The organism is Azospirillum oleiclasticum, assembly GCF_013423485.1.
GTDB classification, from domain to species: Bacteria; Pseudomonadota; Alphaproteobacteria; order Azospirillales; family Azospirillaceae; genus Azospirillum; species Azospirillum oleiclasticum.
In genome coordinates, this window is the sequence record NZ_JABFFR010000015.1 from 1 (window position 1) to 55,261 (window position 55,261).

General features: G+C 70.2%; 50 protein-coding genes and 6 pseudogenes (1 of these 56 cut by a window edge). 34 read left to right on the forward strand and 22 right to left on the reverse strand.

What is annotated here, in order from left to right:
* On the reverse strand, positions 1 to 1,529 hold a 1,529-nt coding region (locus HL658_RS17385; protein WP_246337668.1), incomplete at its 3' end, for a condensation domain-containing protein.
* A complete protein-coding gene (locus tag HL658_RS37795) occupies positions 1,526 to 4,732 on the reverse strand; it encodes a salicylate synthase (RefSeq protein WP_343055172.1) in 3,207 nt (1,068 codons plus the stop codon). The genes HL658_RS37795 and HL658_RS17385, both read right to left, overlap by 4 nt.
* 276 nt (positions 4,733 to 5,008) lie before the next feature.
* Here HL658_RS37795 and HL658_RS17395 point away from each other — a divergent pair, with 276 nt between their 5' ends.
* The 7 genes and pseudogenes from HL658_RS17395 to HL658_RS17425 all read left to right on the forward strand — a co-directional run bounded on the left by HL658_RS17395 (position 5,009) and on the right by HL658_RS17425 (position 12,617).
* Positions 5,009 to 5,527, forward strand: coding sequence for an RNA polymerase sigma factor (locus HL658_RS17395; protein ID WP_180285079.1), 519 nt, complete (start codon positions 5,009 to 5,011; stop codon positions 5,525 to 5,527).
* An 85-nt stretch (positions 5,528 to 5,612) separates the two neighbouring features.
* Positions 5,613 to 6,626, forward strand: coding sequence for a FecR family protein (locus HL658_RS17400; RefSeq protein ID WP_180285078.1), 1,014 nt, complete (start codon positions 5,613 to 5,615; stop codon positions 6,624 to 6,626).
* A 140-nt stretch (positions 6,627 to 6,766) separates the two neighbouring features.
* Positions 6,767 to 9,223: a TonB-dependent siderophore receptor gene (locus tag HL658_RS17405; RefSeq protein WP_180285077.1), complete on the forward strand. Its 2,457-nt coding sequence runs from the start codon at positions 6,767 to 6,769 to the stop codon at positions 9,221 to 9,223.
* 15 nt (positions 9,224 to 9,238) lie between these two features.
* Complete coding sequence (locus tag HL658_RS17410) at positions 9,239 to 9,556, forward strand: hypothetical protein (protein ID WP_180285076.1); 318 nt, start codon at positions 9,239 to 9,241, stop codon at positions 9,554 to 9,556.
* On the forward strand, positions 9,550 to 11,130 hold the full coding sequence (locus tag HL658_RS17415) for a PepSY-associated TM helix domain-containing protein (protein WP_180285075.1): 1,581 nt from the start codon (positions 9,550 to 9,552) through the stop codon (positions 11,128 to 11,130). The genes HL658_RS17410 and HL658_RS17415 overlap by 7 nt, the downstream gene beginning before the upstream one ends.
* Positions 11,127 to 11,381: a hypothetical protein gene (locus tag HL658_RS17420; RefSeq protein WP_180285074.1), complete on the forward strand. Its 255-nt coding sequence runs from the start codon at positions 11,127 to 11,129 to the stop codon at positions 11,379 to 11,381. Before HL658_RS17415 ends, HL658_RS17420 begins: the two co-directional genes overlap by 4 nt.
* 75 nt (positions 11,382 to 11,456) lie before the next feature.
* Positions 11,457 to 12,617 (forward strand): annotated as a pseudogene (locus tag HL658_RS17425) (ISKra4-like element ISAzba1 family transposase).
* An 82-nt stretch (positions 12,618 to 12,699) separates the two neighbouring features.
* Here HL658_RS17425 and HL658_RS38035 read toward each other — a convergent pair.
* Both HL658_RS38035 and HL658_RS17435 read right to left on the reverse strand, forming a co-directional pair.
* A complete protein-coding gene (locus HL658_RS38035; RefSeq protein ID WP_211109769.1) occupies positions 12,700 to 14,076 on the reverse strand; it encodes a sensor histidine kinase in 1,377 nt (458 codons plus the stop codon).
* 14 nt (positions 14,077 to 14,090) lie between these two features.
* Positions 14,091 to 14,807, reverse strand: coding sequence for a response regulator (locus HL658_RS17435; protein ID WP_180285073.1), 717 nt, complete (start codon positions 14,805 to 14,807; stop codon positions 14,091 to 14,093).
* A 188-nt stretch (positions 14,808 to 14,995) separates the two neighbouring features.
* On the opposite strand from HL658_RS17435, the gene HL658_RS17440 reads away from it, so the two are divergent.
* The 7 genes and pseudogenes from HL658_RS17440 (at position 14,996) to HL658_RS17465 (ending at position 19,818) form a co-directional block, all read left to right on the forward strand.
* Positions 14,996 to 15,304 (forward strand): hypothetical protein, encoded by a 309-nt coding sequence (locus tag HL658_RS17440; protein WP_180285072.1) that lies wholly within the window; start codon positions 14,996 to 14,998, stop codon positions 15,302 to 15,304.
* A gap of 33 nt (positions 15,305 to 15,337) precedes the next feature.
* Positions 15,338 to 15,667 (forward strand): cysteine rich repeat-containing protein, encoded by a 330-nt coding sequence (locus tag HL658_RS17445; protein ID WP_180285071.1) that lies wholly within the window; start codon positions 15,338 to 15,340, stop codon positions 15,665 to 15,667.
* A 13-nt stretch (positions 15,668 to 15,680) separates the two neighbouring features.
* Positions 15,681 to 16,952, forward strand: coding sequence for an efflux RND transporter periplasmic adaptor subunit (locus HL658_RS17450; RefSeq protein WP_180285070.1), 1,272 nt, complete (start codon positions 15,681 to 15,683; stop codon positions 16,950 to 16,952).
* The gene (locus HL658_RS17455; protein WP_180285069.1) at positions 16,949 to 18,106 is read left to right on the forward strand and encodes an ABC transporter permease; all 1,158 of its coding nucleotides are present in this window, start codon (positions 16,949 to 16,951) and stop codon (positions 18,104 to 18,106) included. Before HL658_RS17450 ends, HL658_RS17455 begins: the two co-directional genes overlap by 4 nt.
* Positions 18,103 to 18,852 carry an ABC transporter ATP-binding protein gene (locus tag HL658_RS17460; RefSeq protein WP_180285068.1) on the forward strand — a complete coding sequence of 250 codons (750 nt, stop codon included), beginning with the start codon at positions 18,103 to 18,105 and terminating at the stop codon, positions 18,850 to 18,852. The genes HL658_RS17455 and HL658_RS17460 overlap by 4 nt, the downstream gene beginning before the upstream one ends.
* 34 nt (positions 18,853 to 18,886) lie before the next feature.
* Positions 18,887 to 19,063: pseudogene (locus tag HL658_RS37155) on the forward strand (IS701 family transposase); the annotation flags it as partial.
* A 98-nt stretch (positions 19,064 to 19,161) separates the two neighbouring features.
* Complete coding sequence (locus HL658_RS17465; protein ID WP_180285067.1) at positions 19,162 to 19,818, forward strand: plasmid pRiA4b ORF-3 family protein; 657 nt, start codon at positions 19,162 to 19,164, stop codon at positions 19,816 to 19,818.
* Between the two features lie 26 nt (positions 19,819 to 19,844).
* Here HL658_RS17465 and HL658_RS17470 read toward each other — a convergent pair whose 3' ends face one another.
* A complete protein-coding gene (locus tag HL658_RS17470; RefSeq protein WP_180285066.1) occupies positions 19,845 to 20,636 on the reverse strand; it encodes a tyrosine-type recombinase/integrase in 792 nt (263 codons plus the stop codon).
* A 140-nt stretch (positions 20,637 to 20,776) separates the two neighbouring features.
* Here HL658_RS17470 and HL658_RS17475 point away from each other — a divergent pair, with 140 nt between their 5' ends.
* Positions 20,777 to 21,481 carry a hypothetical protein gene (locus tag HL658_RS17475; protein WP_180285065.1) on the forward strand — a complete coding sequence of 235 codons (705 nt, stop codon included), beginning with the start codon at positions 20,777 to 20,779 and terminating at the stop codon, positions 21,479 to 21,481.
* 33 nt (positions 21,482 to 21,514) lie between these two features.
* Here the strand turns inward: HL658_RS17475 and HL658_RS17480 are convergent.
* From HL658_RS17480 to HL658_RS17510, 7 genes are all read right to left on the reverse strand, one after another.
* Positions 21,515 to 22,734 (reverse strand): IS3 family transposase gene (locus tag HL658_RS17480; RefSeq protein ID WP_246337669.1). Its coding sequence is split into 2 segments (ribosomal slippage): positions 21,515 to 22,485 and positions 22,485 to 22,734, totalling 1,221 coding nucleotides; the frame shifts between segments, so codons are not numbered across the junction.
* Positions 22,735 to 22,928: 194 nt separating this feature from the next.
* Positions 22,929 to 24,251, reverse strand: coding sequence for a nickel pincer cofactor-dependent isomerase, group 22 (locus HL658_RS17485; RefSeq protein ID WP_180285064.1), 1,323 nt, complete (start codon positions 24,249 to 24,251; stop codon positions 22,929 to 22,931).
* A gap of 20 nt (positions 24,252 to 24,271) precedes the next feature.
* Complete coding sequence (locus HL658_RS17490; RefSeq protein WP_180285063.1) at positions 24,272 to 25,237, reverse strand: hydroxyacid dehydrogenase; 966 nt, start codon at positions 25,235 to 25,237, stop codon at positions 24,272 to 24,274.
* 11 nt (positions 25,238 to 25,248) lie between these two features.
* Complete coding sequence (locus HL658_RS17495) at positions 25,249 to 26,136, reverse strand: dihydrodipicolinate synthase family protein (RefSeq protein ID WP_180285062.1); 888 nt, start codon at positions 26,134 to 26,136, stop codon at positions 25,249 to 25,251.
* A gap of 48 nt (positions 26,137 to 26,184) precedes the next feature.
* A complete protein-coding gene (locus HL658_RS17500) occupies positions 26,185 to 27,321 on the reverse strand; it encodes an iron-containing alcohol dehydrogenase (protein ID WP_180285061.1) in 1,137 nt (378 codons plus the stop codon).
* The gene (gene pdxA, locus HL658_RS17505; RefSeq protein ID WP_180285060.1) at positions 27,318 to 28,379 is read right to left on the reverse strand and encodes a 4-hydroxythreonine-4-phosphate dehydrogenase PdxA; all 1,062 of its coding nucleotides are present in this window, start codon (positions 28,377 to 28,379) and stop codon (positions 27,318 to 27,320) included. The genes HL658_RS17500 and pdxA overlap by 4 nt, the downstream gene beginning before the upstream one ends.
* On the reverse strand, positions 28,376 to 29,515 hold the full coding sequence (locus tag HL658_RS17510) for a four-carbon acid sugar kinase family protein (RefSeq protein ID WP_211109771.1): 1,140 nt from the start codon (positions 29,513 to 29,515) through the stop codon (positions 28,376 to 28,378). The genes pdxA and HL658_RS17510 overlap by 4 nt, the downstream gene beginning before the upstream one ends.
* A 260-nt stretch (positions 29,516 to 29,775) precedes the next feature.
* Between HL658_RS17510 and HL658_RS17515 the strand changes: the two genes are divergently transcribed.
* The 4 genes from HL658_RS17515 to HL658_RS17530 all read left to right on the forward strand — a co-directional run bounded on the left by HL658_RS17515 (position 29,776) and on the right by HL658_RS17530 (position 33,873).
* Positions 29,776 to 30,537, forward strand: a complete 762-nt coding sequence (locus HL658_RS17515) for a FadR/GntR family transcriptional regulator (RefSeq protein WP_180285058.1) — start codon at positions 29,776 to 29,778, stop codon at positions 30,535 to 30,537.
* A gap of 361 nt (positions 30,538 to 30,898) precedes the next feature.
* On the forward strand, positions 30,899 to 31,882 hold the full coding sequence (locus HL658_RS17520; protein WP_211109772.1) for a Bug family tripartite tricarboxylate transporter substrate binding protein: 984 nt from the start codon (positions 30,899 to 30,901) through the stop codon (positions 31,880 to 31,882).
* 5 nt (positions 31,883 to 31,887) lie between these two features.
* A complete protein-coding gene (locus HL658_RS17525; RefSeq protein ID WP_180285057.1) occupies positions 31,888 to 32,358 on the forward strand; it encodes a tripartite tricarboxylate transporter TctB family protein in 471 nt (156 codons plus the stop codon).
* A 15-nt stretch (positions 32,359 to 32,373) separates the two neighbouring features.
* A complete protein-coding gene (locus tag HL658_RS17530; protein ID WP_180285056.1) occupies positions 32,374 to 33,873 on the forward strand; it encodes a tripartite tricarboxylate transporter permease in 1,500 nt (499 codons plus the stop codon).
* A 117-nt stretch (positions 33,874 to 33,990) separates the two neighbouring features.
* Here the strand turns inward: HL658_RS17530 and HL658_RS17535 are convergent.
* Both HL658_RS17535 and HL658_RS17540 read right to left on the reverse strand, forming a co-directional pair.
* Positions 33,991 to 34,130 (reverse strand): annotated as a pseudogene (locus tag HL658_RS17535) (integrase core domain-containing protein); the annotation flags it as partial.
* 295 nt (positions 34,131 to 34,425) lie between these two features.
* Positions 34,426 to 34,728: pseudogene (locus HL658_RS17540) on the reverse strand (integrase core domain-containing protein); the annotation flags it as partial.
* A gap of 43 nt (positions 34,729 to 34,771) precedes the next feature.
* Here HL658_RS17540 and HL658_RS17545 point away from each other — a divergent pair.
* Together HL658_RS17545 and HL658_RS37160 are read left to right on the forward strand one after the other, a co-directional pair.
* Positions 34,772 to 35,038, forward strand: a pseudogene (locus HL658_RS17545) (IS30 family transposase); the annotation flags it as partial.
* Positions 35,039 to 35,556 (forward strand): annotated as a pseudogene (locus tag HL658_RS37160) (IS3 family transposase); the annotation flags it as partial. It abuts the pseudogene before it with no gap.
* Between the two features lie 102 nt (positions 35,557 to 35,658).
* Here the strand turns inward: HL658_RS37160 and HL658_RS17555 are convergent.
* Positions 35,659 to 36,366 (reverse strand): GntR family transcriptional regulator, encoded by a 708-nt coding sequence (locus HL658_RS17555; protein ID WP_180285055.1) that lies wholly within the window; start codon positions 36,364 to 36,366, stop codon positions 35,659 to 35,661.
* Positions 36,367 to 36,933: 567 nt separating this feature from the next.
* Here HL658_RS17555 and HL658_RS17560 point away from each other — a divergent pair.
* The 6 genes from HL658_RS17560 (at position 36,934) to HL658_RS17585 (ending at position 43,823) form a co-directional block, all read left to right on the forward strand.
* On the forward strand, positions 36,934 to 38,277 hold the full coding sequence (locus HL658_RS17560) for an aspartate aminotransferase family protein (RefSeq protein ID WP_211109773.1): 1,344 nt from the start codon (positions 36,934 to 36,936) through the stop codon (positions 38,275 to 38,277).
* Positions 38,274 to 39,980 carry an acetolactate synthase catalytic subunit gene (locus HL658_RS17565; protein ID WP_180285053.1) on the forward strand — a complete coding sequence of 569 codons (1,707 nt, stop codon included), beginning with the start codon at positions 38,274 to 38,276 and terminating at the stop codon, positions 39,978 to 39,980. The genes HL658_RS17560 and HL658_RS17565 overlap by 4 nt, the downstream gene beginning before the upstream one ends.
* Positions 39,981 to 40,214: 234 nt before the next feature.
* Entirely contained in the window at positions 40,215 to 41,501 is a 1,287-nt protein-coding gene (gabT, locus tag HL658_RS17570; RefSeq protein ID WP_180285052.1) for a 4-aminobutyrate--2-oxoglutarate transaminase, read from the forward strand.
* Positions 41,502 to 41,534: 33 nt separating this feature from the next.
* Positions 41,535 to 42,992 carry an NAD-dependent succinate-semialdehyde dehydrogenase gene (locus HL658_RS17575; protein WP_180285094.1) on the forward strand — a complete coding sequence of 486 codons (1,458 nt, stop codon included), beginning with the start codon at positions 41,535 to 41,537 and terminating at the stop codon, positions 42,990 to 42,992.
* Positions 42,993 to 43,058: 66 nt separating this feature from the next.
* A complete protein-coding gene (locus HL658_RS17580) occupies positions 43,059 to 43,319 on the forward strand; it encodes a LysR family transcriptional regulator (RefSeq protein ID WP_180285051.1) in 261 nt (86 codons plus the stop codon).
* Positions 43,320 to 43,322: 3 nt separating this feature from the next.
* On the forward strand, positions 43,323 to 43,823 hold the full coding sequence (locus HL658_RS17585; protein WP_180285050.1) for a LysR substrate-binding domain-containing protein: 501 nt from the start codon (positions 43,323 to 43,325) through the stop codon (positions 43,821 to 43,823).
* A 79-nt stretch (positions 43,824 to 43,902) separates the two neighbouring features.
* Here HL658_RS17585 and HL658_RS17590 read toward each other — a convergent pair whose 3' ends face one another.
* From HL658_RS17590 to HL658_RS17600, 3 genes are read right to left on the reverse strand one after another with little or no spacing between them, the layout of a single operon-like run.
* Positions 43,903 to 45,024, reverse strand: a complete 1,122-nt coding sequence (locus HL658_RS17590) for an amino acid ABC transporter permease (RefSeq protein ID WP_180285049.1) — start codon at positions 45,022 to 45,024, stop codon at positions 43,903 to 43,905.
* A gap of 3 nt (positions 45,025 to 45,027) precedes the next feature.
* Positions 45,028 to 46,203 (reverse strand): amino acid ABC transporter permease, encoded by a 1,176-nt coding sequence (locus tag HL658_RS17595; RefSeq protein ID WP_180285048.1) that lies wholly within the window; start codon positions 46,201 to 46,203, stop codon positions 45,028 to 45,030.
* 53 nt (positions 46,204 to 46,256) lie between these two features.
* Positions 46,257 to 47,288 carry a transporter substrate-binding domain-containing protein gene (locus HL658_RS17600; RefSeq protein ID WP_180285047.1) on the reverse strand — a complete coding sequence of 344 codons (1,032 nt, stop codon included), beginning with the start codon at positions 47,286 to 47,288 and terminating at the stop codon, positions 46,257 to 46,259.
* A gap of 174 nt (positions 47,289 to 47,462) precedes the next feature.
* Here HL658_RS17600 and HL658_RS17605 point away from each other — a divergent pair, with 174 nt between their 5' ends.
* The 5 genes from HL658_RS17605 (at position 47,463) to HL658_RS17625 (ending at position 52,354) form a co-directional block, all read left to right on the forward strand.
* Positions 47,463 to 48,335 carry a MurR/RpiR family transcriptional regulator gene (locus HL658_RS17605; protein WP_180285046.1) on the forward strand — a complete coding sequence of 291 codons (873 nt, stop codon included), beginning with the start codon at positions 47,463 to 47,465 and terminating at the stop codon, positions 48,333 to 48,335.
* Between the two features lie 42 nt (positions 48,336 to 48,377).
* Positions 48,378 to 49,142 (forward strand): amino acid ABC transporter ATP-binding protein, encoded by a 765-nt coding sequence (locus tag HL658_RS17610; RefSeq protein ID WP_180285093.1) that lies wholly within the window; start codon positions 48,378 to 48,380, stop codon positions 49,140 to 49,142.
* Between the two features lie 136 nt (positions 49,143 to 49,278).
* Positions 49,279 to 50,421: a HAMP domain-containing protein gene (locus tag HL658_RS17615; protein ID WP_180287646.1), complete on the forward strand. Its 1,143-nt coding sequence runs from the start codon at positions 49,279 to 49,281 to the stop codon at positions 50,419 to 50,421.
* A complete protein-coding gene (locus HL658_RS17620; protein ID WP_343055178.1) occupies positions 50,397 to 50,918 on the forward strand; it encodes a methyl-accepting chemotaxis protein in 522 nt (173 codons plus the stop codon). Before HL658_RS17615 ends, HL658_RS17620 begins: the two co-directional genes overlap by 25 nt.
* Positions 50,919 to 50,947: 29 nt before the next feature.
* Entirely contained in the window at positions 50,948 to 52,354 is a 1,407-nt protein-coding gene (locus tag HL658_RS17625; RefSeq protein ID WP_180285044.1) for a diaminopimelate decarboxylase family protein, read from the forward strand.
* Positions 52,355 to 52,588: 234 nt separating this feature from the next.
* Here HL658_RS17625 and HL658_RS17630 read toward each other — a convergent pair whose 3' ends face one another.
* The 4 genes from HL658_RS17630 to traI form a co-directional block, all read right to left on the reverse strand.
* The gene (locus tag HL658_RS17630; RefSeq protein WP_180285043.1) at positions 52,589 to 52,813 is read right to left on the reverse strand and encodes a hypothetical protein; all 225 of its coding nucleotides are present in this window, start codon (positions 52,811 to 52,813) and stop codon (positions 52,589 to 52,591) included.
* Positions 52,814 to 52,933: 120 nt separating this feature from the next.
* Entirely contained in the window at positions 52,934 to 53,065 is a 132-nt protein-coding gene (gene tnpA / locus HL658_RS37800; RefSeq protein WP_281378803.1) for an IS66 family insertion sequence element accessory protein TnpA, read from the reverse strand.
* A gap of 434 nt (positions 53,066 to 53,499) precedes the next feature.
* Entirely contained in the window at positions 53,500 to 53,709 is a 210-nt protein-coding gene (locus HL658_RS17635; protein ID WP_180285042.1) for a hypothetical protein, read from the reverse strand.
* A gap of 72 nt (positions 53,710 to 53,781) precedes the next feature.
* On the reverse strand, positions 53,782 to 54,882 hold the full coding sequence (gene traI / locus HL658_RS17640) for a TraI/MobA(P) family conjugative relaxase (RefSeq protein ID WP_425485346.1): 1,101 nt from the start codon (positions 54,880 to 54,882) through the stop codon (positions 53,782 to 53,784).
* On the opposite strand from traI, the gene HL658_RS38200 reads away from it, so the two are divergent.
* Together HL658_RS38200 and trbG are read left to right on the forward strand one after the other, a co-directional pair.
* Complete coding sequence (locus HL658_RS38200; RefSeq protein ID WP_180285040.1) at positions 54,764 to 55,051, forward strand: VirB8 family type IV secretion system protein; 288 nt, start codon at positions 54,764 to 54,766, stop codon at positions 55,049 to 55,051. The two genes, traI and HL658_RS38200, sit on opposite strands and share 119 nt — an antisense overlap.
* Before the next feature lie 114 nt (positions 55,052 to 55,165).
* Positions 55,166 to 55,261, forward strand: partial view of a P-type conjugative transfer protein TrbG gene (gene trbG, locus HL658_RS17650; RefSeq protein WP_180285039.1) — the beginning only. The gene runs 630 nt beyond the window's last position; 96 of the gene's 726 nt are visible here — the first part of the coding sequence; its start codon is at positions 55,166 to 55,168; its stop codon lies off the right edge, out of view.

The window sequence follows — 55,261 nt, forward strand, 5'->3', positions numbered from 1 at the left end:
CCGGCCGGGAACAGCGCCTCGACAACGTCCCAGCACAGCAGCAGGACCCCATCCTCCTCGTAGACTTGATGGTCCAGCCACACCTGCGGGGTCTGGGAGATCATGTAGCCCACCCGGCCGAGGACGGCGCGGCACTCCGGCCCAGCCAGCGGTGTTCCCAGGTTGCAGGCGAAGACCACCGGCGCCCCGGAGCCGGTCCAGTCCGGCCGACGCGCCAGATCGCGCAGCACCTGGACGCCGGAATAGCCGGCGTGGGCCACGTCGGCGTGGAACCGGCGCTGCAGGGCGAGGGCGTCCTCCAGGAAACCGCCGGCTCCGGGCGTGTCTACGCGCAGCAGAAGCAGGCCGGTGAAATCGGCAACCACATTCGCCAACCCCGGCGTGGCGAGGTCGCGGTCGAACAGCGGCACGTTGAGCAGGAACCGCGCGTCGGTGCTCCAGCGGGCGAGGATCGCGGCGAAGGCGGCGGCCAGGGTCATCGCCGGCGTGACGCCGTGCGTCGCGGCGGTCTCCCTCAACCGCGCCCAGCGATCCGCCGGCAGCCGGTGGGTCCGCCGGTGGAACACCGGGCACCGCACCTCCTCCGGACGCCGCGCCAGGGGCAGAGCCGGCCCGCTGGCCGCATCATCCAGCGCCGCCTGCCAGTAGGCGAAATCCCGCTGCCGCCGCCCGGCCAGCCGTTCGGCGTGTTGCGCCAGGTGGGCGGCGAAACTCCACTCCACCGGCAGGGCGGGCAGGGGCGCACCCTCATGGGCGAGGGCGAGGTCACGCAGAAGGACGCTCAGGCTGTGCACGTCGGCGACCAGCAGGTCGATGTCGACATGGACCCGCGTCGCCCCGCCGGGGAGCAGGCTGAGTTCGAGCCCCGCCACCTGTCCCCGGCCAACGTCCAGCCGGCGGTGGCTCAACCGGTCGCGGACGTCGAGAAGCGCCACCGCGACATCCACCTCAGGCAGGTTGCGCAGGTCGTGCACAGCCAGGGAGAACGCCGCCCCTTCGGGCATGACCCGCTGTCGGCCATCCTCGTCGAAACGGGCACGGAGCATGCCGTGCCGGGCCACCAACCGCCTCCAGGCGGTCTCCAGGCGTCCCGGATCCACACCGCGCCCATCCAGCTCCAGATAGGCGTGGCAACCAACCCCACCCAGTGGTTGATCGTCCCGGCGCCCTACCCAGTAGGCGTGCTGGACATCGGTCAGGGCGAACGGCGCGTCGTCCCCAACGGCAGCCTGCACCGCCGCCGATGGGGTGTCGGCGTTCGCCTCTCCCGCCAGCAACGCGCTCCACCGCTCCAGGGTCGGGTTCTCGACCAGATCGGCAAAGGTGACCGACGCCCCCAGCCGGCGCCAGCGCCCGACCAGCTGCATGATCTGGAGGGAATCGAGCCCGCGCTCCAGAAGGTTGTCGGCATCCCCGAGGAGCCGGCCCGGATCGGGCAGGAGGGGGACGATCTGCTGCCGCAGGGCGGCACGGTCCAGCCCGGACCCGGCCTCGTCCGGCGCGGCCATCATCGTGGTCAAGGTGGTCATTCCCGCTCTCCCGCCGAATGGACAGCCGCAACCGGGTCCGGCGCGGCCACCAAGCCCCGCGCCACGCCACTCAGCTTCTCGCAGGTCTCCCGCAGCTCCCGTTCGGGGGTGGACAGGGCGACGACGCCCGCACCGGCCTGCAGCCAGCTCCCACCGCGGTCCTGGAAGACGGAACGGAGCACCAGGGCCGCGTCCAGGCTCCCGTCATCGTCGGCCAGCAGCACGCACCCGGCATAGAGGCCGCGCGGCCCCTCCTCCAACCGGCCGATCGCCTCGACCGCTTCGCGTTTCGGGATACCCGAGGCGGTGACGGCGGGGAACAGGGTCTGGAAGGCGTGCCACCGGTCCCGCGTCCCGCCCAGCCGCCCGGTGAGGCGCGAGGCGAGATGCTGGACGGCGCCGCGCCGCCGCACCTCCATGAATTCGACGACCGCCACGCTTCCCGGCGCACACACGCTGGCCAGCTCCTCGAAGGCCAGACGCACGGAAACGGCGTGCTCGGCCACCTCCTTCGGATCGGCATGGAGTTCCCGGGCCCGTGCCGCGTTCCCGGTCTCGTCGGCGTCCAGCGCCCGCGTCCCCGCCAGCGGCTGCGTGGACACCGATCCCCCGGCATCCACCTCCACCACGGTCTCCGGGCTGAAGCCGGCCGCCTGGAACTCGGGCCCGATCAGCAGGAAGGAGCGGACCGGCTGGTTGATCTCCCGTCCGGCCAGGTAGCTCGCGGCGATGTCGAGCCGGCGGCCAAGGGGGACCCGGCGCGACAGGATCACCTTCGTGTAATGGCCGGCCGCGATCTCCGAGAGCGCGGCGGCCACCCGCGCGGTGTAGGGGCCGGCATCCTCGGTCTCGACCGCCGACACCTCCAGCCGGCAGGCATGACGGCGCGCCGCCATGCCGTTCCCCTCCTCCATCACGCGACGGCATGCGTCGTCGAACGCCGCGCGGACCCGCCGGAGGTCGCCCTCCTCCACCGCGCGCAGAACCGCCGTCCCCTCGCGCAACCGGCATTCCATCCTGGGAATGAAGAGTCGCAGCGGAACCTCACCGTCCGTGCCGCCGGTTGTATCCAGGCCCTGGAAGCGGCGCGCCAGTTCGAAAGTCGCCGTGCCGTACGCCCGCCAACCCCGCCACGGCAGCGCCGGCAGCGCCGCCTCGACCCCGTCCATCCCCGCCGCTGCCGGCCAGTCACGCTCACTCCCGTCGACCAGCAGCCGCACCGAGCCATCCTCGATCCGCAGCTCTGCCAGGGTTCCGAGGCCGACGCTCCATTCGCCGTTCCGCTCGTAGACCATCGCGCGCTCCTCCAGACCACTCTCCGCCAGGAGGGCGGCCAGGGGGAGCGGCGGAACGGCAAGCGGAATCGTCTCCTCGCGGAAGGCGGACGCTCCGGCGACCCGGGGCCCGGATGGATCGGCGAGGCGCTTCTTGTCGATCTTGCCCACGGCCGTCAGCGGCCAGGAGGACACGAATCCCAGTTCGTCGGGCAGCTGATGACGGGCGAGCCCCCGATCCCGCAGGAAGGCGTGCAGGTCCGCGAGTTCCGGCCGGGAACCGCCGGCGATCAGCACGGCGCGGCTGCGCTCCCCCAGGATCGGATCGGGAACGCCGAGAAGGACGGCGTCATCGACAGCCGGGTGAGCCCTCAGATGCTCCTCGATCTCCGCGACCGCGATCTTCTCGCCCGCTCGGTTGATCTGCTCCTTGATCCGCCCTTCGACGACAAGGTTGCCGTCGGCACGCCGCCGCACCAGGTCGCCGGACCGGTAGAAGCCGTCGGACGTGAAGGCGGTGCGGTTGTGGCGCTCCGCCCGGTAGTAGCCGCGGATGGTGTAGGGGCCCCGCGTCAACAGTTCGCCCGGCTCCCCCGGCGGAACATCCCGACCGGCCGCATCGACAATGCGCACCTCGTCGTCTGGCGAGAGCGGACGGCCTTGGGTGTTGATCACCACCTCTTCCGAATCGTCGAGGCGCGTGTAGCACAGCAGCCCCTCGGCCATGCCGAGCACCTGCTGAACCCGGCAGCCGAGGGCCGGCCCGATGCGCCGGGCCATGTCCGGCATCAGCCGGGCACCGCCAACCTGGAGCAGCTGGAGGCTGGAGAGATCGGTGGTGTCCCACTCGCGCTGCCGCAGCCACAGATCCACGAGGGCCGGCACCAGCGCGGTGAACGTCACCTTCTCCCGGGCGATCAGCGGAAAGGTCTCGTCACCCCCGGGCGTCCGCGCCATGACCACCCGGCCACCCCGCAACAGGGTACCGAGGATGCCGGGGCAGGCGAAGGTGAAGTTGTGCGCCGCCGGCAAGGCGGCGAGGTACACGCTCTCCGCTGACAGGCCGCACAGGGCGGCCGATGCCCGGGCGTTGTAGGCATAGTCCGCGTGCGTGCGCGGGATCAGCTTGGGCGTGCCCGTGGTCCCGCCGGACAGGAGCAGGCAGGCGATGTCCCCAGGCCGCGGCCCGGTGTTGCGGAGGGGCGGATCGTCCAGATCCTCAAGCCGGTGGTGCGGGCCAGCTTCGCCATCGACGACGACGTGGCGCAGGCTCCCGTGCCGCTTGGCGAGTTCCTCAGCCATGGGCCGGTAGTCGAACCCGAGAAAGCGATCCTGGACGACGAACGCCACGGGCTCCGCCAACTTGCACAACCCGTCGAGGTCATTGATCCGCTGCGCCGGCATCACCAGGATCGGCATGGCGCCCAGCCGGAACAGCGCGAAACAGGTGACGACGAAGGTCGCGGTGTTCGGCAGCTGCACCAGAACCCGGTCCCCCGGCCCCACCCCCAAGGCGTGCAGGCCGCTGGCCATGCGGTCGACCCGACCGTCGAGCGCCGCGTAGCTTGTCGGGCCCCGGTGATCGACGATCGCGCACCGGTCTCCGTGGACCGCGGCCCAGCGGCGCGGAAGCTCGCCAAGGGTTTCCCGCCCCCAGTAGCCCTGGCGCTCATAGCGTTCAACGAGGTCCGCGGGCCACGGAACAACATCCGCGCCCCACCCGACTTGCGCGGCCCGAGGCGGATCGCGGCGGGCAGCCGTGCCACCGGGGAACACGCTTGGGTCGGCCGTCTTGGCTGTCTCCACTGGTCCTCTCCTTATCGGAAACGGGTAGGTCCGCCGCCTCGGGATGGCCGTCGATCGGGCACGATGGCTCCCGCACCGATCCCGTGATCCACGCGGTGACGGCCACGTGCCGTCGCCCGGCACGTCTTGGTGGACGACGATAGTCGGTCGGCGTGTCCGTCTCTCCCCAGCTCGGATACGCAAATGCCCTCACCGGGACTTTATCGGCGCGCTCCCTACGGCCGTTGCGAGGCTGGCCGCGCCGCAGGGGCCGAGGCCGGCTCGGGCGTTAGTTGCGAACGAGTTGCATTCTTGATCCTACTGGGGTACTGACGAGGCGGGGGTCCAATCGGGTTCGCGGCCGGCCGTGGACGAACGCCTGACGCCCGTCGCACCCTTGAACCTGGACGGGGCTGATGCATGGCCTTCTCGGCGGACGAACCGACGATCGAGGCGCTGTACCTTCGCCACCACGACGCGCTGCGCCGGTTCCTCACGCGCATGCTGCGCAGCGAGGACGCGGCCGCGGAGGTCGCGCAGGATGCCTACCTTCGCCTCGTCCGCTTCGCTCCCCGCCGCGCCGTGGACGATCCGAAAGCCTATCTGTTCCAGGTCGCGGCCAACGCGGCGCGGGACCGCATCGCCCGTGACCGCTTGGCGGGAAGCGTGCTGGGCGACGGGGCGCTTGCCGACACGATCCCCTGCCCGCGGCCCGACGCCGAGGCGGTCGCGCTGGGCCGCGAGCGGGTGTGCATCCTGATCGAGGCGGTCAACGAACTTCCGCCTCGCTGCCGCGAGGTGTTCCTGTTGAGCCGCTTCGACGGACTTTCCAACGGCCAGATCGCGGATCGGCTTGGAATTTCCCGCAACATGGTCGAGAAGCACATCATCAAGGCGATGGTCCACTGCCGCCGCCGCCTGGACGCGGCCGGAACCTAGGCACCGGCTGCGGTGTCAGGACCCGGCTCTCCCGGCGGTCCCGGATGTCGGGGCTTCGCACCCGTTTGGCTGACGGCATGACATCATGAGGGTTCCCAGCTCCGGTCCCGGCGAGACGGGGGGCCACCGCAACGACCTCGTCGAAGAGGCGGCCGCCTGGTTCGTCCGGATGCGATCCGATCCGGTCAGCGACGCCGACCGCCGCGCCTTCTCGGCCTGGCTCGCCCGCGATCCGGCGCACGCGGCGGCGTATGCGGAGGCCGAGGCGCTGTGGGACGAGGTCGGCGACATTCCCGATCCGCGCGTCGCTCCCGGGGCCGGCCCCGGCGCGCCGGTGTGGTTCGACCGCCGTCGGGCGCTGCGGCTCGTCGGGCGCCTGGCGGCCGGCGTGGCGGCGGTGGCGGCGGTGGCGATGGTCGGCCTGTGGTCGGCCGGAGGGTACGACCGTCTCCGCGCCGACCACGCCACCGCCGTCGGCGAGACCCGGACCGTCACCCTTCCGGACGGATCGACGGCCGATCTCAACACCGGCACGGCCATTGCCGTCGACTTCTCGCCGACGCGCCGGCGGATCGAGCTGTTTCATGGCGAGGCGTTCTTCACCGTCGCCAAGGACGTGGATCGCCCCTTCGACGTGGTGGCGCGCGACGGGACCTCGCGCGCCGTGGGCACCGCCTTCGACGTCCGCGTGGCGGACGAGGCGGTCACCGTGTCGGTCGCCGAGGGACGGGTCAGGGTGACCACCCCCTCCGCGGTGCGGGCGGGCAACGACGGCGCGGTCCTGGGCGCGGGCGAGGCAGCACGCTACGACACGGCCGGCGGGCTTGCCGTCCATCCCGACGACACGGCGACCGCGACGGCGTGGCGCCAGGGTAGGCTCGTCTTCGCGAACCGTCCCCTGCGGGATGTGATGGTGGAACTCGACCGCCACCGCCCGGGCATCATCCTGATTCTCGATCCCGGCATTGCCCAGGCGCGGTTCACCGGGGCGTTCACCCTGCGCGACACCGACCGCGCGCTCGATGCCATCGAAGCCGCGCTTCCCGTCGACGTCATCCGGATCACACCGTACCTGACGCTGCTCCGCGCCCGCGGCTGACGCGGCGGGAGCCCGCTCCGGAAAAAATTCGCAGCCCCGCGTCAGGAGACGCACCCCCGGCCGGTCCAACACACCAGACGGGCGCGCCGTCGAGCGGACGCGCGCCAACCAACCGGTCCTGAGGCGAAGGGGAAGACCGCATGGCGACGTGGGGCGCAGCGCGTGGGCATGGGAACCGCAAGAATCATCACGATCGGCCTCCCCTCGCCGGCCCTGTCCTGCTGGGGGTGTCGCTGGCGGCTCTCGCCGTGTCGGAGCCGGCCGTCGCCGGGGACGGTCGCACGCGGACGGGAGGCGCGATCCAGCTTGCCCAGGCGGATCCCTCCGCGGCGCGCCGCTTCTCCATACCGGCCGGCGACCTTCAGGGCGCGCTGCTGGCGTTCTCCCAACAGGCCGATGTCCAGCTCCTCTATCCGGCCCGGCTCACCGAGGGGTTGCGGACCCAGGGCGTCCGGGGGACCCTCGCCCCGCGGGGCGCGCTGACCACCCTGCTCGCCGGCACCGGCCTCGTCCACGAATTCACCGCCGCCGATACGGTGACGATCTCCCGTCAGCCCGACGGACAGGGCGCCGCGATGCTCGCCCCGATCACGGTGGCCGGTGCCCGCTCCTCCAGCGATCCGGGCCGGACGGAAGGCACGGGATCCTACGTGGGATCACGGTCCTCGGTCGGATCGAAGATCCCGAGCACCCTGCGCGAGACACCGCAGTCGGTCAGCGTGATCACCCGGCGCCGAATGGACGACCAGGGGGTCACGACCGTCGACGAAGCGTTGCGGACGGTGCCCAGCATCGTGGTCACGCCCGCGTCCAACGGCTTCAATCCGGGCTTCCAGTCGCGTGGATTCGATGTCGGAGGGCAACTGGACGGTATCCCGATCGTCGACATGAACAGCATCGCCCAGTTCGATACCGCGATGTACGACCGCATCGAGGTGCTCCGCGGCCCGGCCGGCCTGTTCCAGGGCCAGGGGCAGCCCGGCGGCGCCATCAACATGGTGCGCAAGCGGCCGACCGGTGAGTTCCATGTGTCCGGGACGGCATCCTACGGCTCGTGGGACAACCATCGCGGAGAGGTCGACATCGGCGGCCCTGCGACAGAGTCCGGCCGGATCCGCTACCGCTTCGCAGCGGTCGGCCAGGACCGCGATTTCTTCTACGACGTCATGCACCAGAAGAAGCGGTTCGCCTTTGGCGCCGTCGAGATGGACATCACGGAACGTACCATCCTCACCCTCTCCGGCGCCTACCAGGACATCGACGGCAACGCGAGCTGGGGACAGCCCCGGTACACGAACGGCGCGTTCCTCGCCGACCGGTCGACCTATGTCGGCGCCGACTGGTCGCACGCCAGGGCGGCCAACCAGGAAGCCTACGCGGAACTGACCCATGCCTTCGACAACGGCTGGCGGGCCGAGGGCAGCCTGCGTTTCCTGCACTCCATCTGGGAACAGAAGATCGCGGCGTCGTTCGGCCCAGGGGTGGATCCCGCAACCGACACGCAAGCCTTCGTCGCGTACGAGAACCCCAGCAAGAACAACCGTTGGACGGGCGACGTCCACCTCTCCGGCCCGGTCGAGCTGTTCGGCCGGACCCACACGCTGCTGGTCGGGGCGAACGGCAGCCGCTATTCGTCTTATGACGCCTGGAGCGGCTTCGCGAATCTTGGCACCTTCAGCATCTTCGACCGCGCGATTCCCGAGCCGACCCTCAGCCTGACACCCCTGGCGGACAACAGGACCGAAGAATTCGGCTACTACGGGCAAGCCCGCATCAAGGTGCTCGACCCGTTGACCGTCGTCGTCGGCGGACGGCTGAGCACCTACGAGGCGTTCTCCCGCCCGGTCGGCGGCGGTTGGAGCCGCACGCAGGAGGAGCGCAACGTCGTCACGCCATACGCCGGACTGATCTACGACGTGACGGACACGCTGTCGGTCTACGCCAGCTACACCGACGTCTTCCGGCCGCAGACCAACCAATCGCCCTCCGGCGACTTCCTGGAGCCGATCGTCGGCACCCAGTACGAGACCGGTGTGAAGGCCGAATTCCTCGACGGCGGACTGACGGCGCAGGCGGCCCTGTTCCGCATCCAGGACCAGAACCGCGCCCAGCTCATCCCCGGTTGCGGCGGATCGCTGTGCTACGAGGCGGCGGGCGAGGTGCGCAGCCAGGGTGTCGACCTGGAACTGGCGGGCAGCCCCGCACCGGGATGGAACCTGTTCGCCGGCTATGTCTACACGCTCGCCAGCTATGAGAACGGCCCCAATGCCGGAACACGGTTCGCAACGATGACGCCGCGCCACAGCGCGCGCGTCTGGGTGAACTACAACTTCGCCGATGGCTCGCCGCTGGTCGGGCTGTCGTTGGGCGGCGGGATCAAGGCGCAGACCCGGACGTCCGACGGAGCCGCCCACCAGGGCGCCTACACGGTCGCCAGCCTGTCGGCGGGGTACAAGCTCACCGAGGCGGTCAGCGCCTCGCTGTCGGTGAACAACCTGTTCGACACGACCTATTACGAGACGTTCAGCGCCACCGGCTTCTTCAATTGGCCGGGAGAACCGCGCAACGTCGTGCTCCGGCTGAAGGCTTCGTACTGAACCATGCGCAGGTTGATGACGACGACCCACCGACGTATCGCCGCGGCGGTGAACGCCCGCCCGGCCGCGATCCGCTGGATCCTGGCAGGTCCCGGCGCAATCACGGCGGCGCTTCTGTTCACGACGGCGATGCCGCTGTGGTTCCCGGCCGGCGCGGCCGGCGTCAACCACATCGCCTACCCGCTGGTCCTGGCACCACTCGCCTGGGCGGCCGCCTTCATCCACGCCTGCCTCGTCGAGAACCTGGTCCGCGGACTGGCGTTCAGCGCACTCGTCCACGGCGTGTGCGGCGCCCTGATCGTCATCGCCCTTTCGGGATCGCTCCGATGGTGACGCTCACCCGCGCGCAGATGAAGCGCCTGACGGCCGTGCATGGTTGGTCCGGAACCATCCTCGGCCTGCTGCTCTACGCCGTGATCGTCACCGGGACCGTGGTCGTGCTCGGCGACGAGATCGGCGCATGGTCGGCCGGCGGCATCCGGACGGACCAGCCGATCGTCCCCGGCATCGACACCCGGGTGCGGCCGATCATCGAAGCGGCGCCGGCGGAGCATCGCACCGACATCACGGTGTTCGCGAACGCCCGCGGCGAGCTTCTGGTGTTCCCCCATGCCGACATCCAGCACCCGGACAGCGGGGAACCGGAGCCTTACGGCACGCTGTTCCGGCTCGATCCCGTGACCGGTGGGACGCTGAGCCGCCACGAGGGGTTCGTGTTTCGCGAACCCGCGTGGCACGAGGCGAGCGCGCTCCAGGATTTCCTGGTGGATTTGCACGTGCAGCTCCACGTACCCCCGCCCTGGGGGCTGATCCTCACGGGGGTGCTGGGCCTTCTGATGGTGGCGATGGGTGTCACCGGGCTGTTGATGCACCGGCACCTCGTCCGCGACCTGTTCGTGCCCGTGCGGCCGGGGCGGCGCCTGGTGTCGGCCCGCGACCGCCATGTGCTGGCGGGAAGCTGGGCGCTGCTCTTCGCCTTTGTACTCGGCTTCACCGGCGCTTATTTCAGCTTCGCCGGGACGGTGGTCTTCCCCCTGCTGACGGAGGTTGCCTTCGGCGGCGACGAGGTCGCCGCGGCGGAGGCCCTGTTCGAGCCTCCGGTCGTGACCGATGCGCGGCCGGCACCGCTGGCCGGCCTCGACCGCGTCGTCGCGGACGCCGCGGCGCGCGCGGGGTCACCGGTCGACACCCTGTCGATCGAGCGCTACGGCCGGGCCGATGCCCGGATCAGGACCTTCCACCGGCCGCCGCCCGACGGGATGGATTTCGTCCGGACCGTGTACGACGGGGTGAGCGGTGGCTTTCTCGAACTCCGTCCGGTCATCGGCAACCAGCCATCCGGCGGGGCGCTCCTGATGGGGTTGATGTGGCCGCTGCACACCGGAAGCTTTGCGGGAGCCCCTTCGAAGTCCATCTGGGTCGGGCTGGGATCGATGATGGCGTTCGTCGTGGTCTCCGGCATGCGGCTGTGGCTCCGGCGGCGCGACGCCCAGCCGTTGTGGCAAGGGTTCGGCCGGGCCGTGACGATCGTCGGCTATGGCCTGCCGGTGGCGATGCTGACCGCGGCCCACGCCTGCTTTCTGGCCGGCGCGGTGGACGCGGACGCCTTCCGGTGGACGCCGGCCGGGTTTGCCGTGGGCGTGATCCCGGGTGTTCTCCCCGGCCTCCTGCACCGCGACGAGGATGGCGCGAGGCGCCTGTACCGCGGCCTGCTCGGCGCCGGCGTGGTCCTGCTTCCGCCGTGCCGCATGGTGACGGGCGGCATCGGCTGGGGCACCGCGCTGTACGATGGGCAAGGAACGGTGCTTTCCATCGATCTGGCCTTGCTGGTACTGGGGGCGGCGCTGATCGGCTGGGCGATGCGGCCGGAGACGATGCCGAGGCCCCGTTCGGTGGCGGCCGAATGATGGGACTCTCCGTCCTCGGCGCGGTCACGGTGAGCGCCGTCGCGCTCGTGCGCCTCGCCCGCACCAACCCCAAGCGCCGACGGATCCTCGGGCTTCCCCAACAGGCGACGCACCATCGGCCGCTTGCCGCTGTCACGATGGTGTGTGCGCCGGGGCTGCTCCTGCTGGGCATGGAGGGCGGTCCTGCGTTCACCGTCTGGTTGAGTGCGCTCACCCTCCTCGGATGGGGAGTCGCGTCGCTCGGTCGATGATGACGGCAGAAACCGTCTCAAACCTGGGGGGATGATGGTAAAGCGCACTGGGAAAGCAGCGAACCCGGGGGCGCAATGAAGTGGCGGGTGATGGTGGAGGTGACGGGTGAGGACGGCACGGTGACGCAGCGCGTGACCTCCGAGGGTGGGCGCTCCGCCGTCGGTCAGGCGGCAACGCTCGGGCTGAGTCTGGCCGAGGGCAAGGTGATCCTGGCCGGCGTACAGCACGTCCTGGTAACCGCCCAGGCCTACGCGCACTGTCGCCACCGTCGCCGGTGCAGCCACTGCGGCGCGTCGCGCCCGCTCAAGGATTACCGCTCCCGCCGTCTGGTGTCGCTGTTCGGCACGGTGGAGGTGCGCGCGCACCTCGCTTTGAGCCCTGCCGCTGCGGTGTGGCCTGCCGGCGCAGACTGCCCCCGGTCGCCGGGATCATGCCCGACCGCTGCACCCCGGAGTACGAACGTGTCCTGGCCAGCCTGGGCAGCGCACTGCCGTATCGACGGGCGCAGGCGCTGCTGGCCGAGTTGCTGCCGGTGGACACGGCTCCGGAGGTGGAAACCGTTCGCCGGCGCACGCTCCTGGTCGGAGCCCGGCTCGAACGGGCGGCGGTTGTCCTGCCCGACGAGGGCTCACCGAAGCCGATGGAGGCGATCACGCTGGCCATCGACGCGGGGCACGTGAAATCGGTGCGGACCTACCAGATGCGTTGTCCTCGACTGGTTCCACCTGTCGATGCGGGTTCAACACGTGGCGCAAGCGGTCAAGGGCTGGGCCACGACGGTGCCAGCCGCCGCGGAGCGGACGACGATGCTGGCCAAGGCCGTGACCCGTCTGCGCTGGCGGCTCTGGCATGGCCAGACCGAACGGGCGCTGGACTTGATCGGCAACCTCCTGGCCGACCTCGACGCCAGCGTGAAAGCCGCCGAAAGCACGCCGGTCCGGAAGGTGGCGACGCTGCTGCGCGCCTTGGAAACCTACATTGCCGGACAGGCCGACCTGATCATCGACTACGCCGCCGCCCGGCACCGGGACGAGCCGATCTCCACGGCGACGACCGAAAGCACGGTTCAGCGCCTGCTGCACCGGCGCATGGGCGCCAACCAGCAGATGCGCTGGTCTCCGCGCGGCGCCCACCGGATGCTGAAGGTGCGCACAGCCGTGATGAACGGCACCCTCGCTTCGGAGCACACCGCCGCTGAGCCATACGCCCGCCGCCCCTTTCACCGCGCGGCGTGAGACCCCCCAGGTTTGAAACGGTCTCAATTCCCCTGCAAGAACAATCCCGGCGGTACTGCTGGCTGCGCGACGACAATGGCGGTCACGCCCGGAACAGGGGAAGGCGGACCACGACGCGGGCGCCACCGCCCGGCGCGTCGCCGATGTCGACGGTGCCGCCGTGCGCCTCGACGAGGCTGCGGACGATGGCGAGGCCGAGCCCGGCGCCGCCGGTGCGGCGGGCGCGCGACTCCTCCAGCCGAACGAAGGGTTCCAGCAGAAATGTCCGCTTGTCGGCGGGGATGCCCGGCCCCTCGTCGTCGACGGTCAGGACGGCGCACCCCCCCGGAAGGTCAGACCTGCCTTCGGCCGCCGCCTCGACCTGCACATGGGCGACCCGGCCATAGGTCACCGCGTTGGCGACGAGGTTGCCGACGATGCGCCGCAGCCCGACCCGGTCGCCGATGACCGCCGCCTCCGCGTCCCCCGGCCCGAGCCGCAGGTCCACCGGCGCGCCGGCCCGGCGGCGGTCCTCCACCTCCGCGGCGACGAGGGGAGCGAAGGGAACCAGCTCCTCGTCCAGCTCGCGCGCGCCGGCGCGGCTCGCCAGCATGGCATCGTCGAGCAGCGCGATCATGTCCGCGATGTCACCGACCGCCCGGTCCCGCTCCGCGGGGTCGGGTATCCGCTCGACGCGCAGGCGCAGGCGGGTGGCCATGGTGCGCAGGTCGTGCTGGATGCCGCCGATCAGCGCCATGCGCGCACGCAGCATCGCCGCCAACCGCCCCTGCAGCCTTTCGAAGGCGGTCACCAGCGCCCGGATCTCCGGCGCGCGCGCGCGGATCACGGGGAGCGGCACCGGTTCCCCCACCGGATCGACGCGGTCGACCGCCGCGGCCAGCCGCATCAGCGGTCGGATCTCCCGGTGCAGCACGATGAGTGCGGCCAGCGCCGCCAGCGTTCCGACGATCCCGGCGAAGACCCCGACCGGAAGCCCGATCGCGGTGACGGGAAGAGGGCTGCCGACCGAAACCACCAGCGTGTCCCCGGCGGCGAGTGCGACCTCCAGTACGAACAGAGGGGCGCCGGCCGCGAAGACCCACAGCACGCGCCGCGACTGCCAGCCATCGAGGACCGGACGGATCGTCACGACACGGCCCTCGAGCGCCCGCAGGTAGGGCTGAACCACCCGATGGTCGGCCGCCTCCGCGGATCCGGCGATGGGCGGGCGTGGCTCGGTTCGGACACGCAGCCCGCCAGCCTCGGCAACCAGGAACAACCGGGGCCGGTCGGCGGTCGGCGTGAGTTCGGCCAGGGCCACCAGCGCCGCTACCCGGTCGGGCGGCGGCAGCCCGAAGTCCGAATCCAGGTCGCGCATGCGGTAGGCGGCGGCGACCAACACCAGCCACAGGCACAGGATCGACACCAGCACGATCCCGGTGAGACGGGCGCGCAGGCCGAGCCGGGCGAGCACCGGCACCCTTCCCCACCGCGTCACGGTGCCGGCCGCACGATGGCGGTGAACAGATAGCCGCCGCTGCGCACCGTGCTGATCAGGACTGAGCCGGGGCTGGCGGTCTCCAGCTTGCGGCGCAGCCGCGACACCAGCATGTCCACCGTGCGGTCGAAGGGGTCGGCGCCGCGCCCGCGGGTGAAATCCAGGATCTGGTCGCGCGACAGGACGCGTCTCGGCCGTTGCACGAGGCAGGCCAGCAGATCGAACTCTCCGCTGGTGAGCGCCAGCGACTGCCCCTCGCCGTCGGTGAGCTGGCGGGCATCGAGGTCGATGATGAAGCGGTCGAAGGCGAAGCGGCGGAGCGGCACCGCCGCCGGGGCCGCTCCGGACCGGCGCAGGATGGCGCGGATGCGCGCCAGCAGCTCGCGCGGCCCGAACGGCTTGACCAGATAGTCGTCCGCCCCAAGCTCCAGCCCCACGACCCGGTCGATCTCGTCGTTCTTCGCCGACAGCATCAGGATCGGCAGGGAATCCACGGCGCGCAGCCGGCGGCAGATGGACAGCCCGTCCTCGCCCGGCAGCATCAGGTCGAGCACCACGAGGTCCGGCCGCATCCGTCCCAGCGCCCGGTCCAGCTCCTCCCCGCTCTCCACCGCCTCCACCCGGAAGCCCTCGCGGCGCAGCAGGTCGCCGACGAGGCGGCGGATGTCCGCGTCGTCGTCCACGATGAGGATGTTGGGTCCGGGCTCGGTCATGACCGCATGGTTGCGCAGCGGAGGCGGCCGTACAAGCGCATCCTGTGGCCGTTTACACTTTGATACGGACCGTTGATCCCCGGTGACGAGACGATACCGTCCGGTCATCGCGGCCATACAGTGGTCGGCCAACATCCAATCCGACATGGGGCGCGACGCCGCGCCTCCCGACCGAAACGGAGGATGTCATGATGGTCAAGACCATAACCCTCGCCACCTTCCTGTCCGCCTGCTTCGTCCTGGGGCTCGGCACCGGTGCCAATGCCTGGGAGCGGAACCGCTCCTTCACCGGCCCCTGGGGATCGACGAGCTACAGCGCGACCGGGTCGTGCAGCAGCGGGAGCTGCTCGCGGCAGACGACACGCACCGGCCCGGAGGGGCGCACCGCCACCCGCACAGGCAGCGCCGGTTGCGTCGACGGCGCCTGCAGCGCGAGCCGCACCGTCACCACCCCGGCCGGCGACACCTACTCCCACACCGGCAGCATCAGCCGCTGAACTGCCGCGGCCCAGCCACGAAGGAAAACCGCCATGACCATCAGCAACCACACGGTGCGGCCGGCCCTGCGCCGGGCGCTGTTCGCGGCCTTGCTGGCCGCTGCCACCGCCGCCGGAAGCGCCGCCGCCCAGGTGTCACCCTCCCAGGTATCACCGGAGACTCGCGCCCGCATGCAGGCCATCGCCCAGGCTTGCCGGGCCGACGGCCAGCGTCTGTGCAATGGCGTTCAGCCCGGCGGAGGCCGCATCCTCGCCTGCCTGAACCAGCAGATCGAGCGCGTGTCCATCCCCTGTAGAGACGCGCTCGCCGATCTTCCGCAGCAGGCCCGCCCGATGTCCCTGTCGGCCGCCGGCACCCGATGAGGCGGGCCGCTCCATGTCCACCGCTGCCATCCCGCGTACGGCCAACCGGCAGGCCACCAGCTACGGCCTGCCGGAGCCGCCCGAACACGAACCTCTGATCGGGACGCGGCCCCCCTCCCGTCCGCGGCGCCATGGACGTCGCGTCGTGCTGGTGCTCGCCGCCGTCGCGGTCACCGGCGCCGCGGTCTTCGTGCATCGCTTCGGATGGCCGCACCCGGCGGAGGCAAGCACCGCCACGCCAAGCGCCTTCGCGGTGGAACGGAGCGGACCGGCAATTCTCGACGCGACGGTGCGGGCGGAGATCAGCGCGCGCGTTCAGGGTCAGCTCGTCGCGGTGCATGCCGACCGGAACGACCGCGTGGCGGCGGGCACGCCCCTGGCCCGGATCGCGTCGGACGACCGCGAGGCCCAGCTTCGAGCCGCCACCGCCTCGCACGAGGCGGCGTTGCGCGCCGTCACCGAGGCCCGGGCCGAGCAGGACCGGGCATCGGCGGGGCTCGCCAATCTGCGGGCCACCTTCCAACGGCAGGCGGCGTTGCGCGATCGCGGCTGGAGCACCCGCGCCGATTTCGACGCGGCGCAGGCTGCCCTTGCCCAGGGCGAAGCCGAGCTGGCCCGCACCGGCGCGTCGGTCGCCCGCGCCGAGGCCCGGGTGCGGGAGGCCGCCGCGACCGAAGCGGCCGGCCGCGCGATGCTGGACGACACGCTGCTGCGCGCGCCGTTCGCCGGCATCGTGGTGGCGCGCGACCGCGGGCTGGGCGATCTTGTGACACCGGGCGCCACGATCCTGCAGCTCGTGGATCCGGGCACCGTCGTGATGACCGCCCGTTTCGACGAGAGCCTGATCGGGGACCTGCATCCGGGCCAGCCGGCCCGCATCGCCTTCCCGTCGGAGCCAGGCCGGGAAACCCCGGGCCGGGTGCTGCGGCTGGGCCGGCTGGTGGACACCGAAACGCGTGAGTTCACGGCCGACATCCGGCCGGACCGGCTTCCGGTCAACTGGGCCATCGGCCAGCGCGGCACCGCGGCGGTCACCGTGGAGACGCGGGCCGACGCGCTGACCGTGCCGGTCCACTATGTGGTGTGGCGGGACGGGCGGCCCGGCCTATGGTTCCTGATCGGCGGGCGGGCCCACTGGCGGCCGGTGACGCTCGGACCCAGCAGCGGAAACCGTGTCCAGGTGCTGGAGGGTATGGAGCCCGGCGACGTCGTTCTGGGTCCATCCGGTGTGTACGAATGGATGCGCGTCAGCCGCGCCGCTCCGGCCGCGGGGACTGGATCGTGAACCTGGCTCTCCGGGACATCCGGTTCAACGCCGTGCGCTTCCTGCTGACCATGGCGGGGGTCGGTCTGCTGGTCACCGCGGCCATCGGCATGGTCGGGCTCTACCGCGGGATCATCGCCGACGCGCTGCTGATCGTCCGCGACATCGGGGCCGACCTGTGGGTAGTACAGGGCGGGCGGGCCGGCCCTTTCGCCGAAGGATCAGCCGTGTCCGCCACCCTGGACCGCCGGGTCGAGGGGGTCGAGGGGGTCGCAGCCGTGCGCCGTTTCGTCCAGTTCAACCAGCAATTCGAAGCGGGAGGCCGCTCCCTTCGCGCCACCGTGACCGGCATCGACCACCCCGCGGATGACGGCGGGTGGCTCCGCCTCGCCCAGGGGCGGGGTCTGTCGGCTGGCCATTTCGAGGCCGTCGCCGACGAGAGCGTCGGGCTCGCGATCGACGATGTGGTGCGGCTGGGGGCCGACGACCATCGTGTCGTCGGGCTGACGCGCGGCATGGTGGACCAGATGGGCGACGGGCTGCTGTTCGTCACCATCAACGACGCCCAGGCGATCGCCCGCCGCCGCACCGCGGAGGAGGTGCTGCTGGCCCGGGCCGCCGGCAACCGGTCCGGTGCGGCGACCACCAGCTCCGTGCCGCAGGACAGCAAGATCGCCGCCGTGCTGGTGGCCCTCGATTCCGCCGCCGATCCGGCGGCGGTCGTCGCGGCGATCCGGCGGTGGGGCGACGTGGCGGTCCTCAGCCGGGACGACCAGGTCGACCTGCTCCTCAACAAGCGGCTGTGGCGGCTGCGCGTGCAGATCCTTGCCTTCACCAGTGTCCTGCTGGCGGTGATGACCATCGTGGTGTCGCTGATCGTGCACACCATGACGCTGGAGAAGCTGCACCAGATCGCGTTGCTGAAGCTGATCGGGGCCCGCAACGGCGTGGTCGTCTCGATGATCGGGCAGCAGGCGATGCTCATCGGGTCCGGCGGCTTCCTGGCCGGCGTCGGCATCGCCCACCTCGTCTTCCCGCTGTTCCCGCGGCGGGTGGAGATGACGGTCGCGGATCTGGCGGCGCTGTTCGCGACGGTGCTGGCGATTGCCGGAATCGCCGCCCTGTTCGGGATCTCCCGGGCCATGAGGGTCCACGCGCGCGAGGTCCTGTCATGACGCGGCCCCCCGTCCTCGGCGTGGATGGCGCCGTCAAGCACTATGACGGCGGCGGCGTGGTGCGCGCGCTGGATGGCGTCTCCTTCGAACTGCACGCCGGCGAACTGCTCGGCATCATGGGGCCAAGCGGATCGGGCAAGAGCACGCTGCTCCTGATCGCCGGGCTTCTCGAACCGCCGACCGCCGGGGAGGTGCGCATCGGCGGTCAGCGGGTGTCCTGGCCGGGAGCCGACCTCGACGGGCTACGCGAGGTGCGGCGGCGGCGCATCGGCTTCGTCTTCCAGAAGCCGAACCTCATCCCGTTCCTGAACGCCACGGAGAACGTCGCCCTGGCGCTGGAGATCGACGACGTTCCCCCGGGACCGGCCCGTCGCCACGCGGGCGGTCTGCTGCGGGCGCTCGGCCTGGCGCACCGCGCCAGCAGCCTCCCGGCCCGGCTGTCCGGCGGCGAGCAGCAGCGCGTCGCGGTGGCCCGCGCGCTGGCCAACGATCCCCCGCTGATCCTTGCCGATGAGCCGACCGCGGCGCTGGACAGCGTGCGCGGCCGTCAGGTGATCGCGCTGTTCCGCCGAATCGCCGACGAACGCGGTGCCGGCATCGCCGTCGTCACACACGACCCGCGCGCGCTCGACCTGTTCGACCGCACCATCGAATTGTCCGATGGCAAACTCGTCGGCGCCAGCACGGGGATCGGCGGCTTAGTACTACAGCGGGGATTATCCGAAGGTGACGTTGAGCGGCGTTGACTGTTGAGCGTGGATCAGCAGGGAGGATCCACGAATGACGGCCGTCAGCGAAGCAGCCGGATGGGCCAGCGCCCTGGAGGAATTGGTCGGGCACCTGGCTCCGCGTTTTCGTCGCGTGGAGGGGCGGCAACGGGCCTTGAGCTATCTACGCGGGCTGCTGGCCCCTCTGGAGCGTAAGAACGGTTGGCATCTGGCGGAAACCGCCGGGGATCGCACCCGGAGAGCATGCAGAACCCCTGGGTGGTTCGGATAGCCGTGCGGGCCGAAGGTCTGTAGGTTTGGGAACGTCTCTGCGAAATGGACGTAACCATGCCTCGCTGGCCGTCTGCCAAGAGCACGCCTCCTGAACCGCCTTCCGGCTCGATCCTGCAGGTGAAGGTTCGCCTGCTGGAGGTCAGACCCATGGTGTGGCGGCGGATCTTGGTGCCGGCTTCGTACACGCTCGAAGAACTGCACGGCGTCCTTCAAGTGGCGATGGGCTGGGAAGGCATCCACCTCTACCGGTTCCGGATCCGAGCCGTCCATTACGGCTCGTTCGATCTGTGCGTCTCCTCGCCGCGCGTGCCCCTCAACGCCTTCCGGTTCCGCAAGGGGACCAAGATCACCTACGACTACGACATGGCGGCCTTCTGGCGGCACGAAGTCCGGATCGAGGATCGTCTGGATCCCGAGCCGGGTCGGTCCTATCCGGTCTGCATCGCCGGAGACAACACCTGTCCGCCCGAGGACTGCGGCGGGCCGGAGGGCTATGCGGACCGGCGTCACAACGCTGTCGGGTTCGACGCCATGGACGACGTCGCCACGCTGGCCGGCCTGATCGAGGCGATCGTGGTCGAGAAGAACATCGGCCTGCTCGACGATCCCGACACGCGCTGGAATTTGGAGGAGGTCGCCGACCGCATCCGGGCCAGCGAGCCCTTCCTGCCCAACGCCTTTTCCCGGCGCGCGGTCAACCGCCGCTTCTGACAGGACGAGCACCACATGGTCATGCATCAGCAGCTCTGACGGGAGCCGCCCAGCAGGTCGGCGGCGAAGGCGGCGGCCGGAGCTCCGTGGTTGGCGGCGATCACCTGCACCAGCACCCGGCCGCCGGGGGCGGTGACTTGGTCGAACTTGCGCCGCAGCGTCGCCGCGCTGGTCTCGGCGTAGTTCCCGGTGGTGGCGATGTCGTCGTGACCGAGAAAGCGCTGGACGTCGGTGATGTCGAGGCCGAGCGCCAGCAGCCTGGTCGCCATGATGTGGCGCAGCAGGTGCGGGTACAGGCGCTTGGTGATGCCGGCGGCGTCGGCGACCTCGCGCACCATCTGGCCGATGCGTTGCCGGGAGTAGACGTGCGGATATGGCCCGGCTCCCTTCTCGCGGCTGGGGAACAGGGGCCCGGCCCGCCGTTTGCCGATGTGCAGGGCGAGCAGCCGGGCCAGCTCGAGGCGGATCGGCACCTCGCGACGCTTGCCGCCCTTGCCGGCGGTGATGGTGACGATGCGCTCGGCGAGGCTGACGTCCTCGATCCGCAGCGCCACGAACTCCGACACCCGGGTGCCGGTTTCCAGCAGCGTCTGCATCATCAGGCCGACCGGCCCACTGTGGGCGTAAGCGTGGTCGATGAAGCGCAGCTCCTCCTCCAGGCTCAGCCGGGCGGGGGCGCCGCGCCGGGGTTTGGGCGCGGTGAGCCCGGCCATCCGGCGCGCCGCCTTGAAGACGGCCTTGGTCTGGAGGTAGTCCAGCCCCTCGCGGGCGATCAGGGCGGCGATCTCACCGGCACCCCGCTCGATGTACCTGGCCATGAGTTTGCCTCGGCGGTTCTGGAGAACAGACCGGGTTGCAGCATAGGCCGGTGTGGCGCGAGACTGAAGCCTCCGGCGGGGATGCCGGCGCGGCCGGTTTTCCTCTCCGGGCATTCTGGAAAACCCATGGGGAGGCGGCCATGCGCGTCGAGATCCAGCTCCGCATCGTCGGCGACAACGACACCGTGCTCAGCGACGACACGGTTCTCCACCTCGACCGGCTGACCGAGGAACTGGCGGCGGTGGGGCTGTCGCTCGCCGAGGCCAAGACCCTGCTGGCCGGCATCCAGAACCGTATGGTCACCGCCCAGGCCGCCGACCATGTGGCCCGGCACCGCCACTGTCCCGCCTGCGAGCGGCGGCAACCGCTCAAGGGACACGAGACCATCGTCTTCCGCACCGTCTTCGGTGTGGTCCGGCTGCCCAGCCCGCGTCTGGTCCACTGCCGCTGTCAGGCCGCCAACCGTCGGACCTTCTGCCCGTTGACCGGGCTGTTCACCGAACACACCGCGCCGGAGCAGCTGTACCTGGAGAGCAAGTGGGCGTCGCTGGTGTCGTACGGGCTGACGGCCGACCTGCTGAAGGAGGTACTGCCGATCGGCACCACGGTGAACGCCTCGACCATCCGCAACCACCTCCATAAAGTGGCCCGCCGCTGCGACGCCGACCTCGGACCCGAACGGATCGGGTTCATCGAAGGGTGCCCGGCCGACTGGAAGGGGCTGCCGATCCCGGAAGGCCCGATCGTCATCGGCCTCGACGGCGGCCATGTCCGCAACTGGGCCGACAAGAAAGCCCGTTATTCGGTAGCAAACACACCCAGCCAAAAAACGCGATGCATGTAGATATTGACCCAGCCCCCGCCGCTGCTCCAGGGATCAGTAGAGTCTCGGCGGTTGATGCCTGACGTGGGAGCTGACACCCGCCCTGTCGATCACATCCGATGAAAAGAAAATTGCTGTTTGCTGGCCCTGTGGAGTTGTGGGCAAGCCGGCAGGCTTGTCCAGCAAATCCACAGGGCACCACCGCGCCGCGTGCTCGGCCGGCGTCCGCCAACCGAGCGCGCCATGTGGGCGGACGTGGTTGTAGTCCTCCCGCCATGCCGCCAACTCGGCCCGCGCCTGGGTCAGGCTGAGGAACAGGGTCTCGTTCAGGAACTCGTCCCGCAGGCGGCCGATGAAGCTCTCGGCGTAGGCGTTCTCGACCGGCTTGCCGGGTCGGATGTAGCACCAGTCCACGCAGCGCTCCTGACACCAGCCCAGCACCGCGTTCGAGGTGAACTCGGTGCCATTGTCCGAGATGATCCGCCCCGGCTTGCCGTGGACTTCCACCAGCCGCGACAGCTCGCGCACCACCCGATGGCCGCTGATCGAGGTGTCGGCGATCGACAGCAGGTTCAGCTTCGTCACCACGTCGATCACCACCAGGAACCGGATACGCCGGCCGCAGGCCAAGCTGTCACTGGCGAAGTCCAAAGCCCAGGCCTGATGGGGCCGCTCGTACACCATCGGCGCCAGCCGGGCACCCAGTGCACGCTTGCGACCGCCGCGGCGACGCACCGCCAGCCCTTCCTCCCGGTACAGCCGATAGACGCGCTTGTGATTGACGCGAAGGCCTTCACGCCGGAGCAGCACCGTCAGGCGGCGATAGCCGAAGCGCCGCCGTTCCGCCGCCAGCGTCAGCAACCGTTCCCGCGTCAGCCCGTCCGGCTCTCGCCGCGACCGGTAACGGACGCTCGATCGGCCAAGCCCCAGAACACGACACGCCCGCCGCTGGCTCACCTGATGTCCCGTCACCAGATGAACCGCGGCTTTCCGTCGAACGGCGGGCGTTACCATTTTTTTGATGCCACGTCCTTCAGCATCACGATGTCCAGTTGCTGATCGGCGACAATCCGTTTCAGCCGCGCATTCTCCGCCTCCAGCGCCTTCAGACGCTGAGCGTCGGAAACTTCCATTCCACCGTACTTGGCCTTCCACTTGTAGAACGTCGCCTGGCTGACGCCGTGACGGCGGCACACCTCCGCCGTCTTCGCTCCGGCCTCCTGTTCCTTCAGGATGGCGATGATCTGCGCCTCGCTGAAACGGCTCGCCTTCATGATCGTCCAACCCCTCTCCGTTGGGTCGGACTCTATTTCAACCTAGACCTCTTTCCAGGGGCTGGGTCACAGTGCATCAGTCACCTCGTGCAGAGACGTGACCCTCTACGTTCATCCCGCCGTTTCGATCAAGCTGGCGCGAAAGCTGCCGGAACCGCGCGCACGGTTCCCACTTCACGTTGACGCGCCGACCGTCAATGTCCGTCCGGCCACGAGTCGAGAAGGCGGCCGGCCGCGTCGAACCGCATCGGCACGGGTTCCCCCAGGATCTCGATCCCGGGCCGGGAGGCGAGCCGCGGGAGCAGCGCCTCGGACGCGTAGAGATGCTCCAGGTGCAGGGTGTTGGGGATGCGGATCATGGTGATCGCGTCCGGCGTCTGCGATTCGCAGGTCTTCACCGCCGCCTGGATCGCGGTCTTGTCGTCCGGCATCGCCATCGGCAGCGACGCGGCGATTAGCACGCCGGAGGTCAGGGAATTGGTGTAGACCGACTCCCGGTCGAAGCGGTCGAACAGCCGCTCGGTGATCACGTCGGCGCGCGCCACCCCGTTGGCGTTCCCCTGGCTCTTGTCCGTCACGTCCAGCACGACGATGCGCGACACCGACGGGCCGCCGCTGATCGCGGTGGTGGAGGGGCGGCCCGTGATGTTCGGGTCCATGCCGCTGCCGGAGAATTCCTTACCGACATGGTCCACCAGCAACACGTCCAGCGGACCGGATGCCAGCGGTTGGTCGAGCGGTCCCAGCGGCAGGCGCGGCATGTTGCGCATGGCTTCTGCCAGATGCTCCCGCTCGCGCTCGATCATGCCGTCGGGCGGCAGCACCACGATCTTGGACAGCCGGTCGTAGGCGTTCTCGATGGTGCCGATGCCGAACAGCACCCGGCAGGTCCTCAGCTTGACGCGCGCCATCTCGACGATGAAGCGGCCGACGTGGTTGAACCCCCAGGCGTGGCAATTCTCCGCACCCGATTGCTTGCCGAGCCCGATGGACAGCATCTTGACCAAGCCGCTTTCGTTCGCGGCGCGGAAGGCACTGTGCGGCTTGATGCGGTTGAACAGGACGATGCCGTCGGCTTCAAAAGCCAAGCGATCGACGCGCACGGACATGCCGTTGTCGAGCCGGCCGACCTCCACCGTCTCCATGCTCGACCGGATCGGGCAGCCGGCGGTCGCCTCCGTCACGCCGAGCTGCTCCAGCACCTTCACCTGCCCTTCGGCGGTGGCGCCGCCGTGGCTGCCCATCGATGGGACGATGAAGGGCTGGGCGCCCAGCGCGCGCAGTTCGGCCACGATCGCCCGCACGAGTTCCGGCAGGCTGGCAAGGCCACGGCTGCCGACGGTGAGCGCCACCGACATGCCGGGCCGGATGCTCCCCGCCACCACGGGGGCCGCCGCCATGGCCTCGCGCACCGCGCAGGCCGGGTCGGGGGTGCCGCCGGTGTCGAACCGCTGGCGCACGAGCGCCATCCGCGGCAGCGGAACATTCTCCACCAGCTTGACGTAGCTCGGCCTCATCCGGTCAGTCCTCCGGCCCGTCACGGGTGCACGAAAAAGTGGCGATCGACGTCCTGCCCGGACAGGAGCGCGATGACGTTCCGCACGGTTCGCAGCGACACCTCGCGGCGGGCGTCCTCGGTGACGCCGCCGATGTGCGGCGACAGGATCACGTTGTCCAGCCCCCACAGCGGGTTGTCGGCCGCCGGCGGCTCCGGCGAGAAGCAGTCGAGCCCCGCGCCGGCGATGACGCCGCCGCGCAGTGCCTCCACCAGCGCCGGCTCGTCCACCACCTCGCCGCGGGCGGTGTTGATCAGCAGAGCCGTCGGCTTCATCAGCCGCAGTTCGGGCGCACCGATCAGATTGCGGGTCTGCGGGGTGAGCGGGCAATGCAGGCTCACCACGTCGCTCCCGGCCAGCAGCGAGGGCAGATCCGCCGCCCGCGCGATGTCCGGCCCGAACGCTCCATCCGGCGCGAAGGGGTCATGGGCAGCCACCGTCATGCCGAGGGGCTGGACCATCGCGGCGAGCCTGCGCCCGATCTCCCCCATGCCGACCAGCCCGAGCCGCCGCCCGTGCAACTCGAAACCAGTATAGATCTTCGCCGCCCAGCCGCCGCCGCGCACGAAGGCGTCCTGCCGGCGTACGTCCTTCGCGAGCGCCAGCATCAACGCCAGCGCATGCTCCGCCACCGATCGGGCGTTCGCCCCCACCGCGGCCAGCACCGGCAAGCCAAGGCGGGCCGCGGCGGCCACGTCGATGTCGTTGGTGCCCGCGCCATGTTTGGCGACGACCTTGAGGCGCTGCGACGCGCGCAGGATGTCCTCGTCGATCCGCTCCACCAGCCGCACGACGATCGCGTCCGGCTGCCGTTCGGCGAGGAGTGCCAGGGTCTCCTCCTTCTTCGGATAAGCGCCGGTGGCGAATGACCGGATTCCGGCGTCGCGCAGCAGCGCTTCCGCGCCTTCGGTCACCGGACCGCCGAGACTGACCACGGTCAAGGTCATGGACCGGCTCCTCACACGGCTTCGGCGTAGGTCGCGGCGAGCGCGGCGATCCGGGCATCCACTTCCCCGGCGATCAGCACCGGCGCGCGGCTGGCCCCGACGTCCGGCACGGCGTGCCGCAGCGCCCTCTTGACCATGGCCGGCGGGAAACCGAAGGCGTACAGGTCCTTGCGAAGGGTGCTGAAGCGGGTTTGATGCTCCTCCGCCGCGGCGAGGTCGCCGCGCACGAAGCTGGCGTGGATGCCGTTGAGCGTCACGGGGGCGATGTTGCCCAGGCCGGAGATACAGCCCGCAGCACCATGGCGCAGCCCGTGCAGGACCAGCGAATCCGGGCCGACCAGCACGTCGAAGTCCGACCGCTCCCGCGCGATCGCGAGGAAGCCGTCGAGACTTTCCTGCGAGCCGGCGCTGTCCTTGATGCCGATGATGTTCGGGTGTTCGGCCAACGTACGCGCGGTGTCCGGCTGCAGCGTGTTCCCCGTACGCGCCGGGATGTTGTAGAGATACACCGGCACGGTCAAAGCGTCCGCCACTTGGCGGTAATGGTCGATCAGCTCATCCTGCGAGCAGGCGATGAAGGACGGCGTGATGGCCGACACCGCGCGCACGCCGAGCCCCTGGACGGCCTTGCCCAGCGCGATGGTCTGGTGGGTCGAGATCTCGCCGACATGCGCCAGGACCGGGACGCGCCCGCCGGCCGCCTCGACGCAGATCGCGGCGACTTTCACCTTCTCCTCGAAGGAGAGGGCGTAGAACTCCCCGTTGGTGCCGGCGCAGAACACGCCGTTGCCGACGGCGGCCTGCCGGGCAACCTGGCGGCGGAGTGCGGCGGCGTTGACGGACTCCTCCGCGTCGAAGGGGGTGACGATGGCGACGAAGGGACCGGTGATCCTGGTCATGGCCTGAAGCCTCGGAATGGGTGTGGGACGGCGGCGCGGTGGATCGGCTCAGAAGGCGGCGTGGTACATCGCCAGGATGTCATCGCGGCCGACGTCCCGCGGGTTGTTGTCGAGCAGCCGGCGGATGGCATGCGCCTCCGACGCCATGGCCGGGAAGTCGTCGGCCGGCACGCCGTAGGCCGACAGCCGCATCTCGCACCCCAGCCCGCGGCACCAGCCATGGGCGGCCTCGAACACCGCCGCCGGGTCCGTTGCCGGCGGCAGGCCCAGCGCCTCCAGCACCAGCGCCGTGCGTTCCGGCACGGCCGGCGCGTTGAAGGCCAGCACATGCGGGAAGATCAGCGCGTTGGCGGCGCCGTGCGGAACGTTGTGGCGGGTGCCGAGCGGATAGGCCACCGCATGCCCGGCGGTGGTGTTGACCGGTCCCAGGCAGAAGCCGCCGTAGAGGGAGGCGAGCGACAGTCCGGCACGGGCCGCGCGGTCGCCGCCGTCGGCGATGGCGCGCGGCAGCCAGCGCCCGACGAGCCGCGCCCCCTCCAGCGCGTACAGGTCGATGGCCGGGTGCGCCTTGCGGTTGGTGAAGGCCTCCACGCAATGGGCCAGCGCGTCCACCCCCGTGGCGGCGGTCAGTGCCGGCGGCACGCTGAGCGTCAGGTCCGGGTCGATGACGGCGAGGTCGGCCAGCATGTGCACGCTCTGCACCGCCAGCTTGTTGCGGGTCGCCGGGTCGGTCACCAGGGCGCGGGTGCCCGCCTCGCTGCCGGTGCCGGAGGTGGTCGGCACCTGCACCAGAAGCGACCGCTTGCCGGCCACCCGCTCCGGCCCGACCACCTCCGCCAGGGACTGGCCGCTGCCGGGGAGCACGGCGGCGAGCTTGGCGAGGTCCATGGCGCTGCCACCGCCGAGGCCGACGACCACCTGCGGGTCGACCGACAGCGCCACGGCCAGCAGCGCCTCCAGATTGGGAAGGTCCGGTTCCGGCTTCACCTCGGCGAAGACGGTGATGCCGCCGTCCAGCTCCAGCCGGTCGAGCCGGGCGGCGTTGAAGGCGTCGGCGACGACCAGGACGCGGCGGAGGCCCCGGTCGCGCACCCAGCGCCCGACGGTGCCGACGGTGCCGGATCCGAACTCGATGCGCGGCGGGCGGAGCAGTTCGATGGCCCGGGAGGGATCGTTCATGGTCATGGCAGGTCCTCAGCGGGCTGGGCGGGGGGCTGGGCAGGGGCGGCACAGGCTGCCAGCGCCCGGGCGTAATCGATGGCCTCGATCAGGCTCGTCTCGTTGGCGATGCCCTTGCCCGCGATGTCGAAGGCGGTTCCGTGATCGACGGAGGTGCGGATGATCGGCAGGCCTAGCGTGATGTTGACGCCGCTCAGCGCATCCCAGGCCCCGGTCGCGGGGTTGACGTTGAAGCCCAGAAGCTTGACCGGGATGTGTCCCTGGTCGTGGTACATGGCGACGACCGCGTCGAACTGGCCGGCGCGCAGCTTCACGAAGACGGTGTCGCCGGGCACCGGGCCCACCACGTCCAGCCCCTCCTCCACGCAGCGGCGGATCACCGGCTCGCTGACGTCGATGTCCTGGCGACCGAACAGACCGCCCTCGCCCGCGTGCGGGTTGAGCGCCGCGACGGCGATGCGGCGGCGCGGCAAGCCGAGACCCCGGAGCGCCTCGTCGGTGAGGTCGATCACGTAGCGCAGCCGCTCCGGCGTCAGGCGCTTCGGCACCTCCTCCAGCGCCACATGGGTGGTCACGTGGCTGACGCGCATGTTGCCGTGCGCCAGCATCATCACCGAACCGCGAGCGCCGGTGAGGTCGGCCAGCATGTCCGTGTGGCCGGCATAGTGGTAGCCGGCCTTGTTCAGCGCCTCTTTGTTGAGCGGCGCGGTGACGATGCCCTGGATGCGTCCGGCCTGCGCCAGCCGCACGCCGCGTTCGACGGCCAGGAAGGCGAAGCGGCCGGCGTCCATCGACAGGACGCCGGGCCGGATCGGCTCCCCCTCCGGCCCGGCCTGCAGGCAGGCGAGCGCCGGCCAGGACGCGTCGTCCGCCGTCACTTCCGGGATCGGCGGCGCGTTGTCGATCGCGTCCTGGGCGGCGCGCAACGCCGGCGTGCTGCCGATGATCAGCAGCCGCAGCTCGCCGGCGTCCAGGCGGTCCTTCAACTTGCGGCAGGCCTTGACGATGATTTCCGGCCCGACGCCGGCCGGGTCACCCATGGTGACGGCCAGGTGCGGTATCATGCGGGGTCTCCCTGGGTGGATGGTACGGCGGCGGCGATCAGCCGGCGCAAGAGTTGCGGGTCGCCGAAGGCACCTGATTTCGACACGACGCGGACACCGTTCCAGCGCCCGCCGCGCAGCACGGAACAGGGCACGCCCGCCTCGATCTGCCCGTCGAGATCCAGACGCTCGGCCCCGAGCGACCGGCAGAGCGCGCGCAGCGTCTCGCCACCGGCCACGATCAGCGTGCCGGGCGGTGGCAGGCGCCGCGCCAGCCTGTCCAGCCAGTCGGCGATGCGACCGGCGGCGGCCTCGCGCGGCAGACCGTCCGGCAGCGATGGACGGGCCAGGACGGCGCCCCCGCCGGCAAGGCGCTCCGCCAGCGCGGCGGCACCGCCCTCCCCGGCGTCTGGCAGCGCCAGGACGGACGATGCGCAGGCCGACAACTGTGCGTCGGTGACGGGATGGTCCGTCCCGAACAGCCCGAGGATGGGACTTGGCAAGACGCCGGCGCGCATCACCGGGACCGCACGTCCAAGCCGACCGGCCAGCGCCGCGGCCAGGCCGCCGCTGCCGCACCAGAGGACGTGGTCGCCCTGCCCCGCACCCGCCAACAGCCCGGCGGCGGCGATGGCCGCGAGATCGGTATCGGTCTCCGCGTCCCACAGGCTGACGCCGGGCGGCACGGCGTCGCCGGGACGGCAGAGCGCGGCCGACAGCCCTTCCCGTTCGAGGTCGTGGAGAAAGCCGGCGCCGACCGGCTGCCAGCCACCGGCCAGACGGGCCTGCTGCACGCCGCCGCGGGTGACGCGGCCCTGGAGGGGAAAGGCGGGGGCGATGATGCAGCGGGCGGGGTTGACGGCTTCCACCCAGCCGGCGATCGCGGCCGCCGCGTGACCGCGCAGCAGGCTGTCCAACTTGGCGTAGAGCAGCGTGTCCGGTCCGCCGTGGAGCCGGGCGGCGAGCGCCGCGGTGGCGGCCAGCGTCGCACCAAGGCCGGCCTCCCGCGTGCCGCTGTCGATGGCGATGGAGGATCCCGCCAACAGGGTGGCCGGGGCGCCCCAGTGGACCGGCACCGGGTCCGCGGGTCCCGCGAACCACACCGCCGTGTCGAGCGCGCCGGTCAGGTCGTCGGCGATCAGCCGCAACGGGGTCACGGGCTCACCGCGGGCGCGTCCCGCACGGGTCCGCATGGGGTGGAATTCGTCGCCACGGCACCCTTCCTCCGGTCGCGCGGCGGTGATCCGCCGCTGGTTGGCGTCACGGATAGATCGGCTGGACCGTCCTGTCAATATGTTGTAATGTTGAGCAACGGAAAACGGCACTGGACAGGCGATCGCGTCATTTACATGTTAACGACGCCGACCCGTGGACTCGCACCCCCGCGGTGACGCGGCACCCAGCGCGGAAAGACACCATGGCCGAACCGATCGCCACCGATGACACGCTCGACGACGACCGTTCCGGCGGAGCGCGGGCGCGTCAGTCGCCGCTTGCGCAGCGCGTCTACCAGCTGCTGCTCACCATGATCAACGCGGGCGACTACCAGCCCGACCAGAAGCTGCCGGGCGAGCATGAACTGGCGTCCCAGTTCCTCGTCTCCCGCCCCATCGTGCGAGAGGCGCTCGGCCGGCTGCGCGACGAGGGGCTGATCTATTCGCGCCAGGGCGCCGGCAGCTTCGTGAAGAAGCGCGGCAACGGGTCGCGCGTGCTCGGCTATGCGCCGGTGGAAACCATCGCCGACATACAGCGCTGCTACGAGTTCCGCCTCACCATCGAGCCCGACCACGCCTATTTCGCCGCGCTGCGCTGGAACGACCCGGCGCTGGACGCCATCGCGGCGGCGCTGGAGCTGATGCACGACGCGACCAAGGCCCATCTGCACCGGGAGGATGCCGACTACGCCTTCCACTGCGCCGTGGCGCACGCCACGAACAACCACTACTACACCGCGTCGATGCTGGCGCTGAAGGACCACATCGCGGTGGGCATGAAGTTCCACGGCGTCTCGCTGATGGGCCCGAAATCGGGTCTGGCCGGGGTGTTCGAGGAGCACAAGGGCATCTTCGAGGCCATCCGGCACCGAGACGCCGAGGCCGCCCGCGATCTCATGCGGCGCCACCTGGAAGGCTCCCGCGACCGCATTTTCGAGGGCAAGGTGCTGGACCTGTCGCTCTGACGGTCCGGACACCCGGTCGTACTGGCAGATTTACAATAGACGACAGCTGGACGATGGCGGTGCCGGTGCCGCACGCACGATCTGCCTGCCCACCAGCGATCGCCCTGCAATTTCCAATCTATTGATTTGTATCGACTATCCGTCGTGGAACCGAGAGCCTCCGCGGATCGGCGCGTGACGGACAATCATGCACGCAAAGAATTTACATGTTGACAGATAGACGGCAACTCGGCAGGCTCCAGGCACGAGCGGCCTGCCGGCCGCCCACCGGCGGATTGCCGTGCGTGGCGGCCCGTGGACGCCCCGGCCAGCCCGCAGGCACCGGCCGGCGCCGCACCAAGCACCAAAAATGGAGGAAACCGTGAAGCTCAAGTTCCTCGCCGCCGCTCTGCTGGGCTTTTCCATGGCCGGGCCCATTGCCGGGCCGGTCTCGGCGCAGACGCCCTACCCGACCAAGCCGGTGACGGTCGTGGTCCCCTTCACGGCCGGCGGCACGGCCGACATCATCGGCCGCATGGTCGCCGAACACCTCCAGAAGACCCTCGGCCAGCCCTTCGTGGTGGAGAACATCGGCGGCGGCGGCGGCGTGTCCGGTGTGGAAAAGGTTGTCAAGTCGGCACCCGACGGCAGCACCCTGGTGCTCGCCAGCACCTCCAACCTGGCGGTGCACCCCACCCTCTACGGCGCCAAGTTCCCCTACCAGACGCTGCGCGACCTAAAGCCGATCACGCAGGTCAGCGTGGTGCCCAACGTTCTCGTGGTCAACCCCGACAAGATCAAGGCGCGCACCGTTCCCGACCTCATCGCCTATCTCAAGGCGAACCCGGACAAGGTCAGCTTCGGTTCCTCCGGCATCGGCACCACCCAGCATCTGGCCGGCGAGCTCTTCCAGCAGCGCACGGGGGCGTCGATGGTGCACATCCCCTACAAGGGATCGAGCGCCATGCTCCCCGACCTGCTGGCCGGCAACATCGAGCTGGCCTTCGACAATGTGCCGCTGCTGCTGCCGCACGTCGCGGCGGGCAAGCTGGCCATGCTGGCGGTGGCGACGCCGGAACGCGCGGACTTCGACAAGAACATCCCCACCGTCGCCGAGTTCGTCCCCGGCTTCGAGGCGACCGCGTGGCACGGCTTCCTGGCGCCCGCCGCGACTCCCGACGCCGTGATCGCCAAGCTGGCGACGGAGATCCGCGCCTTCATGCAGCAGCCGGAGACGGTGAAGCGGATGAGCGGTCTCGGGATGACCCCCGTCTCCTCCATGCCGGAGGAGTTCACAGCCCTGATCCGGACGATGACCGCCCAATGGAAGGAAGTCATCGAAAAGGGCAACATCAAGCCGCAGTGAGCCCCATGGTCCGCCACCCCATCCTGACCGCGCTGGTGAGCCGGGATTCCCTCTCGGGCCTGATGTTCATCGCGTTTGCCGCCGGCTTCGCCTTTCTGTCCAGGGACCTGTCGCTCGGCACGGCGCTGCGCATGGGTGCCGGATACTTCCCGCTCCTCCTGTCCGCCGTGCTCGGCGTTCTCGGGCTGGTGATCGTCTTGCGGGCCCTGGTGGCCGGCGGCACGGCGGTGGAAGGTGTCTCCTGGCGCGGGCTGGCCCTGGTGTCCGCCTCCGTCCTGGTCTTCGGGCTGGGGCTGGGCGGGCTGGGCCTCGGTCCTGCCGTCGCCGGCAGCACGATCCTGGCGGCCATGGCAAGCGGTCGGGCCCGGCCGCTGGGGATCGCGATGCTTGCCGCCTTCCTGGTGGCCTTCACCTGGCTCGTCTTCATCCGCGGGCTCGGCCTTCCGATCCCGATGATCGGCTCCTGGCTGGCCTGACTGGGGAGCACCGGCGTGGACATCCTGAACAACCTGGCCCTGGGCTTCGCCACGACGCTCAGCGTCTCCAACCTCCTCTATTGTTTCGTGGGTGCGCTGCTCGGCACGCTGATCGGTGTGCTGCCGGGGCTCGGACCCGTCGCCACCATCGCCATGCTGCTGCCGATCACCTTCGGGCTGGAGCCGGTGTCGGCGCTGATCATGCTGGCCGGCATCTATTACGGCGCGCAGTACGGAGGCTCCACAACGGCGATCCTGATCAACCTGCCCGGGGAGAGCACCTCGGTGGTCACGGCGCTCGACGGCTACGCCATGGCCCGCCAGGGTCGCGCCGGCGCCGCGCTGGCGACGGCGGCGCTGGGGTCCTTCGTCGCGGGCACCATAGCCACGGTGTTCATCGCGCTGTTCGCACCGCCGCTGGCGGCACTCGCCCTGCAGTTCGGGCCGCCGGAATACTTCGCGCTGATGGTGCTGGGTCTGATCGCGTCGGTGACGCTGGCGTCCGGATCCCTTCTCAAGGCGCTCGCCATGATCATCCTGGGCCTGCTGCTCGGCCTGATCGGCCGCGACGTCTACACCACCGAGGCGCGCTTCACCTTCGGCCTGGAGAACCTGACCGACGGGTTGCAGTTCGTGGCGCTGGCGATGGGCGTGTACGGCATCGGCGAAATCATCAAGAACCTGGAGTCGCACGAGGACCGGACACCCACCGCCGCGAAGGTGGAGGGTCTCATGCTGTCCAGGCAGGACCTCGCGCGCATCACCCCGCCGGTGCTCCGCGGCACGGCGCTGGGCTCCCTGCTCGGGATCCTGCCGGGCGGCGGTGCGCTGCTGTCCTCCTTCGCGTCCTACGCGTTGGAAAAACGGATGTCGCGCAACCCCGCCGCCTTCGGCCGAGGCGCCATCGAAGGCGTCGCCGGGCCGGAAAGCGCCAACAACGCCGGGGCGCAGTCCTCCTTCATCCCGATGCTGACGCTGGGCATCCCGTCCAACCCGGTGATGGCCCTGATGGTCGGCGCCCTGATCATCCACGGCATCACACCGGGGCCGTCCTTCATCACCGACAAGCCCGAGATGTTCTGGGGTCTGGTCGCCTCAATGTGGGTCGGCAACCTCATGCTGGTCGTTCTGAACCTGCCGCTGATCGGCATCTGGGTGCGGCTGCTGACCGTTCCCTACCACTGGCTGTTTCCGGCCATCGTGGTGTTCTCCGCCATCGGCGTCTACAGCGTGAACAACAGCGCGGGCGACGTGCTGGTGATGGCGGCCATGGGGGTGTTCGGATACGCGCTTCACAAGCTCGACTGCGAGCCGGCCCCGCTGCTGCTCGGCTTCGTCCTTGGCCCCATGCTGGAGGAGCACCTGCGGCGCAGTATGCTCCTCTTCCGGGGCGATCCCACCCAGTTCCTCACCCGGCCCCTGACGGCGTCGCTGCTCGTGTTGGCGCTGGTGGCACTGGTGGTGGTCCTCCTGCCAACCATCGGGCAGAAGCGGGAGACGGTGTTCCGCGAGTGATCGTGGAGCCGGTGTGACTGTGCGCGGGGGCCGGATCGGCCGGGGTCAGCCGGCAGTGAGGTGGTCCCCGTTCCCCGGACAGTTTTGCGGCTGGAATAAGCTTGGTTCAGGTTCGTGTTATGCCGCCAATCTGATCCGGTCCAATGGGCCCTTATAGGCCTCGTCGGGGTTCTGCCGCCGAGCGCCGAGTGCGGGCGGTCGGCGTTGTAAAAATCGATCCAGCGGCCGGTCCCGGCCCTGGCCTCGCTGTCGGTTTGAACCGCCCGCATCCTTCGCAGCGCAGGCGCGTCGCACATCCCAAAGCGTCGTGTCCGGACCCAACTTGCGAGTACGGGCCAGCAACAACGGATCCAACGCGCGTCGGCGATGGCACGCGCCACACTCCGCCGTCAGCCTGCAGGCCGGCTCGATCAGCTCCTCCAAACGTCGGGCGTAGAGCGGCGCCGGCGGCGCCTCGACCGCCCGGTAGCCGCAGCCTTGGGTCCCACAGCCCGCGCAAGCCAGCCGGCGCACTGAACCGCACCGTGTTTCCCGGAGGCCGATTTGGTTGGATCACGCCGCCATGGCGACGCTGTCGGCTTGAGCATAGTAGCGTGCTTCGGCTTCGGCGGGAGGGATATTGCCGATGGGTTCGAGGAGGCGCCGGTGATCGAACCAGTCGACCCATTCCAGGGTGGCGAACTCGACGGCCTCCAGGGTGCGCCAGGGTCCGCGGCGCCGGATCACCTCGGTCTTGTAGAGGCCGTTGATCGTCTCGGCCAAGGCATTGTCGTACGAATCACCGACGCTGCCGACGGAGGGTTCGACGCCGGCGGCGGTGAGACGCTCGGTGTACTTGATGGCAACGTATTGGGTGAATTCAAGCGGTCGTCGCAACACCGATGCGGGGGGTGGGGCGATGGCAGGTCGGCGACGTTCGGAACGGGCCTTGCGAGAGAAGCTGAGGTCACCAGGGAGGCCAGGGGTTGGGCGTCGAGAGGACCGGCGCCGCTTCTGGACGTTGGTGGCTGCGGGCCTGACCAGCGAGGACGCAGCGATGCAGGTGGGGATCTCGCAGCCGGTCGGAGGCCGCTGGTTTCGCGATGCGGGCGGCATGCCGCCGTCGCATCTGTCCCGTTCGTCGAAGCCCCTGTCCCGGCGATACCTTAGCTTTGCCGAGCGGGAGCCCAATCTCCTGGACCGCAATTTCACGCCCGCCGCACCGAACGAAGTCTGGGTCAGCGACATTACCTTCCTGGCCACGGACGAGGGCTGGCTGTACGAGGCCCCCATCCTGGACCTGTTCAGCCGGAAAGTGATCGGCTGGGGATGCGCGACCACTTACGCACCGAGTTGCCACTGGCCGCGCTGACCATGGCGATACAGCGGCAGCGGCCCGGGCCGGGGCTGCTGCTGCACTCGGACCGCGGCTGCCAATACGCCTCGGCGGAGTACCGCAAAGCCCTGAAAAGCAATGGCTTCGTCCAATCCATGAGCCGCAAATGAAACTGCTGGGACAACGCCCCTATGGAGAGCTTCTTCGGCAGCCTGAGGGCGTAACTCGTCCATGAGCAGCACTATCCCACACGCGAGGCCGCCAAGCGGGACCTGTTCGCCTACATCGAAGGCTACTACAATCGCCAGCGGCTCCACTCGACCCTCGGCTACATCACCCCAGAACAGGCCGAGCTGCGGACCGCATAACCCGGTGTCCATTCCCCCGAGGGAAGCTCAGAATCCCGTTCCTCTGCTACTCGGACCCCGAGAACGAACGCTGGCCGGCGCGCGACCGCCCTCGCGGCCGCCTCAGCCCGGCACGTCGTCCGCGCGGTCGAAGCCGAGGGATTTCGTTAGGCGACGGTAGCCGTCCCGGATGTCGTTTTCGATCGCGGCGCGCACCGTGGCCCCGTCACGGTCGTGCAAGCCACGGATCGCCCACTGGTGGTTGGAGACGCCGAGCCGGTTGATGGCGTACTCGGGATACAGGCCGTTCAGCGAAGGGCCGACGCGCAGCCACAGCGTCTCGATCACCGCGACCAGGCGCGGCATCTTCGACAGCCCGTAGAGCAGGAAGTGGAAATCCTTGTTGCGCGCCAGGACGCACTGATAGTCCGCGCGATCCATCGCGGCGTTGATCTCCACCTGAATCGCTTCGAACTCGGCCGCCGCCGCCTCTCCGACATTCGCCACCGCCTCCTGCGCAGCCAGCCCTTCGAGGGCGAGCCGCATCTTGGTGACCTCGTCGAGCGTGGCCCGGGTCAGGACCGGGACCACGACGGTCTTCGGCCCCAGGTTGACCAGGGCGCCCTCGCTGATCAGGCGGGTGATCGCGTCGCGCGCCGGGGTGGTGCTGACCCCCAGATCGCCGGCCACCCGGCGCACCGTCAGCTTCTCCCCGGGCGGGAACGCGCCGCGGATCATGGTGTCCTTCAGGGCTTCGTAAGCCAGCTCCCCGAGGCTGCCCTGCCGGTCCAGCCGCCGCAGCTGGGTATCGTCGGTCGCGGCCTCCCTCATCGGGCTCTCCATGGCCAGCACCGATTGATCATGCGTCCCGTCCTTCCCGCGCTCTCACCCGTCCGCACAGGACGGACGATGATGCACCATCAAATGCCGCATCATCAAAAGTCAAGGCGCGGCTCAGCGGGCTGTAGCCGGTTCGAGCGGTGCGCATCAGTCAGGCGGGAGTGCCGGAGCAGGGCTTCTTCATGGTAGCGGTCATCCCGACCAGAGCGAAGCAGGCCAGAAACTTGACCTTGATCGCTGCGAACCGCGGCGTGAAACCAGCTCCCTCCTATTAGATTGTCGTTTGATGTAACATTTGTTCCAAATCCGGAGCAGGCACACTTTGCAATCTCGTGACGGACGTCGCGACAAGCGCGGGGAGTTCGCACAGGGCCTGCCGGGCGGGCGCAATCCATCGTTCCATCTGAATTTTTTGTTGCATCAAAATTGATTATTGGTCACTCTGACAGCAGCCGGAACGGCTGTTCGTCGGGACATGTCGCGCAAAAGCCGGCGCATCCGATGATATTGTTGCATCATATGACAATCTTCTCTTCATCCCCGCCTGGAACGGAGAACATGACGGTGCCAATCCCGTCGATCGGTCCAAAATCGGAAGCAGCGTACGCCCGCGCCCTCGATGTCTTTCCCGACGGCACGACGCGGGTGACCGTGGAATGCGACCCCCTGCCCCGCTACATCGCCCGCGGCGAGGGAGCCTGGCTGGTCGACGTCGACGGCCGACGCATGCTCGACCTCAACGGCAACTTCACCACGCTGATCCACGGCCACGCCTTCGCCCCGGTCACCGAGGCCGTCGTCCGCCAGCTCCACTCCGGCTCGTGCTTCGCCAGCCCGACGGAAGCCGAGATCACGCTGGCGGCAACGATCCGCGGCCGCGTGCCCGGCATCGAGCACATCCGCTTCGTGAACACCGGGTCCGAGGCGGTGCTGTTCGCCATCAAGGCGGCGCGCGCCTTCACCGGCCGCACCGGCATCGCCAAGATCGAGGGCGCCTATCACGGCTCCTACGACTGGGCCGAGGTCAGCCAGTCGGTCACTCCCGCCACCTGGGGACCGTCCAAGGCGCCGGCAGCGGTGTCTTATTACCGCGGCATGCCGCCTTCAGTGCTGAACGAGGTGGTGCCGCTGCGCTTCAACGACGCCGAAGGCGCGGCGCGCGCCATCGCCGCGCGCGCCGCCACGCTGGCCGCTGTGCTGCTCGACCCGATGCCGAGCCGGGCCGGCCTGATCGCGCCGGAGCCGGCGTTCGTCGAGGCGGTGCAGCGCACCGCCCGCGCCCACGGCATCCTGGTGATCAGCGACGAGGTGCTGAATTTTCGCCAGGGCTACGCCGGGGCCTCGGTACGACACGGCCTCCACCCCGACCTCTACACGCTGGGCAAGATCATCGGAGGAGGCTTTCCGGTCGGCGCGGTGGCCGGACGGGCCGAGGTGATGGCGGTGTTCGACGGCAAGGCCGGGCGCCCCGCCCTGCCCCAGGGAGGGACCTTCTCGGCCAACCCGGTGTCGATGGTCGCCGGTCAAGTCACCCTCGAGCACCTCGACCACGCCGCGTTCGAGCGGCTGGAGGAGCTGGGCGACGAACTGCGCCGCCGCCTCTCCGCCTCGATCGCGCGGCATGATGCGCCGTTCTCGGTCACCGGCGCGGCGTCGCTGTTCCGCATCCACCCCAAGCCGACGCCGCCGCGCGAGTTCCGCCAAGCCTTTCTCACCCCACCGGAGCAGACGGTGATGACCGCGCTCAGTCGCTTCTTCGCCCGGCAGGACATCGCGCTGCCCAACGGAGCCGCCGCCTGCCTCTCCACCCCCATGGGCCTTGCGGAGGTCGAGCTGGTCGCACAGGCCTTCGACGGCTTCCTTGCAACGCAGGCCGCGGTTTACGAAGGACTGGTTCGATGAACGATACAGTTGCCCAACGCATTGCCCTGGCGCTGAAGCGGCACGGGGTCACGACGATCTTCGGCCAGAGCCTGCCGTCCGCCGTCATCCTCGCGGCCGAGGCGCTTGGCATTCGGCAGGTGTCGTACCGGCAGGAGAACGCCGGCGGCACCATGGCCGACGGCTTCGCCCGCATCTCCGGCACCATCGCGGTGGTGACCGCGCAGAACGGCCCCGCCGCCACCCTGCTGGTGCCGCCATTGGCCGAAGCCCTGAAGGCCAGCATCCCGGTGGTGGCGCTGGTCCAGGAGGTCGAGCGGCCCCAGGCCGAGCGCAACGCGTTCCAGGAGCTCGACCACCCCGCCTTGTTCCAGGCCTGCGCCAAATGGGTGCGCCGGATCGTCACCGGCGACCGCATCGACGACCATGTCGACGCGGCCTTCGTCGCTGCCGGAAGCGGTCGGCCGGGACCGGCCGTGCTGCTGCTACCTGCCGACCTGCTGCGTGAGATCGCGCCGGTTGCGGCCGCGCCGCGCCGGGCCAGCCTGGGACATTGGCCAACCGACCTGATCCAGCCCGCGGCCGGCGCGATCCGCGACGCCGCGGCGATGATCGCCGAATCGCGCTTCCCCGTTGTCATCGCTGGCGGCGGGGTTCATGCCGCCGGCGGCTTTCACGCCCTGGCCCGCCTGCAGGAGGCCGCCCATCTGCCGGTGTTCACCACGCTGATGGGCAAGGGCACGGTCGATGAGCACCATCCGCTGTCCTGCGGCGTGCTGGGGCCCCTGGTCGGTCCGCGCTCGCTGGGGCGGCATTCACGCGCCCTGCTCGCCGAGGCCGACCTCGTCCTGCTCGCCGGCACCCGCACCAACCAGAACGGCACCGACAGCTGGCGCCTGATCCCACCGGGCGCCCGCGTGCTCCACATCGACGTCGATCCCAACGAGATCGGCCGCAACTACGAGGCGGTCCGCCTGGTCGGCAGCGCCGGCCCCACCCTGGCAGCGCTGTGCGACGCGCTGGGCACGCTCGATCTCCGCCATCGCGCCGCAACGCGGCCGGCGGTGGAGGCCCGCATCGCCGGGCTGTGGCAGCGCTTCGAGGCAGATCGGCGGGACGTCACCGCCCGCCGCCCCGGCCCGCTGCGTCCCGAGCGGGTGATGGCGGAGCTGCAATACCGGCTCACCCCCGACACGATCGTGGCGGCCGATGCCAGCTACTCGTCGTTCTGGGTGGCGGGCCAGCTCCGCTCGCTCGGTGCAGGCATGCGCTTCCTCACCCCCCGCGGCCTCGCCGGGCTCGGTTGGGGCCTACCGCTGGCGATGGGCGCCAAGCTGGCGCGGCCGGCGGCGCCCGTGGTCGCGGTGGTCGGCGACGGCGGCTTCGCCCACAGCTGGGCCGAACTGGAAACCCTGGCGCGCAGCGGCATCGCGCTGACGGTGATCGTCCTCAACAACGGCATCCTCGGCTTCCAGAAGGACGCGGAGACCGTCAAGTTCGGCGCCTACACCACCGCCTGCCACTTCGCTCCGGTCGACCACGCCCAGATTGCGCGGGCCTGCGGCTGCGCGGCGGCACGCGTCGAAGACGGCGCGGCCCTGCCCGGTGCGCTGGAGCTGGCGTTGCGCTCCGACCGCCCCTGGCTGCTCGACGTGATGACCGATCCTGCGGCCCATCCCCCGCTGTCCTTGTTCGACGGTACGCTCGACCGCGCCGTCGACTGAGACCGTGCCCCAACCCGGAGCTCGTTCCACCTTGACCGCGCCCCCGGGGGGCGCGGTCCCCTTTTCAACGTTCCGATCCGGTCACCGTCGGCCGGGGAGGCACCTGTCCCGATCGACACGGTCCCGCCGGCACGGACGGCGGTGCATTCGATGCACCGATCACGGCCGAACTTGCACTTTCACCGCGGGCGGTCATTGCGCTGGGATCATGGCCCCACCGGAGGTTCAAGGCCCATGACGACAAACGCTCTTCTGCTCGCCCGCCGCCTCAACGCCGTTCCCCGGGGAGTCGCGACGGCGACGCCGGTCTTTGCCGCCCGCGCCGAGAACGCCCAGATCTGGGACGTCGAGGGCAACCGCTACATTGACTTCGCCGCCGGGATCGCGGTGCTCAACACCGGGCACCGCCACCCCGCGGTGATGCGGGCGGTCGCCGAGCAGAGCGCGCGCTTCACCCACACCGCGTTCCAGGTCATGGCCTATGAGCCCTATGTGGCGCTGGCCGAGCGGATCAACGCGCTCGTCCCGATCGCCGGCCCGGCGAAGACCATCCTGTTCACCACCGGGGCGAAAGCGCTGGAGAACGCCGTCAAGATCGCGCGCGCCGCCACCGGCCGCAGCGGCATCATCGCCTTCACCGGCGGCTTCCACGGCCGCACCATGATGACGATGGCGATGACCGGCAAGGTGGCACCCTACAAGAAGGCGTTCGGGCCGCTGCCGGGCGACGTCCACCATGTCCCCTTCCCGGTCGCGTCGCGTGGCATCGCGGTTGCCGATTCACTGCGGGCGCTCGATTTCCTGTTCGCGGCCGATCTCGAGCCGGAACGCGTCGCCGCGATCGCCATTGAGCCGGTCCAGGGCGAAGGCGGCTTCCACGCCGCACTGCCCGAGCTGATGACGGCCTTGCGCCTCCTGTGCGATCACCACGGCATCATGTTGATCGTCGACGAGGTCCAGACCGGCTTCGCTCGCACCGGCCGAATGTTCGCGTCGGAGCACTTCCAGCCGGTCCGGCCTGATCTGATCACCATGGCCAAGTCGCTGGCCGGCGGCTTTCCGCTCTCCGGCGTGGTCGGCCGCGCCGACGTCATGGATGCCGCCGAGCCAGGTGGCCTCGGCGGCACCTACGCCGGCAATCCGGTAGCCTGCGCTGCAGCGCTCGCCGTGCTCGACACGATCGAGGCGGAGGGGCTGTGCGCCCGCGCCGAGGCGATCGGCACCCGCCTGACCGCACGTCTCGAAAAGATGCGGACGCGCAACGACCTTGTTCCCATCACCGCGCCGCGCGGCCTGGGTGCCATGATCGCCTTCGACGTCGTCAAGGACCGCAGCGGCAACGATCCCGACCCGGAGGTAGCGCGGGCCGTCGTCCGCCGCGCGATGGCGGAAGGGCTGATCCTGCTGAACTGCGGCACCGACGGCAGCGGCGTCCGCATCCTGGCACCGCTGACCGCCGACGACGCCATCCTTGATGAGGGAATGGACCGGCTGGAAGCCGCGCTGGCCCATGCCGCCTGACCCCATTTCCGACGAAAGACACCCGCGATGACGATGCCTTCCCTGGCCGACAAGGCCCTGTTCCGCGACCGCGCGTTCATCGACGGCAACTGGGTGGCGGCCGATGACGGCGCCACCTTCGCCGTCGACGATCCCGCGACCGGCAATGCGATCGGCCATGTTCCCATGATGGGGGAGGTCGAGACGCGCCGCGCCATCGCCGCCGCCCAGGCCGCCCTGCCCGCCTGGCGCGCCCGCACCGCCAAGGAGCGCGCCACGGTCCTACGCGCCTGGTTCGACCTGATCCTGGCCAGCCAGGAGGATCTGGCCCGGCTGCTGACCGCCGAGCAGGGCAAGCCGCTGGCCGAGGCGCGCGGCGAGGTTGCCTACGCCGCCTCCTTCATCGAGTGGTTCGCCGAGGAAGCCAAGCGCGTCTACGGCGACACCATCCCGGCGCCGCGACCGGAGAACCGGTTGATCGTAATCAAGCAACCGGTCGGCGTGGTCGCCGCCATCACGCCCTGGAACTTCCCGGCCGCGATGATCACCCGCAAGGTCGGGCCGGCGTTGGCCGCCGGCTGCACCGTCGTGGTCAAGCCGGCCGAGGCGACGCCGTTCACCGCGCTCGCCCTGGCCGAGCTGGGTTGCCGCGCCGGCGTTCCGGCCGGGGTGCTGAACGTCGTCACCGGCGTGCCGGAGCGCATCGGCGGCGAGCTGACCGCCAACCCGGCGGTTCGCAAGCTGAGCTTCACAGGCTCGACCCGCGTCGGCAAGGCGCTGATGGCGCAGTGCGCCGGCACGGTCAAGAAGGTCGGGCTGGAACTCGGCGGCAACGCTCCCTTCATCGTGTTCGACGACGCCGACCTCGACCAGGCGGTCGCCGGCGTCCTGGCCTCCAAGTTCCGCAACGCTGGCCAGACCTGCGTGTGCGCCAACCGCATCCTGGTCCAGGACGGGGTTTACGACCGCTTCGCCGAGCGGCTGGCCGCGGCGGTCGCCGGCTTCCGGGTCGGCGCCGGGGTCGGGGACGGCGTCACCATCGGGCCGCTGATCAACGCTGCCGCGGTCGACAAGGCGCTCGGCCATGTCGCCGACGCGGTGGCGAAGGGCGGCCGGGTGCTGATCGGCGGCGGGCGCCACGCGCTGGGCGGCAACTTCGTCGAACCGACGGTGCTGACCGGCGTCACCGCCGCGATGGTGGTGATGCGCGAGGAGACCTTCGGTCCGGTGGCTCCCCTGTTCCGCTTCGCGATCGAGGCCGAGGCGATCGGCATGGCGAACGACAGCGACGCCGGACTGGCCGCCTATCTCTTCAGCCGCGACATCGGTCGGATCTGGCGGGTGGCCGAGGCGCTGGAGTGCGGCATGGTCGGTATCAACGAGGGCGTGTTCTCCAACGAAGTCGCCCCGTTCGGCGGTGTGAAGGAGAGCGGCATCGGCCGCGAAGGCTCCCGCTACGGCATCGAGGAGTACCTCGACATCAAGTACCTCTGCCTGCGCCTGCCGGCGTGAGCACCGCGCACGCCATCTCCGGGCGGCGTCTCTTTCCTTTGCGGCGGCGGCTGCTAGATCCCCGCCATGAAGCTGCCGCCATTCGCCAGCCTCCGCGCCTTCGAGGCGGTGGCGCGCCACAGGAGCGTTCGACGGGCGGCCGAGGAGCTCGGCCTCGACCACACGGTGGTCAGCCGGCATTTGAAGACGCTCCAGGCCTTCGTCGACGTGCCCCGGCTGCAGACCTCGCGCCAGGGGGTGACGCTGCCCCCCGGCGGCGCCGACTATCAGGAGAAACGGTCGACCAGCCTGACCGTGTGGTGCATGCCAGGTTTCGCGCTCCGCTGACTGATGCCGAGGCTCGACGCCTTCCGCAGCCTGCATCCGGCGATCGAGATCACCCTGCGGCCGACCGATGGGCAGCCTGACCTGCTCGCCTTCGAGGCCGACGCGGCGATCGGCTACGATTCGCTGAAGCGCGTCGGGGTGCAGCAGGCGATGCTGGCGAACCCGCGCGTGTTCCCGGTGGCCAAGCCGGCCGACCTGATCGCGGCACCGCTGATCCACGAGGAGAGCCACGATCAATGGCTGGCGTCGTTCGCCACCGCGGGGGTCGACGCACCAGCCCGGCTGGGCGGCCCGCGGCTGTGGCATGCCCATCTCGCCATCGAGGCCGCCAAACTGGGGCAAGGCGTGGCGCTCGCCAACGACCTGATCGCCGGCAGGGACCTCGCGACCGGAGAACTGGTCGAGATCGGCACCAGCAGCGTTGCCTTGTCGCCCTACGTCTTCTCCGCCAAACGCGGCCGCTGGAAGGAGCCGGCGGTGGAGCGCGCGAAGCGGCCGGGCTGACCTCGCACCTCATGCTTTTCTTCCCTTGATAGCGGCGCCCGTAGGGACGCGGCCTTTTCGATGCCGCCCCCTCCGGCCCTCACCGTCCGCGAGGGTTGCCGAAACCGTCCTCCAGCCGGCGGCTGTATGTCGACATCGACCAGCAGAAGACGAAGAAGATGGCGGAGACCGCCAGGAACATCTCGAAGCCGAAGGCCTGCCAGACCGGGTCGACGATGGCGGCCTTGCCGGCGTTCAGCAGGTCGAAGACACCGATCACCAGCACCAGCGAGGTGTCCTTGAACAGGCTGATGAAGGTGTTGACCAGCGGCGGGATCACCCGCCGCAGCGCCTGGGGCAGGATCACCAGAACGGTGGCGCGCCAATAGCCGAGGCCGAGCGCCATAGCCGCCTCGTGCTGGCCCCGCGGGACACTTTGCAGGCCGCCGCGCACCACCTCGGCGAGGTAGGCGCTGGCATACATCGAGAACGCTACCAGCGCGCGGACCAGCTTGTCGACGGTCAACCCGCTCGGCAGGAACAGCGGCAGCAGGAACGACGCCATGAACAGCATGCTGACCAGCGGCACGCCGCGGATCAGCTCGATGTAGCCGACGCACAGCCAGCGGATGACCGGCAGGTCCTCCGCCCGGCGGCCGAGCGCCAGCAGCACGCCGAGCGGAAAGGCGATGGCGATCCCGAAGACCGCCAACAGCAGCGTGACCGGCAGCCCGCCCCAGCGCTCCTGGCTGACATGGGGCAGGCCGAGCACGCCGCCCCACATCAGCACGGCGATCGTCGTCAGCCCGGCCAGCCAGCCAACCATCAGCCATCGGGCCGCCAGCCAGCGGGTCCAGCTGCGCCGGAAACCGCTGGCGACGCACAGCACCACCAGGACAATGCAGGCGAGCGCCGGGCGCCACTGCTCCTCGTACGGATAGGTCGCGAACAGCAGGAAGCGATGCTTCTCGGCGACCACCGCCCAGCAGGCGCCGGCGCCCGGTGCCCGGCACAGCGCGGCATCACCGGGCGGGGTCGACCACACGGCGCGCAGCACCGCCCAGTCGGCGAGCCATGCGCCCAGCGCCGCGACCAGGACGGCGACCATCACCGTGGTGACGGTGCCGGCGGCGGAGTCGAAGCAGGCGGCGCGGAGCCGGACCAGCATCCCCTGGCCCAAGGAGGTGGGCGGCGGTGCCGGCAGAACCAGTGTCTTGGTCATGGCTTAGCGCTCCACCAGCTTCATGCGGCTGTTGAACCAGTTCATCAGGAGGGAGATCGAGACGCTGACGGCGAGGAACGCCGCCATGATCAGGCCGATGCACTCGATGGCCTGGCCGGTGTCGGTGATGATGCTGTTGATCACGGTGACGAGGTCCGGATAGCCGATGATGATGGCGAGCGACGAGGATTTCGTCAGGTTGAGGTACTGGTTGGTGGTCGCCGGGATGATCAGCCGCAACGCCTGCGGGATCACGACCAGTCGCAGGATGCGCCGGCGGTCCAGGCCGAGCGCGACGCCGGCCTCCCACTGCCCGGGCGACACCGCCAGGATGCCGCCGCGCACGATCTCGGCGATGAAGGCGGCGAAGTAGACGACCAGCCCGAGGGTGAGCGCGGTCAGCTCGGGCGAGATCGTGGTGCCGCCGGCAAAGTTGAAGCCCTTGAGCTGCGGCAGCGTCACCGTCGGCCACGCCCCCTGGACGGCGAGCGCGCAGGCCGGCAGGCCGAGCAGGAGTCCGGCCGCCCAGGGCCACACCAGCGGCCGCCGCCCGCTCCACCGCTGGCGGCGGGCCGCGAGGCGGTGCAGGGCGAACGCCAGCCCCGCCGCCACGCCGACGGCGGCGAGCAACGGCAGCCAGCCACCCGGCATCCCGACCGCGGGCAGCACCAGGCCGCGGTTCGACAGGAACGCCGTCCCGCCGAGCGAGATCGCCGAGCGCGCGGCCGGCAACCCCTGCAGCAGCGCGTACCACAGCAGGAGATGGACGGTGATCGGCACGTTGCGCGCCAGCTCGATGTAGAGGCCGGTCACCCGCGCCAGCGGCCAGTTGCGCGACAGCCGGGCGACGCCCACCACGGTGCCGAGGACGGTCGCCAGGACAATCCCCAACACGGTGACCAGCAGCGTGTTGAGCAGGCCGACCGCGACGGCGTGGAGGTTGGCGTCGCCCGGGGCGTAGGCGATCAGCGTCTCGGCGATCGGGATGCTGGCCGGCCGCTCCAGGAAGCCGAAACCGGAGCCGATCCGGCGCTCCTCCAGGTTGGACATGGTGTTGATGGCCAGCCAGGCCCCTCCCCCGGCCAGCACGGCGAGCGCCAGCCCCTGCCAGAGGATCGCCCGCGCCTTCCGGCCGGAAGGCCGCCAACGGTGGGATGGAAGTGCCTGGGTCCCGGACATGCGCCGCCTCGGTCAGATGGAACGAAGATAAGCCAGAGCACCTGGGCTGCCGGTCAGTTGAACGGCGGCGAGTAGAGCAGCCCGCCCTTGGCGGCGACGTTGTTCAGCCCGCGCGGCATCTTGACCAGCGACTTGGCGCCGAAATGGCGGTCGTAGATCTCGCCGTAGTTCCCCACGGATTCGACGATCTTGACCACCCAGTCCTTCTGGACGCCGAGCAGGCCGCCGAGATTGTCGTCGCTTCCCAGCATGCGCCGGACGGTGACGTCGGTCGAGCTTGCCGCGATCTCGCGCACGTTGGCCTGATTGATGCCCCGGTTCTCCGCCTCGACCAGTGCGTTATGCACCCAGCGCACCACGGTGAACCATTCCCAATCGCCGCGCGCGACGTACAGCGAGTACGGATCGTTCGACATCAACTGCTCCAGCACGACGAAGTCGGCCGGGTTGGGCGCCATGGTGACCTGGGCGCCGGCAAGATCGGCGGCACCGGCAATGGCGGCGTCGCAGCGGCCCGACAGGAAGGCGCGGAAGGTGTCCTGGAAGCGTTCGAGCTGGACCACCTTGTAGTCCGCACCCCTGCTCTTCATCGTATCGGCAAGGTTCTGTAGCGCGGTGTTGCCCTGACTGATGCAGAAGGTCGCCCCCTTGAGGTCGTCGATCGTCGTCACCTTGGAATCGCGCCGCACGATGAAACCGGCGCCGGTGTGGAAGTTGGCCGCGACCGAGATCACGCCGAGCGAGGCGTCGCGCGTCAGGTTGACGACGCTGTCGCGCGCAAGCAGATCGACCTCGCCGCTCTGCAGCGCGGTGAAGCGCTGCTGCAAGGTCAGCGGCACGAAGCTGACGCGCTTGGGATCCCCCAGCACCGCCGCGGCGACGGCGCGGCAGTAGTCGACGTCGAGACCGCTCCACTCCCCCTTGTCGTCCAAGCGGGAGAAGGTCGGAATCGAACCGCCGACTCCGCAGCGCAGGTTGTTCTGCGCCTTCACCCGGTCGAACACCGGCCCGGCCTGGGCCGGCGTTCCGGTGATCGCCAATCCCGCAGCCAGCAGGCCGGAAATGATGAGCGTGCGTCCCCACATAGGAGCCTCCATCGATTTTTCTTGGGAATGCGACCGCACCGGCCGGCAGTGCGCCCCCCGGATCGTTCGCGCCCAAAATGGATCATATGTTTCTGATTGCGTCAACATGAACTTTATGATCCACTATGACGGTGCCGCGACGGATGGGGCGTTGCGGGCGGGGAGTGGCGATCGATGGCGAAGCGGAATGTGGCGGAGATCGAGCGGGAGCTGCGGGACCTGCTGCCCAAGGTGCGCGGGCATGTCGGCCAGGCGATCCAGTTCGTGATCGCCCATGGCGACGAGGTGCCGGTGCGCTCGATGCGCGAGCTGGCGAAGCGCGCCGGGGTGCCGCCGGTCACCCTGGTGCGGATCGCCCAGAAGGTCGGTTTCGAGGGATTCGACGAGTTCCGCGATTCGTATGTCGAGGCCTACATGGCCGGCACCCACCGCAACCGCAGCCAAGCCGCCGAGCTGATCTCGCTCGCAAGCGCCGAGGGCGCGCTCGGCTTCGCCGCCAAGTTCGCGGAGCGCGAGCTGGAGATCCAGCGCCACACCGTGGCCGGCCTGGACAGCGCCCGGCTGGAGGCGGCCACCGCCGACATCGTGGCGGCCGACCGGGTGTTCGTCTCCGGACGGCGCACCATGTTCGGCCCCGCCCATTCGATCGCCTATTCGCTGCGCAAGGCCAAGCCCGCCACCCATCTGCTCGACGTCGGCGGCGGCATGGGGCTGGAGCTGACCGACCTGTCGCCGCGGGACCTCTTCATCGGTCTGTCGTTCCACCCCTACAGCCGCATCGTCCGCAGCTTCGCGCAGTCCGCCCGCTCCCAGGGTGCCAAGGTGATCGCCATCACCGACAGCGAGACCTCGCCGATCGGCGCGCTGGCCGACCACACCTTTCTCAGCCTGGTGAGGGGCTATTCCTTCCCCGATTCCGTGGCCGGCGCCCAGATGCTCGGCAGCATCCTGGTCGGCCTCGCCGTTGCCACCATGGGCCAGGCCGGACTCGACCGCATCACGGCCAACGACATCGAAATGAAGAATTCCGGCGAGCTGCTCGGCTGAGCACCGCCCCGAAATCCAGGAACCACCATGACGTCCTCCACCATGGCCGATCCGGCCCAGACACCAGCGGCCCCGCCCCCGGCCGTCGAGTTCCACAGGGTCAACAAATGGTACGGCACCTTCCAGGTGCTGCGTGACGTGAACCTGACGGTGCGCCAGGGCGAGCGGATCGTGGTCTGTGGCCCGTCCGGTTCCGGCAAGTCGACGCTGATCCGCTGCATCAACCGGCTGGAGGAGCACCATGAGGGCCGCATTGTGGTCGACGGCATCGAGCTGACCGCGGAGCTGCGCAACATCGAGGCGGTGCGGCGCGACGTCGGCATGGTGTTCCAACAGTTCAACCTGTTTCCCCACCTGACAGTGCTGGAGAACTGCACCCTGGCCCCGGTGTGGGTCAGGAGGATGCCGCGGGCCGAAGCCGAGCGGCTGGCCATGCGCTACCTGGAGCGGGTCCGCATCCCGGAGCAGGCGCACAAGTATCCCGGCCAGCTCTCCGGCGGGCAGCAGCAGCGGGTGGCGATCGCCCGATCTCTGTGCATGAGCCCGCGGATCATGCTGTTCGACGAGCCGACCTCCGCGCTCGATCCCGAGATGGTCAAGGAGGTACTCGACACCATGGTTTCGCTCGCCGAGGACGGCATGACCATGCTCTGCGTGACCCACGAGATGGGCTTCGCCCGCGAGATCGCCGACCGGGTGGTCTTCGCCGATGGCGGCGAGATCGTCGAGGTTGCCACCCCGGCCGAGTTCTTCGGCAACCCCCGGCATGAGCGCACCCGTGCGTTCCTTGGGCAGATCCTGCACTAGCCGGACGTTTCGTCACGATGCGACGCCAGCGCTCGTCCCGCATGGGGGGAGCGGACGGGGAAGACATGCCCGCGGCCACCGGAACCACCGGGCCGACACGCGGGTCGAGCTTGGAAGGTGCTTGTCCCTCATGCCCATGATCCGTTCAATCACACACAAGCTGCTCGCCTGTTTCGCCCTGGTCGCCGCCGCCACCGTGGTGACGGCGCTGCTGCTGCACGTCCTGCTGACCGTGTTGGAGGGCGACCAGCGCGCCTCGGCCGACAGCCGCGAGGCGCTCACCGTGCTGGAGGGCATCGCCGGTGCCATCATTGTCCAGGACGGCGCGGTCGGCCGCTACATCCTGTCGCTCGACGCCGCAACCCTGGAGCCGTTCCGCGGCAGCGGGCTGGACTCCTACACGCGATCGGTCGGGCAGCTCCGCACGCTCAAGGCCGGGGACACCGCCCAGCTCGGCCGGATTGCGGCACTCGACGGCGCGGTCGGGGCGTGGCGGGAAGCGGCACGGGACGACGTCAAGCGCATGACGGTGACCGAGGCCAGCCGCAAGGCGATGGCCGTGGTGCGCGAACTGCTCGCCGAGATCCGCCGGGTCGAGCGCGAGACCGTCGCCACCCGTTCGGCAGCGATCGACACCGCCTTCGCGGCAACCTCCCGTGCCGCCATGGCGGGATCGGCGCTGGCCCTGGTGGTCGCCATCGGCGCCTGGGTGTTCGCCGCCCGCCATCTCGCCCGACCGCTGGTGCGCCTGACCGGGACCATGCGCCGGCTTGCCGAGGGCGAGCTCGACACCGCGGTGCCCGACACCGGCCGGCGCGACGAGATCGGCGCCATGGCCCGTGCGCTGGAGGTGTTCAAGGCCAATGCGGTCGAACGCGGCCGGCTGGAAGCCGGGCGCGCAGCGGCCGAGCGCCACCGCGCCGAGGAGAAGGCGGCGCTGCTGCGCGGCCTCGCCACCCGCTTCCAGAACAGCGTCGGCCAGGCGGTGGCCGAGCTGATCGGCAGCGCCGAAACCATGCGCGGCGGAGCCGCCGACCTGATCGAGCTGGTCACGCGCACCGACGGCCAAGCCGGGGCCATCGCCCGTTCGGCCGACGCGGTGTCCGCCCACATGCAGGTGGTGGCAGGCGGCGCCGAGGAGCTGGCTGCCTCCATCGCCGAGGTAGACACCCAGATCGCCCGCGCCGCCGGCGCCAGCGACGACGCTCCTCCCGTGCCGAGGCCGCCGACCACACCGCGCGGAACCTGGCCCTGGTGGCCGAACAGATCGGCGAGCTGACCGCGCTGATCGAGCGCATCGCCGGGCAGACCAGCCTGCTGGCGCTCAACGCCACGATCGAGGCCGCGCGGGCCGGGGCGGCCGGACGCGGCTTCGCCGTCGTCGCCTCCGAGGTCAAGCAGCTCGCCACCCAGACCGGCCAGGCCACCGAGGCGATCAGCGCCCGCGTCGCCGAAGTGCGCAACGCCGCCGACGCCACCGTCCACACGCTGCGCGCCATCGGAACCAGCGTCTCCGGCCTGCGCGGCGCGGTGGCGACGGCGGCGCAGGGGATGGGCCAGCAGCGGGCGGCGACGCACGAGATCGCCCGCTCCGTCCAGGGCGCCGCGGAGGGCACCCGCGACGTCTCGGCCTCGGCCGATGCGGCGCGCCACATCTCGGGCCAGGCCCGGCAGGCGGCGGAGCGCACCGCCGGGGCGGCCACCCGCCTCTCCGGGCTGGCCGGACAACTCAACCACGCCATCGACGAATTCCTCGGCGGCATCGAGGCCGCCTAGGCCGCACACCAAGCAAGGAACAGAGGACGATGCACGACAAGACCCCTAACAACGCGGCAGAGGAGCTGACGCGTCTGCGCGTCGACAGCGACACGCTGGACATCGACGCCGGCGGCTCGCTGACCATCGACGGGGTGGCGGCCGACACGCTGCTGCGGGAGTTCGGCTCGCCGCTGTACGTGATCTCCGAGACGACGCTGCGGCGGAACATCCGCGACGTCTTCCGCGCCTTCGGCAGCCGCTGGCCGCAGCCGGTCAACGTCATGTACGCGATCAAGGCCAACAACAACCTTGCGGTCCGGGCGATCGTTCATGCGGAAGGTGGCGGCGGCGACTGCTTCGGCGCCGGGGAACTGCACGCCACCTTCCTCGCCGGCGCCGACCCGGCACTCATCGCCATGAACGGCAGCCTGAAGAGCGAGCAGGAGATCGGGGCGGCGTTCGACCGCGGCGTCACCATCAACATCGACGCCGAGGACGAGATCGACAAGATCGCGGCGGCGGCCCGTACGCGTGGCGTACGGGCGCGGGTCAACCTGCGGCTCAAGGTGACCAACGACGCCTTCCGCACCGTGGGCAGCGATTATTTCGGCGTCAGCGAGGCCGAAGGCCTGCACGACCGGATGGTCGCCAGCAAATGGGGCTTCTCGCTCGATGCCGCCGCGGCGCTGGTGCGGCGGATGGCAGGAATGCCCGAGCTGCACCACGCCGGCTTCAGCTGGCACGTCGGCCGCTTCTCCAACCACCCGGAGCCGATCGGAATCCTGTACCGCACCCTGGGCGAGATGGTCGTCGCTCTCCACGCCCGCACCGGCTACTGGCCTGAGATCCTCGACATCGGTGGCGGAATTCCGCGGCGACGCGAGCCGGAAAGCCGCAGCGGAGCACTCAACCCGCTCGACCTTGACGGTTTCGCCGGGATCGTGTGCAGCGCGCTGCTGCGCGCGCTGGAGACGGCCGGACGGCCGATCCCCGCCCTGTGGATGGAGCCCGGCCGCTACATCATCGGCAACGCCGGCGTGCTTCTCGCGACGGTCGGGACGGTCAAGCGCGACCTCGGCCATGTCTGGGTCAACCTGGATGCCAGCACCAATCAGCTCATGCGGATCGAGACCAGCGGCAGCCACTACCACGTCCTGCCGGCGACCGGGATGCGCCGGCCCTACGAGGAGGAGGCCAGCGTGGTTGGCGTCACCTGCATCCCCTCGGTGTTCGCCGCCTCCCGCCAGTTGCCGATCCTCGCTCCCGGTGATGCAGTCGCGATGCTCGACACCGGGATGTACTCGGAGACGGCGTCGACCCAGTTCAACGGCCTGCCCCGCCCGGCAACCGTGCTGGTCAACCAGGGCACGGCCGAGCTGATCAAGCTGCGCGAGACGGTGGAGGACGTGTTCCGCCTGCACCGCATCCCCGACCGCCTGCGCTCCGCCGGCTGAGCGGATGCTGCTCAGACTTGGCATCACCAGAAAGTTGTGATGAGGGCGCTGTTGCAAAGTCTGGACGAGGGTACCTGAAGCCGGTCGCCGGCATCACTGCCGGGGTCAAGCGGCCTGGAACTCGCGTCGCGTGGTGACGAACTGCACGGCCTCGGCAAGCGCACAGGGGCCGAGGCCACAAGCGCGTTCGACGAGGCGGACCTCGCCGCGTACGTCGCGGGTGATGGGTAAGCTTCATCGGCGCCCCACGTTGCGGCGGGCTGGGTATCGCGCGTGCACCAGGGCGGCCAAGCTGTCCATGCCGCGCCGGAAATCGACCGGCTCCGACCAGATCAGCACCCGCACTCTGGGCGGCGGCGCGATCATCGCCCGAGCACCTGCAGGACCCGCGGCATCGAAGCCGGCGCCGACCCGCACCGCGGCGCCATCGGGCAAGGCGATCTCGATGCGGTCGTCCACCGCCGAGGCGACATCCGGCTCCTCCGTTGCCGGGCCGATCTCGGCGATCTCGTCCCGAAGGAAACGCCCGGCCTGGCCTCCCGTCTCCGCCGGCCGGCGCTCGCGATCGAGCCGCCACGCCTACCAGCCGAAGGACTTGCGCGACAGCCCCTGCGCCGCGCAGTGGTCGCCGCCGCTCTGCCCACTCGCCCGCCACGCCTCAACGTGGCCCCGCCAGAACGACGTGCCCGAGCCCGCCGCCATGGATCCCATCCTCGCCTCCCGCTGATCATCTGCACGTGCGGGAGACTACCGACCTCAACGCCTTGCCGGCCACGTGAGGAGCCGATGCCGCTTACGTTCCTCCCGACCTCGCCATTCCCCGCCAGCTGCACGGCTGGTGCTGGCTGGACATGCGTCACGAGCGGCGGGTGATCGGGTTCGATGCCGTGACCGGCGGCGTCGTGATCACGCTTCCGTTAGCCCCCTCCGCGCACCTGGAGCCTCCGCGATGGGTGACGCTGACCGATGGCGGCGGGGTGCTGCTGCACTGCCCCGGTCCGTCCACGGCAGCCGCCTTCCTGGACGCCGTCGATCGCCTGCGCTCGGACTCCGCCAGAGGCCTTGCCGGAGTAGAGACCCGCATCGTGCCATGGAGCCCGCTTCCACGGCGCCTGCCGGACCCCGGTCTGCGGATCCGCCTCCAATCAGCTTGAGGATGGCGGATCCGGATGGTCCGGCCCCGTGCGCCAACCCGCGGACCGCCAGCCGGCGATCATGCGCACTGCATCGGCGGCGCGCTCGTTGCCCTGGAAGATGGGGAACACCCGGCGCAGCTCGGCCACCGCGGCCAGCTCGCCTCCCCAGTGCCACGCGGCCTGGATCAGCGCCGCTTCGTGTTCGCTGACGATGAACATGCCCAACTTCCCTGCCGGGCCACCCACCGCGCGCCCGGACCCGATGCTACGCCCGCAGGGCCATCGCGGGCATCAGGGTTTCAGCATCTCGTGCAGCGGCACGCCCACCGCTTCGGCCAAGCGGGCCATAGTGTCGACGATGGGGCTGTATTGGGCGCCCTCGACGTCGCAGATGTGCGACTGCGTGGTGCCGCTGCGCTCCAGCCGGGCCCGCCGCCGTTCCCGCGGCGTCAGCCGACGGTCGCGCCGCAGTTCCTGGTGCCGGTCCCGGTACCAGCCGGCGAGATCGCGCTGGTACGCGGCGTGCCGCGCGCGCAGGTCGGCCAGCGCCGAGCGCCGGGCCGCCAGGGCCTGGTCGCGCTCCCGCCGGTACCGGGCGTGGAGGTCGTCGGCTGCCGGGTGCGCGTGCAGCGGCTGCGGGCGGTAACGCCTCTCCGGTTCGGGATGGACGCCCGTGGGCGGCGCATAGGCCCCCCAGCGCCCGGTAAGCGCCGCCATCGACAGCCCGCGGTCCACGGCACTCGCCCGCACCGCCAAGCCGCTTCCGGTGTCGGCATTCGCCAGCCCGGCCCCACGGGGGCAGATCTCCAACCCGTAGCGCGCCAGCGCACGGTGCAGGTCCGCCCACCCCCTGCCCTGCTCGCGGCACGCCGTGAGCGCCGCTCCGGCGGTTTTGCGGATCCAACCCTGCAGGGACCGCTCGCCGCGGCGCGCCTCCAGCGCCGCCACCCCGTCGGGGGTGCGCGGCCCCGCTGCGCGCCCGGTCTCCATGTGGTTGTTGGGCGTCAGCCCATGGCGGGCCTCCAGGACGCCGCAGAGTTCCGCCAGCTTCGGGTGGTCGTAGTAGGGCTCGACCGCGCGCAGCGTCACGGGATGGACGCGGTCGATGGCGATGTGGACGTGGAGGTGGCCGGTGTCGGTGTGCACCGCCGACAGGCGCTGGTGGCCGGCGAACCCCAGCCCGTCGCACAGCGTTTCCTCGACGTCCTCCAGATGGGCGCGGGTCGGCCGCTCGCCGGCCGGAAACGACACCACGAGGTGGTAGCGCAGGCGGATGGCGTGGCGCGAGACGCGCCGCACCCGCGACGGCGCCCCCGTCACCGCCCAGGACTGGCAGGCCACCGACACCGTCTTCCAGGTTCCGCCCGCCGACGAGGCCACCCTGCTGCGCAACCCCATGGGCCTCTACGTCACCGCCTTCGGATGGTCGCAGCGCCTCTCCGGAGACCCCCTGCCCTCGCCTGTCTGCTGCCGCTCCTCGTCCTGCCCGCCCCGGCCGCGGCGCAGGCCGTGCCGGCGCTCGAGCCCACACCCGCGCGCACCAGTCCGCCGCCGCCGGTGAGCCCGCTGTCGGGCCTCGAGGCGGCGCTGAGCGCCAAGGAGCGCCACGGCATGGCGCTGGCCGGGCGCTGGATGACCGGCCCCGGCACCCCCGCACGGCGGCGCCGACGGGGCGGTGGTCTTCGCCTACGGCGCCACCCTGCCCTCGGTGGTCTGTGCACCGCTGCGCGCCTGCAGCCTGCGCCTGGATCCCGGCGAGACCATCGCACAG

What these genes read in the sequence shown, in the direction of transcription:
- HL658_RS17435 (WP_180285073.1), bottom strand. Translation starts at nt 14,807, where the DNA reads ATGACCGAGCCCGGACCCAACATCCTCATCGTGGACGACGACGCGGAC.
- HL658_RS17595 (WP_180285048.1), bottom strand. Translation starts at nt 46,203, where the DNA reads ATGTCCGGGACCCAGGCACTTCCATCCCACCGTTGGCGGCCTTCCGGC.
- HL658_RS17615 (WP_180287646.1), top strand. Translation starts at nt 49,279, where the DNA reads ATGATCCGTTCAATCACACACAAGCTGCTCGCCTGTTTCGCCCTGGTC.
- pdxA (WP_180285060.1), bottom strand. Translation starts at nt 28,379, where the DNA reads ATGATACCGCACCTGGCCGTCACCATGGGTGACCCGGCCGGCGTCGGG.
- HL658_RS17420 (WP_180285074.1), top strand. Translation starts at nt 11,127, where the DNA reads ATGATGGGACTCTCCGTCCTCGGCGCGGTCACGGTGAGCGCCGTCGCG.
- HL658_RS17580 (WP_180285051.1), top strand. Translation starts at nt 43,059, where the DNA reads ATGAAGCTGCCGCCATTCGCCAGCCTCCGCGCCTTCGAGGCGGTGGCG.
- HL658_RS17400 (WP_180285078.1), top strand. Translation starts at nt 5,613, where the DNA reads ATGAGGGTTCCCAGCTCCGGTCCCGGCGAGACGGGGGGCCACCGCAAC.
- HL658_RS17450 (WP_180285070.1), top strand. Translation starts at nt 15,681, where the DNA reads ATGTCCACCGCTGCCATCCCGCGTACGGCCAACCGGCAGGCCACCAGC.
- HL658_RS17555 (WP_180285055.1), bottom strand. Translation starts at nt 36,366, where the DNA reads ATGAGGGAGGCCGCGACCGACGATACCCAGCTGCGGCGGCTGGACCGG.
- HL658_RS17475 (WP_180285065.1), top strand. Translation starts at nt 20,777, where the DNA reads ATGCGCGTCGAGATCCAGCTCCGCATCGTCGGCGACAACGACACCGTG.
- HL658_RS17560 (WP_211109773.1), top strand. Translation starts at nt 36,934, where the DNA reads ATGACGGTGCCAATCCCGTCGATCGGTCCAAAATCGGAAGCAGCGTAC.
- HL658_RS17565 (WP_180285053.1), top strand. Translation starts at nt 38,274, where the DNA reads ATGAACGATACAGTTGCCCAACGCATTGCCCTGGCGCTGAAGCGGCAC.
- HL658_RS17590 (WP_180285049.1), bottom strand. Translation starts at nt 45,024, where the DNA reads ATGACCAAGACACTGGTTCTGCCGGCACCGCCGCCCACCTCCTTGGGC.
- HL658_RS17460 (WP_180285068.1), top strand. Translation starts at nt 18,103, where the DNA reads ATGACGCGGCCCCCCGTCCTCGGCGTGGATGGCGCCGTCAAGCACTAT.
- HL658_RS17495 (WP_180285062.1), bottom strand. Translation starts at nt 26,136, where the DNA reads ATGACCAGGATCACCGGTCCCTTCGTCGCCATCGTCACCCCCTTCGAC.
- HL658_RS17415 (WP_180285075.1), top strand. Translation starts at nt 9,550, where the DNA reads ATGGTGACGCTCACCCGCGCGCAGATGAAGCGCCTGACGGCCGTGCAT.
- HL658_RS17585 (WP_180285050.1), top strand. Translation starts at nt 43,323, where the DNA reads ATGCCGAGGCTCGACGCCTTCCGCAGCCTGCATCCGGCGATCGAGATC.
- HL658_RS17635 (WP_180285042.1), bottom strand. Translation starts at nt 53,709, where the DNA reads ATGTTCATCGTCAGCGAACACGAAGCGGCGCTGATCCAGGCCGCGTGG.
- HL658_RS17470 (WP_180285066.1), bottom strand. Translation starts at nt 20,636, where the DNA reads ATGGCCAGGTACATCGAGCGGGGTGCCGGTGAGATCGCCGCCCTGATC.
- HL658_RS17410 (WP_180285076.1), top strand. Translation starts at nt 9,239, where the DNA reads ATGACGACGACCCACCGACGTATCGCCGCGGCGGTGAACGCCCGCCCG.
- HL658_RS17605 (WP_180285046.1), top strand. Translation starts at nt 47,463, where the DNA reads ATGGCGAAGCGGAATGTGGCGGAGATCGAGCGGGAGCTGCGGGACCTG.
- HL658_RS17610 (WP_180285093.1), top strand. Translation starts at nt 48,378, where the DNA reads ATGGCCGATCCGGCCCAGACACCAGCGGCCCCGCCCCCGGCCGTCGAG.
- HL658_RS17445 (WP_180285071.1), top strand. Translation starts at nt 15,338, where the DNA reads ATGACCATCAGCAACCACACGGTGCGGCCGGCCCTGCGCCGGGCGCTG.
- HL658_RS17395 (WP_180285079.1), top strand. Translation starts at nt 5,009, where the DNA reads ATGGCCTTCTCGGCGGACGAACCGACGATCGAGGCGCTGTACCTTCGC.
- gabT (WP_180285052.1), top strand. Translation starts at nt 40,215, where the DNA reads ATGACGACAAACGCTCTTCTGCTCGCCCGCCGCCTCAACGCCGTTCCC.
- HL658_RS17485 (WP_180285064.1), bottom strand. Translation starts at nt 24,251, where the DNA reads ATGAGGCCGAGCTACGTCAAGCTGGTGGAGAATGTTCCGCTGCCGCGG.
- HL658_RS17600 (WP_180285047.1), bottom strand. Translation starts at nt 47,288, where the DNA reads ATGTGGGGACGCACGCTCATCATTTCCGGCCTGCTGGCTGCGGGATTG.
- HL658_RS17625 (WP_180285044.1), top strand. Translation starts at nt 50,948, where the DNA reads ATGCACGACAAGACCCCTAACAACGCGGCAGAGGAGCTGACGCGTCTG.
- HL658_RS38200 (WP_180285040.1), top strand. Translation starts at nt 54,764, where the DNA reads ATGGCGTGGCGCGAGACGCGCCGCACCCGCGACGGCGCCCCCGTCACC.
- HL658_RS17440 (WP_180285072.1), top strand. Translation starts at nt 14,996, where the DNA reads ATGATGGTCAAGACCATAACCCTCGCCACCTTCCTGTCCGCCTGCTTC.
- HL658_RS17405 (WP_180285077.1), top strand. Translation starts at nt 6,767, where the DNA reads ATGGCGACGTGGGGCGCAGCGCGTGGGCATGGGAACCGCAAGAATCAT.
- HL658_RS17515 (WP_180285058.1), top strand. Translation starts at nt 29,776, where the DNA reads ATGGCCGAACCGATCGCCACCGATGACACGCTCGACGACGACCGTTCC.
- HL658_RS17490 (WP_180285063.1), bottom strand. Translation starts at nt 25,237, where the DNA reads ATGACCTTGACCGTGGTCAGTCTCGGCGGTCCGGTGACCGAAGGCGCG.
- HL658_RS17500 (WP_180285061.1), bottom strand. Translation starts at nt 27,321, where the DNA reads ATGACCATGAACGATCCCTCCCGGGCCATCGAACTGCTCCGCCCGCCG.
- HL658_RS17575 (WP_180285094.1), top strand. Translation starts at nt 41,535, where the DNA reads ATGCCTTCCCTGGCCGACAAGGCCCTGTTCCGCGACCGCGCGTTCATC.
- HL658_RS17525 (WP_180285057.1), top strand. Translation starts at nt 31,888, where the DNA reads ATGGTCCGCCACCCCATCCTGACCGCGCTGGTGAGCCGGGATTCCCTC.
- tnpA (WP_281378803.1), bottom strand. Translation starts at nt 53,065, where the DNA reads ATGGGATCCATGGCGGCGGGCTCGGGCACGTCGTTCTGGCGGGGCCAC.
- HL658_RS17465 (WP_180285067.1), top strand. Translation starts at nt 19,162, where the DNA reads ATGCCTCGCTGGCCGTCTGCCAAGAGCACGCCTCCTGAACCGCCTTCC.